General features: G+C 69.4%; 47 protein-coding genes and 1 pseudogene (1 of these 48 running past the window's edge). 33 read left to right on the top strand and 15 right to left on the bottom strand.

Features of this window, described 5'->3' with window-relative positions:
• From ASF52_RS19740 to ASF52_RS19715, 7 genes are all read left to right on the top strand, one after another.
• A protein-coding gene (locus tag ASF52_RS19740; protein WP_200937411.1) for a LysR family transcriptional regulator crosses the window boundary here: on the top strand, positions 1-176 show its final stretch. Its footprint begins 721 nt before the window's first position; 176 of the gene's 897 nt are visible here — the last part of the coding sequence; its start codon lies beyond the left edge, outside the window; it ends in the stop codon at positions 174-176.
• Between the two features lie 276 nt (positions 177-452).
• Positions 453-1,955 carry a DEAD/DEAH box helicase gene (locus ASF52_RS19735; protein ID WP_056175841.1) on the top strand — a complete coding sequence of 501 codons (1,503 nt, stop codon included), beginning with the start codon at positions 453-455 and terminating at the stop codon, positions 1,953-1,955.
• 142 nt (positions 1,956-2,097) lie between these two features.
• Complete coding sequence (locus tag ASF52_RS19730; protein WP_056176194.1) at positions 2,098-2,283, top strand: YegP family protein; 186 nt, start codon at positions 2,098-2,100, stop codon at positions 2,281-2,283.
• 150 nt (positions 2,284-2,433) lie between these two features.
• Positions 2,434-2,727 (top strand): hypothetical protein, encoded by a 294-nt coding sequence (locus ASF52_RS19725; protein ID WP_056176191.1) that lies wholly within the window; start codon positions 2,434-2,436, stop codon positions 2,725-2,727.
• Between the two features lie 192 nt (positions 2,728-2,919).
• Positions 2,920-3,048, top strand: a complete 129-nt coding sequence (locus ASF52_RS23560) for a hypothetical protein (RefSeq protein ID WP_274533805.1) — start codon at positions 2,920-2,922, stop codon at positions 3,046-3,048.
• Positions 3,049-3,123: 75 nt separating this feature from the next.
• On the top strand, positions 3,124-3,534 hold the full coding sequence (locus ASF52_RS19720) for an acyl-CoA thioesterase (RefSeq protein ID WP_056175838.1): 411 nt from the start codon (positions 3,124-3,126) through the stop codon (positions 3,532-3,534).
• A gap of 72 nt (positions 3,535-3,606) precedes the next feature.
• A complete protein-coding gene (locus tag ASF52_RS19715) occupies positions 3,607-5,229 on the top strand; it encodes an ABC-F family ATP-binding cassette domain-containing protein (protein ID WP_056175835.1) in 1,623 nt (540 codons plus the stop codon).
• 18 nt (positions 5,230-5,247) lie between these two features.
• Here the strand turns inward: ASF52_RS19715 and ASF52_RS19710 are convergent, their stop codons facing one another.
• On the bottom strand, positions 5,248-6,408 hold the full coding sequence (locus ASF52_RS19710) for a zinc-binding metallopeptidase family protein (protein WP_056175832.1): 1,161 nt from the start codon (positions 6,406-6,408) through the stop codon (positions 5,248-5,250).
• Positions 6,409-6,760: 352 nt separating this feature from the next.
• Here ASF52_RS19710 and ASF52_RS19705 point away from each other — a divergent pair, with 352 nt between their 5' ends.
• The 6 genes from ASF52_RS19705 to ASF52_RS19680 all read left to right on the top strand — a co-directional run bounded on the left by ASF52_RS19705 (position 6,761) and on the right by ASF52_RS19680 (position 16,606).
• Positions 6,761-10,030, top strand: a complete 3,270-nt coding sequence (locus ASF52_RS19705; RefSeq protein ID WP_056175830.1) for a transglutaminase family protein — start codon at positions 6,761-6,763, stop codon at positions 10,028-10,030.
• Positions 10,027-12,546 carry a circularly permuted type 2 ATP-grasp protein gene (locus tag ASF52_RS19700; protein WP_056175827.1) on the top strand — a complete coding sequence of 840 codons (2,520 nt, stop codon included), beginning with the start codon at positions 10,027-10,029 and terminating at the stop codon, positions 12,544-12,546. Before ASF52_RS19705 ends, ASF52_RS19700 begins: the two co-directional genes overlap by 4 nt.
• Entirely contained in the window at positions 12,543-13,460 is a 918-nt protein-coding gene (locus ASF52_RS19695) for a transglutaminase family protein (RefSeq protein ID WP_056175823.1), read from the top strand. Before ASF52_RS19700 ends, ASF52_RS19695 begins: the two co-directional genes overlap by 4 nt.
• Positions 13,461-13,556: 96 nt before the next feature.
• On the top strand, positions 13,557-13,835 hold the full coding sequence (locus ASF52_RS19690; RefSeq protein ID WP_244473877.1) for an acyl carrier protein: 279 nt from the start codon (positions 13,557-13,559) through the stop codon (positions 13,833-13,835).
• A gap of 4 nt (positions 13,836-13,839) precedes the next feature.
• Positions 13,840-15,336 carry an AMP-binding protein gene (locus ASF52_RS19685; RefSeq protein WP_056175816.1) on the top strand — a complete coding sequence of 499 codons (1,497 nt, stop codon included), beginning with the start codon at positions 13,840-13,842 and terminating at the stop codon, positions 15,334-15,336.
• Entirely contained in the window at positions 15,329-16,606 is a 1,278-nt protein-coding gene (locus tag ASF52_RS19680) for a type III PLP-dependent enzyme (RefSeq protein WP_056175809.1), read from the top strand. Before ASF52_RS19685 ends, ASF52_RS19680 begins: the two co-directional genes overlap by 8 nt.
• 6 nt (positions 16,607-16,612) lie before the next feature.
• Here the strand turns inward: ASF52_RS19680 and mntR are convergent, their stop codons facing one another.
• Complete coding sequence (gene mntR / locus ASF52_RS19675) at positions 16,613-17,065, bottom strand: manganese-binding transcriptional regulator MntR (protein ID WP_056175805.1); 453 nt, start codon at positions 17,063-17,065, stop codon at positions 16,613-16,615.
• 252 nt (positions 17,066-17,317) lie between these two features.
• Between mntR and ASF52_RS19670 the strand changes: the two genes are divergently transcribed.
• Together ASF52_RS19670 and ASF52_RS19665 are read left to right on the top strand one after the other, a co-directional pair.
• Positions 17,318-18,730: a lipopolysaccharide biosynthesis protein gene (locus tag ASF52_RS19670; protein ID WP_056175802.1), complete on the top strand. Its 1,413-nt coding sequence runs from the start codon at positions 17,318-17,320 to the stop codon at positions 18,728-18,730.
• Between the two features lie 26 nt (positions 18,731-18,756).
• On the top strand, positions 18,757-19,953 hold the full coding sequence (locus ASF52_RS19665; RefSeq protein ID WP_244473876.1) for a GNAT family N-acetyltransferase: 1,197 nt from the start codon (positions 18,757-18,759) through the stop codon (positions 19,951-19,953).
• On the opposite strand, the gene ASF52_RS19660 is transcribed toward ASF52_RS19665, so the two are convergent.
• Together ASF52_RS19660 and ASF52_RS19655 are read right to left on the bottom strand one after the other, a co-directional pair.
• A complete protein-coding gene (locus ASF52_RS19660; RefSeq protein ID WP_056175797.1) occupies positions 19,934-20,296 on the bottom strand; it encodes a hypothetical protein in 363 nt (120 codons plus the stop codon). The genes ASF52_RS19665 and ASF52_RS19660 overlap by 20 nt on opposite strands.
• A 6-nt stretch (positions 20,297-20,302) precedes the next feature.
• Positions 20,303-20,557, bottom strand: a complete 255-nt coding sequence (locus ASF52_RS19655) for a hypothetical protein (RefSeq protein ID WP_056175794.1) — start codon at positions 20,555-20,557, stop codon at positions 20,303-20,305.
• 192 nt (positions 20,558-20,749) lie between these two features.
• Here ASF52_RS19655 and sseA point away from each other — a divergent pair, with 192 nt between their 5' ends.
• Entirely contained in the window at positions 20,750-21,595 is an 846-nt protein-coding gene (gene sseA, locus ASF52_RS19650; RefSeq protein ID WP_056176185.1) for a 3-mercaptopyruvate sulfurtransferase, read from the top strand.
• Between the two features lie 61 nt (positions 21,596-21,656).
• A complete protein-coding gene (locus ASF52_RS19645) occupies positions 21,657-22,469 on the top strand; it encodes an urease accessory protein UreD (RefSeq protein WP_056176182.1) in 813 nt (270 codons plus the stop codon).
• Between the two features lie 61 nt (positions 22,470-22,530).
• On the opposite strand, the gene ASF52_RS19640 is transcribed toward ASF52_RS19645, so the two are convergent.
• The 5 genes from ASF52_RS19640 to ASF52_RS19620 form a co-directional block, all read right to left on the bottom strand.
• Positions 22,531-23,460 carry an amino acid ABC transporter substrate-binding protein gene (locus ASF52_RS19640; protein WP_056175791.1) on the bottom strand — a complete coding sequence of 310 codons (930 nt, stop codon included), beginning with the start codon at positions 23,458-23,460 and terminating at the stop codon, positions 22,531-22,533.
• Positions 23,461-23,740: 280 nt separating this feature from the next.
• Positions 23,741-25,387: a porin gene (locus ASF52_RS19635; RefSeq protein WP_056175789.1), complete on the bottom strand. Its 1,647-nt coding sequence runs from the start codon at positions 25,385-25,387 to the stop codon at positions 23,741-23,743.
• 773 nt (positions 25,388-26,160) lie between these two features.
• Positions 26,161-26,778, bottom strand: a complete 618-nt coding sequence (gene eda, locus ASF52_RS19630; protein WP_056175785.1) for a bifunctional 4-hydroxy-2-oxoglutarate aldolase/2-dehydro-3-deoxy-phosphogluconate aldolase — start codon at positions 26,776-26,778, stop codon at positions 26,161-26,163.
• Positions 26,779-26,945: 167 nt separating this feature from the next.
• Positions 26,946-28,769, bottom strand: a complete 1,824-nt coding sequence (gene edd / locus ASF52_RS19625; RefSeq protein ID WP_056175782.1) for a phosphogluconate dehydratase — start codon at positions 28,767-28,769, stop codon at positions 26,946-26,948.
• 89 nt (positions 28,770-28,858) lie between these two features.
• Positions 28,859-30,334 carry a SulP family inorganic anion transporter gene (locus ASF52_RS19620; RefSeq protein WP_056175780.1) on the bottom strand — a complete coding sequence of 492 codons (1,476 nt, stop codon included), beginning with the start codon at positions 30,332-30,334 and terminating at the stop codon, positions 28,859-28,861.
• Positions 30,335-30,655: 321 nt separating this feature from the next.
• Here ASF52_RS19620 and ASF52_RS19615 point away from each other — a divergent pair, with 321 nt between their 5' ends.
• Positions 30,656-31,936 carry a GGDEF domain-containing protein gene (locus ASF52_RS19615; protein WP_056175777.1) on the top strand — a complete coding sequence of 427 codons (1,281 nt, stop codon included), beginning with the start codon at positions 30,656-30,658 and terminating at the stop codon, positions 31,934-31,936.
• On the opposite strand, the gene ASF52_RS19610 is transcribed toward ASF52_RS19615, so the two are convergent.
• Positions 31,915-33,780, bottom strand: coding sequence for an ABC transporter ATP-binding protein (locus ASF52_RS19610; RefSeq protein ID WP_056175774.1), 1,866 nt, complete (start codon positions 33,778-33,780; stop codon positions 31,915-31,917). The two genes, ASF52_RS19615 and ASF52_RS19610, sit on opposite strands and share 22 nt — an antisense overlap.
• Before the next feature lie 325 nt (positions 33,781-34,105).
• Between ASF52_RS19610 and ASF52_RS19605 the strand changes: the two genes are divergently transcribed.
• From ASF52_RS19605 to ASF52_RS19580, 6 genes are all read left to right on the top strand, one after another.
• A complete protein-coding gene (locus ASF52_RS19605; protein ID WP_056175770.1) occupies positions 34,106-34,591 on the top strand; it encodes a tRNA (cytidine(34)-2'-O)-methyltransferase in 486 nt (161 codons plus the stop codon).
• A gap of 92 nt (positions 34,592-34,683) precedes the next feature.
• Entirely contained in the window at positions 34,684-35,361 is a 678-nt protein-coding gene (locus ASF52_RS19600; protein ID WP_056175767.1) for a PspA/IM30 family protein, read from the top strand.
• Between the two features lie 253 nt (positions 35,362-35,614).
• Positions 35,615-35,887 (top strand): YiaA/YiaB family inner membrane protein, encoded by a 273-nt coding sequence (locus ASF52_RS19595; RefSeq protein WP_056175765.1) that lies wholly within the window; start codon positions 35,615-35,617, stop codon positions 35,885-35,887.
• 66 nt (positions 35,888-35,953) lie between these two features.
• A complete protein-coding gene (hemF, locus tag ASF52_RS19590; protein ID WP_056175762.1) occupies positions 35,954-36,880 on the top strand; it encodes an oxygen-dependent coproporphyrinogen oxidase in 927 nt (308 codons plus the stop codon).
• Positions 36,877-37,998: an ATP-dependent DNA helicase gene (locus tag ASF52_RS19585; RefSeq protein WP_056175760.1), complete on the top strand. Its 1,122-nt coding sequence runs from the start codon at positions 36,877-36,879 to the stop codon at positions 37,996-37,998. The genes hemF and ASF52_RS19585 overlap by 4 nt, the downstream gene beginning before the upstream one ends.
• Before the next feature lie 295 nt (positions 37,999-38,293).
• Positions 38,294-40,945, top strand: coding sequence for an ATP-binding protein (locus ASF52_RS19580; protein ID WP_056175758.1), 2,652 nt, complete (start codon positions 38,294-38,296; stop codon positions 40,943-40,945).
• A 12-nt stretch (positions 40,946-40,957) separates the two neighbouring features.
• On the opposite strand, the gene ASF52_RS19575 is transcribed toward ASF52_RS19580, so the two are convergent.
• Together ASF52_RS19575 and ASF52_RS19570 are read right to left on the bottom strand one after the other, a co-directional pair.
• A complete protein-coding gene (locus ASF52_RS19575; RefSeq protein WP_244473875.1) occupies positions 40,958-43,681 on the bottom strand; it encodes a hybrid sensor histidine kinase/response regulator in 2,724 nt (907 codons plus the stop codon).
• On the bottom strand, positions 43,678-45,135 hold the full coding sequence (locus tag ASF52_RS19570) for a TadE/TadG family type IV pilus assembly protein (protein WP_056175756.1): 1,458 nt from the start codon (positions 45,133-45,135) through the stop codon (positions 43,678-43,680). The genes ASF52_RS19575 and ASF52_RS19570 overlap by 4 nt, the downstream gene beginning before the upstream one ends.
• Positions 45,136-45,502: 367 nt before the next feature.
• On the opposite strand from ASF52_RS19570, the gene ASF52_RS22755 reads away from it, so the two are divergent.
• The 7 genes from ASF52_RS22755 (at position 45,503) to hslU (ending at position 52,740) form a co-directional block, all read left to right on the top strand.
• Positions 45,503-46,021 carry a TadE/TadG family type IV pilus assembly protein gene (locus tag ASF52_RS22755; RefSeq protein ID WP_056175753.1) on the top strand — a complete coding sequence of 173 codons (519 nt, stop codon included), beginning with the start codon at positions 45,503-45,505 and terminating at the stop codon, positions 46,019-46,021.
• On the top strand, positions 46,015-46,629 hold the full coding sequence (locus tag ASF52_RS22245; RefSeq protein WP_056175749.1) for a TadE/TadG family type IV pilus assembly protein: 615 nt from the start codon (positions 46,015-46,017) through the stop codon (positions 46,627-46,629). The genes ASF52_RS22755 and ASF52_RS22245 overlap by 7 nt, the downstream gene beginning before the upstream one ends.
• A 172-nt stretch (positions 46,630-46,801) precedes the next feature.
• Positions 46,802-47,824, top strand: a complete 1,023-nt coding sequence (locus ASF52_RS19555; protein ID WP_056175746.1) for an HD-GYP domain-containing protein — start codon at positions 46,802-46,804, stop codon at positions 47,822-47,824.
• 102 nt (positions 47,825-47,926) lie between these two features.
• Entirely contained in the window at positions 47,927-48,454 is a 528-nt protein-coding gene (gene hslV / locus ASF52_RS19550) for an ATP-dependent protease subunit HslV (RefSeq protein WP_056175741.1), read from the top strand.
• An 89-nt stretch (positions 48,455-48,543) separates the two neighbouring features.
• Entirely contained in the window at positions 48,544-50,214 is a 1,671-nt protein-coding gene (locus ASF52_RS19545) for a methyl-accepting chemotaxis protein (protein WP_056175739.1), read from the top strand.
• Between the two features lie 91 nt (positions 50,215-50,305).
• Positions 50,306-51,427 carry a hypothetical protein gene (locus ASF52_RS19540; protein ID WP_244473874.1) on the top strand — a complete coding sequence of 374 codons (1,122 nt, stop codon included), beginning with the start codon at positions 50,306-50,308 and terminating at the stop codon, positions 51,425-51,427.
• A complete protein-coding gene (hslU, locus tag ASF52_RS19535; protein ID WP_056175735.1) occupies positions 51,427-52,740 on the top strand; it encodes an ATP-dependent protease ATPase subunit HslU in 1,314 nt (437 codons plus the stop codon). Before ASF52_RS19540 ends, hslU begins: the two co-directional genes overlap by 1 nt.
• 76 nt (positions 52,741-52,816) lie before the next feature.
• Here the strand turns inward: hslU and ASF52_RS19530 are convergent, their stop codons facing one another.
• The 3 genes from ASF52_RS19530 to ASF52_RS19520 form a co-directional block, all read right to left on the bottom strand.
• On the bottom strand, positions 52,817-53,890 hold the full coding sequence (locus ASF52_RS19530; RefSeq protein WP_056175732.1) for an MBL fold metallo-hydrolase: 1,074 nt from the start codon (positions 53,888-53,890) through the stop codon (positions 52,817-52,819).
• A 50-nt stretch (positions 53,891-53,940) separates the two neighbouring features.
• Complete coding sequence (locus ASF52_RS19525; RefSeq protein WP_056175729.1) at positions 53,941-55,032, bottom strand: aromatic ring-hydroxylating oxygenase subunit alpha; 1,092 nt, start codon at positions 55,030-55,032, stop codon at positions 53,941-53,943.
• Positions 55,033-55,451: 419 nt separating this feature from the next.
• Positions 55,452-56,027, bottom strand: coding sequence for a hypothetical protein (locus ASF52_RS19520; protein WP_082515404.1), 576 nt, complete (start codon positions 56,025-56,027; stop codon positions 55,452-55,454).
• 182 nt (positions 56,028-56,209) lie between these two features.
• On the opposite strand from ASF52_RS19520, the gene pgeF reads away from it, so the two are divergent.
• Both pgeF and ASF52_RS19510 read left to right on the top strand, forming a co-directional pair.
• Positions 56,210-56,977 carry a peptidoglycan editing factor PgeF gene (gene pgeF / locus ASF52_RS19515; RefSeq protein WP_056175726.1) on the top strand — a complete coding sequence of 256 codons (768 nt, stop codon included), beginning with the start codon at positions 56,210-56,212 and terminating at the stop codon, positions 56,975-56,977.
• 262 nt (positions 56,978-57,239) lie between these two features.
• A pseudogene (locus ASF52_RS19510) lies at positions 57,240-57,671 on the top strand (hypothetical protein); the annotation flags it as partial.

Genomic DNA, 57,671 nt, shown 5'->3' with positions numbered 1-57,671 from the left:
GCATCGTGCCGGAGACCACCGCCGCCCGCGCGGCCCGCACCATGGCCATCGCGGTCGTGCCGCTCCTCGATCCTTGGGCGGTGCGCGATCTGACCATCTGCGTGCGGACGCTCTCCGCCCTACCCGCCTTCGCGCGGGACTTCGTGGCCCACCTGCGCGCACCGCCAACTGCCTGAGCGGATTCGAGGATTGACTTCGCATCCGCGAACACGCATATCGCGGATGCAGCGTCAGCGGCCGTCATGGTTCCGCTTGAGAGGGCTGCGTGACGGATCGACGGGTCGCTACGCGCGAATTCCGACCGACCTGAGCCCCTCTCTTCAACGTGCATGCACCCGGACTGCCCCGGCACGCGGGCGGCTCCAGCTCAACGGACCGATTCGCAATCGATCTGCGTACCGACCATCGTTGGATGGCGTGCGCCACGGTCCCGCTGCCTTGAAAGATAAGACTTGACCCAGTTCACCGATTTCGGCCTCGCCCAGCCCGTGCTGCGGGCGCTGGAGGAGGCCGGCTACAAGACGCCGACCCCGATCCAGGCCCAGGCCCTCCGCCCCGCCATGGAAGGTCGCGACCTCTGCGGCATCGCCCAGACCGGCACCGGCAAGACGGCCGCCTTCGCGTTGCCGATCCTGCACCGCCTCGCCCAGAACCCGCGGAAAGCCATCCGCCGCGGCTGTCGCGTGCTGGTGCTCTCGCCCACCCGCGAGCTCGCCAACCAGATCGCCGAGAGCTTCTCGGATTACGGCCGGCATCTTTCGTTCACCAACACCGTGGTGTTCGGCGGCGTCACCATCTCCCGCCAGGAGAAGGCGCTGGCCAACGGGGTCGACATCCTCGTCGCCACCCCGGGCCGCCTCATGGACCTCATCGAGCGCCGCTCGCTGACCCTCGAGGCCGTCGAGATCCTCGTCCTCGACGAGGCCGACCAGATGCTCGACCTCGGCTTCATCCATGCCCTCAAGCGCATCGTGAAGATGCTGCCGAAGGAGCGTCAGAGCCTGTTCTTCTCCGCCACCATGCCGAAGAACATCGCCGGCCTCGCCGACCAGTATCTTCGCGATCCGGTCCAGGTCGCCGTCACTCCCGTGGCGACCACCGCCGAGCGCGTCACCCAGGAAGTCATCTTCGCCCATACGGGTGCGAAGCAGGCCCTCCTCAACCACATCCTGCGGGATCCGAAGATCGAGCGCGTCCTCGTCTTCACCCGGACCAAGCATGGCGCCGACCGCGTGGTGCGTGGCCTGGAGAAAGTCTCGATCAACGCCTCCGCCATCCACGGCAACAAGTCCCAGCCGCAGCGCGAGCGGGCGCTCGCCGCTTTTAAGGACGGCTCGTGCCGGGTTCTGGTCGCGACCGACATCGCCGCGCGCGGCATCGACGTCGAGGCCGTGAGCCACGTCATCAACTACGATCTGCCGAACGTGCCGGAGAGCTACGTCCACCGCATCGGCCGCACGGCCCGTGCCGGCGCCAACGGTCTCGCGATCTCGTTCTGCAACGACGAGGAGAAGGCCTACCTGCGGGACATCGAGCGCACCACGCGTCAGAAGATTCCCGTCGGCGCCTTCCCCGAGGGCTTCACGCCCCCGTCGCGCCAGGAAGCCATGGATGCCGCCCAAGCCGAGGAGCGCCGTCCGGCGCCCCAGGGTCAGCGTCCCGGTCAGCGCCAGGGCCAGCGTCCCGGCGGCGGTCGTCCCGGTGGCGGACGCCCGGGCCAGGGCCGCAGCGAAGGCGGTCGTGGTGGCCAAGGCGCGCCCGGTCGCAACGCCCGTCCGGATGGGGCGGCCCGCCCGCAGGACGCTCGCGGCGAGCGCCGTCCGGCCGTTCACGGTTCGGAGAACCGCTCCGAGCCCCGCAGCGACACCCGTCAGCGCACGCCGCGCCCGCAGGGTGCCGGCACCGGCACCGGCGAGGGCCGCACCATCGGCTGGCTCGACCGTTTCCCGCGCTGAGTCCTTCCACGCTGAGCCTTGCGGTCCGTCATGACGACACCGCCCCGGGTCTCCGGGGCGGTGTTTTCGTTTGGGGAAGGACCACTTGCCGCGAAATCGCGCGACGCCATCTCATGGCGTGATCGTGAAGCGTGAGGATGCCATGCGGTTCGAACTCTATCGGGATGCGACCGGCGACTGGCGTTGGCGCCTGCGCGCCACGAACGGCAACGTCGTGGCCGACTCCGCCGAAGGTTATGGGCGCCGGGAAGATTGCGAGCACGGCATCGCCCTCGTGAAGGGCAGCCAGGCGGCGTCCATCGTCGACATGACCATGAAGATCGCTTGAGCGACCCGAACGCTTCGTTGACTCAACCGACATCCGGAAGGATCCGGCCCGGCAACACTTCCGGGCTTCGTGCGTTTCAAGCGACAGGGTCCGATTCCGGAACCGTCGGCGCTTCACGTCCTGCCGACTTATCTCAGGGAGTTTGAGAACGTGCTCAGGAAACTCGTGCTGGCCGCGTTGCTGGCCTTAGGCTTCGCCGCGACGGCGCCGCAGGGCGCGTCCGCCGCCCCCATCGGCCCTGCCCTCGCCTTGCAGACCGAGGCCGCACCCGCGGTCGCCCAGAATGTCCAGTACTACGGCTACCGTCGCCGGTTTTACGGTCCGCGCCCGTTCTACCGTCGTCCGTACTACGGTCGCCGCTTCTATGGCCCGCGTCGGTTCTACGGTCCGCGTCGCTTCTATGGCGCGCGTCCGTTCTACGGCCCGCGCCGCTTCTACTACTAAGCTCCGGCGCGGTGGCGCTTTCGTCGGCGCCGCAGCATCGCTCTGAATAGCTTCGCTCGAAAGCCTGGCACTCTGTTCGAGTGACCAGGCTTTTGCATGAAAATGCATCATAAGATTAGGAAACATGCATGATCGTGCGATAGGTCTTAGCGGCGATGCGAGCTTCATCCTCGGGGCTCTCGGAGGCAGACCATGACCGAACTCACCGCGACCGAAGTGCCAGCCCATGGCCTCTGGCATTCGATCCCCCTCGAGCTTCTGATGTCGGTCGGCGCCGTGATCCTCGCGGGCGGTCTCAAACTCACGGGACTGCTACCGTGAAGGTGGCGACGCCGCCCCCCGACGGCAGGAAGTCTGCGTAGGATCGGGCTGTATGAAACGCAAAGGCGGATTGGTATGACGGTCGAAGAGGAAGGTGGAGGTCCGCGCGGCGATCTCACCGTTCGAACCAGCGCGATGCCGGCGGACACCAACGCCAACGGCGACATCTTCGGCGGATGGGTGATGTCGCAGATGGATCAGGCCGGCGGCATCGCGGGCGTCGACAGGGCCCAGGGACGCGTCGTCACCGTGGCGGTGGACGCCATGACCTTCATTCGGCCGGTTCGTGTCGGCGACGTCCTCTGCGTCTACACCCGCGTCGGGCACGTCGGGCGCACGTCGATGAAGATCGAGGTCGAGGCCTGGGCTCGGCGCTTCCGCACCCAGGTCCGAGAGAAGGTCACGGAGGCGACCTTCACCTTCGTGGCCATCGACGATGCCGGCCGGCCGCGGGCCGTCGATCTGCCCGCACGGGCAGACGATTGAGGCTGCCTTCCCTTCCGCTCGGACGCGCCATGCCGTAAAGGCGCGAGACCCCAGACAAGGTCCCGTGCGCGCATGATCCGCCTCGAAAAAATCGGCAAGCAGAACGGCCGGCAGATCGTCTTCATCGAAGCGTCCGCCGCCCTTCAGAAGGGCGAGAAGGTCGGGCTCGTCGGCCCCAACGGCGCCGGCAAGACCACCCTGTTCCGGATGATCACCGGCGAGGAGGAGCCCGACGAGGGTCAGGTCGCCACCGACAAGGGCATCACCATCGGGTATTTCAGCCAGGATGTGGGCGAGATGTCCGGGTGCTCCGTGGTCTCGGCGGTGATGGATGGCGCCGGCCCCGTCAGCGTCGTCGGCACCGAGTTGAAGGCCCTTGAGGCGGGGCTCGCCGACCCCGACCGCGTGGACGAGATGGAGGCGCTCATCGAGCGCTACGGTGAGGTCCAGGCACGCTTCGAGGAACTCGACGGCTACGCCCTCGAAGGCCGGGCCTACGAGGTGCTGGCGGGCCTGAGCTTCTCGCAAGGCATGATGGACGGCGACGTCGGCAAGCTGTCGGGCGGATGGAAGATGCGCGTGGCTCTCGCCCGAATCCTCCTCATGAACCCCGACGTGATGCTGCTGGACGAGCCCTCCAACCACCTCGACATCGAGAGCCTGATCTGGTTGGAGGCCTTTCTCAAGAACTACGAGGGCGCTCTCTTGATGACCTCGCACGATCGCGAGTTCATGAACCGCATTGTCACCAAGGTGATCGAGATCGACGGCGGCACGCTCACCACCTATTCCGGCGACTACGCGTTCTACGAGCAGCAGCGGGCGCTTAACGAGACGCACCAGCAGGCCCAATTCGAGCGGCAGCAGGCGATGCTGGCCAAGGAAATCAAGTTCATCGAGCGCTTCAAGGCGCGCGCCTCGCACGCGGCGCAGGTGCAGAGCCGAGTGAAGAAGCTCGACAAGATCGAGCGGGTCGAGCCCCCGAAGCGCCGTCAATCCGTGGCCTTCGACTTCCAGGCTCCGCCGCGTTCGGGCGAAGACGTCGTGATGCTCAAGAACGTCCACAAGAGCTACGGCAGCCGCCGGATCTACGAGGGGTTCGATTTCTCCATCCGGCGCAAGGAGCGCTGGTGCGTCATGGGCATCAACGGCGCCGGCAAGTCGACGCTCCTGAAGCTCGTCACCGGCTCGACCCAGGCCGATGACGGCACCGTCTCCGTCGGCGGCAGCGTCAAGCTCGGCTACTTCGCCCAGCACGCCATGGATCTGCTCGACGGCGAGCGCACGGTGTTCCAGTCCCTGGAAGATGCGTTCCCACAGGCCGCGCAAGGGTCCCTGCGCGCCCTCGCCGGGTGCTTCGGCTTCTCCGGCGACGATGTCGAGAAGCGCTGCCGCGTGCTGTCGGGCGGAGAGAAGGCTCGTCTCGTCATGGCCCTGATGCTGTTCGATCCCCCGAACTTCCTCGTCCTCGACGAGCCGACCAACCACCTCGACATGGGCACGAAGGAGATGCTCATCGCGGCGCTTTCGGCCTACGAGGGCACCATGCTGTTCGTGAGCCATGACCGGCACTTCCTGGCCGCTCTGTCGAACCGGGTGCTCGAAGTGACCCCCGAGGGAATCCACCAGTATGGCGGCGGTTACACGGAGTACGTCGCCCGCACCGGCCAGGAAGCGCCCGGCCTGCGGAGCTGAGACCGACCGCGCCGGACATCAGACGTTCGGTGCAGCGACGCGCTTGCGAAGACCGGTGATGACCGCCTTCAGGATTTCCGATCCGGCCTCCTCGCTGTCCATGCCATGGCCCATGCACCGCATGGTGACGATGCGCTCGTGGACGAAGGACAGCTTGGCGATCACCGCCGGCGTCAGCTTGAACGGGTAGAGCGCCGGCTGCCCCATGCTGCGGCTCAGGGAGTTCACCGCGTAGGTGAGCGGCAGCCACGCTTCGACCAGGCGGCTGAAATCCGGAATCTGGTAGGGATCGTAGTCGATCACGACGGGGTCCGCCGGCCCGTTGCGCAGGCGCGGCCGCACGTGAAGTTCGAAGGTGCCGGCCGTCTCCACCGTGTCGACGATGTGGAGATACTGTGCCCAGGTCTCGGCGAAATCCTCCCACGGATGGCTGGTGGCGTAGGCGCTGACGTGGGATTCCTCCCAGTCCGGCGGTGCGCCTTCCCGGTAGTGCCGCTGCAGTGCACGACCGTAATTGTCCCGCTCGTCGCCGAACAGCGACCGGAACGTCCACAAACTCTGGTCGAAGCGCACCAGCACGTTCCAGAAGTAATGCCCGATCTCGTGCCGGAAGTGCCCCAGCAGGGTGCGATAGTACTCGCCGAACAGCATCCGCCGCCGCTCGCGCTCGACGTCGTCGGCCTCGGCGATGTTCAGGGTGATGATGCCGCTGTGGTGCCCCGTCAGGACGGGCGGCCCGATGCGGTAGCTCTCCGACGGATCGACCAGGAAGTCGAAGGCGAGCCCCGTGGTGGGATTCTCCGTCCGGTTCATCAGCGGCAGGTTCAGGCGGAGCAGGGAGTAGAACAGCCGATGCTTGGCCGCCTCGATCTGGCGCCAGCGCGTGAGGTTCCAGGTGATGCCGAGGTCCGGCACCACACGGTTGTGACGACAGGCGGTACAATACCGCTCCGGCATGTCGTCGGGCACGAGCCAGTTGCAGGCGCCGTGCTCCGCATTGGCGCAGAAGCGATACTTGCGGGTCGGGTTGGCATAGGCGTGCCAGATCTCGCCGACGGGCTCCAGTGCCGACATCTCGTGCACTTCGCCCACATAGCCGAGGCGGCGCTGGCAGCTCTCGCAAGCCGTGCTTTCGAAGCTGACGGGCTGATCGCAGGCCTGGCACTGGAAGATCTTCATGATGCCGTTCCGATGCCCGTCCCTTAACCACCCTCAAGCACCACGTGCCCACCGGGAACGACCCGCCCCCCGACGCGGTGAGCTAAGCGGTGACGTCCGACTATGTTCCCAGACCGGGCCGCCAGCGGATCATGCACGGAACTTGCTTACGGACTCGCTTCGATGCGAGGTCTGTGCCCCACGGCACGACGGCACATCGTCGGCAAGCCCATCGCACAAGCGCGACCGTTGGCGTATGGCTTGAAGACAGCATCCCCCGGGAGCACCGCAGGGCGGTGGCCCGGTTCTCCGCAGCCGGATCGGGCGTGTCCACGCCCCTCCGGCCCCACGCCCTGGTACTGCGGGAGTCCCCGTGTCGATCAAAGCCGCCCTGCACCACGTCACGCACTACACCTACGACCGGCCGATCGCGCTCGGTCCACAGGTGATCCGCCTGCGGCCCGCGCCGCACACGCGCACCGCCGTACCGGCCTACTCCCTCAAGATCCTGCCCGAGAACCACTTCATCAACTGGCAGCAGGACCCGAACGGAAACTGGCTCGCGCGTCTCATCTTCCCCGAGAAGACCACCGAGCTGAAGATCGAGGTCGATCTCACCGCCGACATGTCGGTGATCAACCCGTTCGACTTCTTCGTGGAGGAGTATGCCCAGGCGCGCGGCTTCACCTACGCCGACGATCTCACGGCGGAGCTGAAGCCCTACCTCGTGCTCGATGAGGCCATGGCGCCTGAGGTCGACGAATTCCTGACCCGCCTTCCGGCCGAACCGAACACGGTCCTGTTCCTCGTGGCCCTCAACGCCCAGGTGGCGGGCGAGATCACCTACGGCGTCCGCATGGAGCCGGGCGTGCAGAGCGCCGCCGAGACCCTGACCCTGAAGAGCGGTTCGTGCCGCGATTCCGCGTGGCTGATGGTTCAGATCCTGCGCCGCCTCGGGATGGCCGCCCGTTTCGTTTCCGGCTACCTGATCCAGCTCATCCCCGACACCACCGCGGTCGACGGCCCCGTCGGGACCTCCACCGATTTCACCGACCTGCATGCCTGGGCCGAGGTCTATCTCCCGGGCGCCGGCTGGATCGGCCTCGACGCCACGTCCGGCCTTCTCTGCGGCGAGGGCCACATCCCGCTCGCCGCGACCCCGCACTACAACTCGGCTGCGCCCATCTCGGGGCTCGCCGAGCCGGCCGAGGTCGCGTTCGGCTTCGAGATGACGGTGACGCGGGTCGCCGAGGCCCCGCGGATCACCAAGCCGTTCTCCGACGAGATCTGGGCGGCCATGGACGCGCTCGGCGACCGCATCGACGTGGATCTGGCCGAGCAGGACGTGCGCCTGACCATGGGCGGCGAGCCGACTTTCGTGTCCATCGACGATTTCGAATCGGCGGAGTGGAACGCCGCCGCCGTGGGACCGACGAAACGCGGCTTGGCCGACAAGCTCATCCGGCGCCTGCGCACGCGCTTCGCACCCGGCGGCATGCTCCATTACGGCCAGGGCAAGTGGTATCCGGGCGAGAGCCTGCCGCGCTGGGCCTTCGCCCTGTACTGGCGCCGCGACGGCGTACCGGTGTGGAAGGACGACAGTCTGATTGCCGCCGAGGATGGACCGCGCGACGCCAACGCGACCCAAGCCAAGGCCCTGATCGACGGGGTCGCCAAGCGCATCGGGCTCGGTCCCTATGTCTTTCCCGCCTACGAGGATCCGGTCTACTGGACGGAGAAGCGCGATGAGCTTCCCGTCAACGTCACCACTTCGGAACCGAGATTTCCGAATCCCGAGACCAACGCTCGCATGGCGAGGGTGTTCGAGCGCGGGCTCGGCGCTCCCGCCGGATACGCGTTGCCGCTAGCGAGCCTTCCGACAGGCCGGGAGGGTGCTGCGGACCGCATCTGGGTCTCGGAAGCCTGGGAGTTCCGGCGCGGTCACGCCTTCCTCACGCCGGGCGATTCCCCCGTCGGCTACCGCTTGCCGCTCTCGTCGCTGCCCTACGTGCCGCCGCAGAGCTATCCCTACTACCAGCCCCAGGACCCCCTGGAGGCACGCGACGCCCTGCCGGAAGGCCATCCGGGCGCCGAGACCATCAACGGGTCGGGCATGACCGGCGTCGCGGTGCGCACGGCCTTCGCCGTGGAGCCGCGCAACGGCATCATTCACGTATTCATGCCGCCCCTGGAACGGGTGGACGAGTATCTCGAACTCCTCGGCCATCTCGAGGACGCGGCGGCCGAACTCAAGCAGACCTTGCACATCGAGGGCTACGAGCCGCCGTTCGATCCGCGCATGAACGTCATCAAGGTCACCCCGGACCCCGGCGTCATCGAGGTCAACGTCCATCCTGCTCCGTCCTGGCGCGATGCCGTGACGATCACCACGGACCTCTACGAGGACGCACGCCAGATCCGCCTCGGCGCGCAGAAATTCATGACCGACGGTCGCCACACCGGCACCGGCGGCGGCAATCACGTCGTGCTCGGCGGCGCCACGCCGACGGATTCACCGTTCCTGCGCCGGCCCGACCTCCTGAAGAGCCTGGTGCTGTACTGGCAACGCCATCCGGCCATGTCGTACCTGTTCGCCGGACTCTACATCGGCCCGACGAGCCAAGCTCCACGCATGGACGAGGCGCGCCACGACGGGCTCTACGAGCTCGAGATCGCCATGGCGCAGGTGCCGAAACCCGACGAGCCCAACATCCCGCGCTGGCTGGTCGATCGCATCTTCCGCAATATCCTCGTGGACGTGACGGGCAACACCCACCGCTCCGAGATCTGCATCGACAAGCTCTACTCGCCCGACGGCCCGACGGGACGGCTCGGGCTTCTCGAATTCCGCTCGTTCGAGATGCCGCCGGACCCGCGCATGAGTCTGGCCCAGCAACTCCTGCTGCGCGCCATCGTGGCTTGGCTGTGGCGCGAGCCGCAGGAGGGCGGTTGTGTCCGCTGGGGCACGGGTCTGCACGATCGTTTCATGCTGCCCCACTTCCTGTGGTCCGACTTCCTCGACGTGCTGGAGGATCTCCGGGGCGCCGGCTACGATTTCGATCCAGCCGCGTTCGTGGCGCAGCGCGAGTTCCGCTTTCCCGTGTTCGGGACCGTGGAGCATGGCGGCGTGAAGCTGGAACTGCGCCAGGCCCTCGAGCCCTGGCACGTGCTGGGTGAGGAAGGCGCCATCGGGGGAACCGTGCGCTACGTCGATTCGTCCGTGGAGCGGCTGCAGGTCAAGGTCGAGGGCTTCGTGCCCGGCCGGCACGTGATCGCCTGCAACGGACGTCGCCTGCCGATGACCGGCACGGGCACGGCCGGCGAGGCGGTGGCGGGCCTGCGCTTCAAGGCGTGGCAGCCGGCCTCCTCCCTGCACCCGACGATCCCCGCGCACGCGCCGCTCACCATCGACATTCTCGATGCCTGGAGCGGCCGGTCGCTCGGCGGCTGCCGCTACCACGTCAGCCATCCGGGCGGGCGCAACTACGAGACCTTCCCGGTCAACACCTACGAGGCGGAGGGGCGGCGCCTTGCCCGCTTCCAGGCCCACGGCCACACCCCCGGCAAGGTCGAAATGCCCGTGGAGGAGACCAATCGGGAATTCCCGATGACCCTCGACCTGCGGAGCCCGGCTCCGCGATGAGCGCTGCGGCCGAGGCGGAGGTCTCCGGGCGGGCGGAACGGCTGGCACGCTGGACCTCCGGCTACCGGCCGCTTTCCGGCGTACCCGATGCATTCATGGACGCCTCGGGCAAGCCGCGCGCGGCCTGGACGCGCGTCCTCGACCACCTCGGCGACCTGACCGAGGTGGATATCGCCGCCCGGTTCGTCTCGGCGGTACGCCACATCCGTGACACCGGGATCTCCTACCGGATCTACGGCGACAAGCGCGATCACGCTTGGCCGCTCGGCTCCCTCCCGTTCATGGTGGAGGCGGCCGACTGGCAGGACTTGAGCGCAGGCATCGTCGAGCGGGCGGAGCTGATGGAAGCGATCCTCGCCGACATCTACGGCCCCAACCGCCTCGTCGCCGGCGGTCTCCTCCCGGCCGCGGTCGTTGCGGGCAGTCCGGAATTCATGCGACCCCTCGCGGGCATCACGCCGCCGGGCGGTCGCTTCCTCAAGCTCTATGCCGCCGACGTCACCCGGGGACCCGACGGGTGCTGGCAGGTGCTGGCCGACAGGACCCAATCGCCGTCCGGACCGGGCTACGCCCTGGAGAACCGGATGGTGCTCACCCGCGCCTTTCCGGATCTCTACACCGATCTGCACGTCGAGCGTCTGGCGCCGTTCTTTCAGGCCCTCCGGCAGGGACTTGCCCTGGGTTCCCAGCGCAGCGACCCGCGCATCTGCCTGCTCACGTCGGGACCGTTCAGTTCGACCTATGTCGAGCAGGCGGTGCTCGCGCGCTATCTCGGCCTGCTCCTGGTCGAGGGCGACGACCTCGTGATGCAGGACGGCGCGCTCCATGTCCGCACGGTCTCGGGCCTGAAGCGGGCCGATGCCCTATGGCGCCGCATCGATTCCGACTACGTCGACCCCCTCGAACTGAACCCGTCGTCCCGCCTCGGGGTCCCGGGCCTGATCGAGGCCCTACGCAATGGAAGCCTCGTCGTCGGCAACATGCCGGGCTCCGGCATCCTCGAGTCCGGTGCCCTCGCCGCCTATCTGCCCGGCATCGCCCGGCAGATGATGAACACCGACCTTCGATTGTCCGGCCCGCGCACCTGGTGGTGCGGGGATCCGGACAGCCTTGCCCATGTGCGCCAGAACCTCGACGCCCTGACGCTCCGGCCGGTGGCGACGCCCCCCAAGGGCATGGCCCGCGACGCGATCATGGCCCCCCTCGCCTTCGGGGCGGACCGCGAACGGGTCGTGTCGGCCTTACGCGACCGACCGTTCGACTACGTCGCCCAGGAGCGGGCGCCCCTCGCGACGACGCCCGGTTGGGATCGCACCGGCGGCTCCCTGCACCTCGTGCCCCGCCCCTTCGCCTTGCGGGTGTTCGCCGCAATGACGCCGGAGGGTTGGCGGGTGATGCCCGGCGGCTTCTGCCGCATCTCGGAGCGTGCCGACCTCGACCCCATCGAGATGCGCGCCGGCATCAAGGCGGCCGACGTCTGGATCCTCTCCGACGGCCCCGTCGAGTCGGTCCCGACGATTCAGCCCGCGACCCAGAAGGTGCGTCGAATCGCCGGACACCTGCCGTCGCGGGCCGCCGACAACCTGTTCTGGTTCGGGCGCTACGTCGAGCGGGCGGAGGCGGTGATCCGTCTCGTGGTCGCGCATCTCGGCAGCGTCGGCGCCGCCGTCAGCGCCGATATCGTCGGTGATGCACGGTCTCCGACCTCGTTGCGGATCCGAGCCCTTCTCGACGATTGGGGGGCGATTTCGGCCCCCGATCTCCCCACAGCCACCTTGGCGCGCGAGGCCCTGAGCCAGCGCGACAATTTCGGTTCCGCCCTGTGCCACAGCCTCTCGGCACGCGCCAACGCGGCGATCCTGCGCGAGCGGCTCTCGGGCGAAGCCTGGCGGGTCCTGGCCGATCTCAAGGACCTCCTCGATATCGGCGACGCCCGTGCCTATTCCGAGGCCGAACTCGTCGGTTTGGCCGAGCGGGGCCTCGGTCTCATCGCCGCCCTCGCGGGTCTGGCGCAGGAGAACATGAACCGCACGGCGGGCTGGCACTTCGTCGATCTCGGGCGGCGCATCGAGCGGGTGATCAACACCTGCGCCTTCGCGACCCAATTCGCCGGGGATACGGCCACCGCCGAGGATCTCGGCGTGATGCTCTCGCTCTGCGATTCGCATATCGCCTTCGGCGCACGCTACATGCAGGGGGCCGCCCTCGACCCCGTGCGCGACATGGTACTCCTCGATCCGTTCAATCCACGCTCCGTCGCCTTCCAGATCGTCGCCATCGAGCGGCACCTGTCGGATCTGCCGACGCTCCGCGTCGACGGACTGCCCGAGCCGCATCAGCGCCTCGCCGCCAGGATCGGTGCCGAATTCGCCACGGGCGAAGCGGCCGAGTTCGACGGTGCGACCCTGGCGCGCCTGGAGAACGAATTCGAGCGCTTGGCCGACGCCATCGCGACCCGCTATTTCCCCAATGGTCCGCACGCCCTGCGGCCGGAGAAGCTCGTGGGGCTCGGGTGATCTACACGCTGCGCCATCTCACGACCTACCGCTACGCCCGGCCCGTCCGCTATGCCCGCTGCGGCCTGCGCCTGCGCCCAACGGACGGCGAGGGCCAGACGGTGCTGGGCAGCACCCTCACCATCACCCCCGAGCCGCGCCAGCGGGTGGTCCGGCGCGACTATTTCGGCCTCGACGTGGTGGCGGTCACCATCGACACCCCGCATACGGAGCTACGGGTCGAGTCGCTTTCGCGGGTCGACGTCACGCGCGCCCCCGCACCCGCGCCCGAATCCGGGCCGTCCTGGGAGCGGGTCCGCGACGGCGCGTTGGATCGGCGGTCACTCGCGCCGGACGCACCGGTGCACTTTCTCTTCCCCAGCATTCGCGTGCCCCTCGCCCCCGAGGTGACCGAATATGCGCGGACGAGCTTTCCGCCCGGGCGTAGCGCCTATGGCGGCGCCTTCGACCTGATGCAGCGCATCCGAAAGGATTTCCGGTTCGACGCCAAGGCGACTTCCGTCCGGACCCCGCTCGCCGAATCGTTCGCCCTTCGGGCCGGGGTCTGCCAGGACTTCGCCCACATCATGATCGCGGGCCTGCGCGGTCTCGGACTGCCAGCGGCCTATGTCAGCGGCTACCTGCGCACCATTCCCCCCGTCGGGCGCCCCCGCCTGCGCGGCGCCGATGCCAGCCACGCCTGGGTCTCGGTCTGGTGCGGAGAGGGCTGGATCGGCCTCGATCCCACCAACGGAATCGGCATGTGCGACGACCACATCGTCGTGGCGCGCGGACGCGACTACACGGACGTCTCGCCCATCGACGGCATCGTCTCGTCATCCGGCTCGCAGAAGCTCAAGGTCGAGGTCGACGTGGTGCCGGATGGCGAGCCGATGCCCGAAACGGTGAGTGCGGAAGCAGTGGACTCCGTCTGACGTTCGCTCGCGAACGCACCCCCCGCATGGACACGCGCACCTCGCATGGCTTAATCGCGTCACGTCCCCGCAAGGGCGTCCGGTGGAGTGCGAGCCTTGGTCGAGAGACACAGCGTGGAGACGGTGAGCGAAGCGCGCGAGGCCATCCGCGCGTTCATCCTCGGGCGCAATCCCGGTCTCGCTCCCGACGCCATCACGGGCCGGACGTCGTTGGTGACGAGCGACGCGTTGGATTCCATCGGCGTCCTCGATTTGATGATGGACCTCGGCGAACGCTTCGGGTTCGAGATCGAGGAGGACGCGTTCGCCCTCGCCCATTTCGAGAGCATCGATGCCCTCGCGGCCTATGCCGCGGCCAAGCGGGATCGAGCCTGAGGCGATGGAAGGGCCGACCCGCGTTCACCATTTACTGGACCGGCCGGCCGGGGACCGCACGGCCCTCGTGGCCGGCGCGGAGCGTCTGACCTACGCAGGCTTGCGTGACCGCGTCGCCGCTTTGGCGGCCCGGCTGATCGAAGCCGGTGTCCGCCCCGGCGATCGGATCGCGGTTCTGTTGCCGAAATCCACCGGCGAATGCGCGGCCCTGTTCGCCATCGCGCAAGCCGGCGCCGCCTTCGTGCCGATCCATCCGAGCCTGCGCGCGGCCCAGATCCGCCACATCGTCGAGGATTGCGGCGCACGCGCCCTTCTGACCGAAGCGGTCTTGCGCGCCGCCCTCGGAGACGGTCTCGCGGTCGAGGCCGAGGCATCGATGCCCGGCGGCGTCCTCCTGATCCTGCCGGAGCGCGACGGGCCGGCCCCGCCCCCGGATCTCGCCGCCATCCTCTACACCTCCGGCTCCACCGGCCTGCCGAAGGGCGTCATGCTCTCGCACGCCAACCTCCTCGCCGGAACCCGCATCGTGCGGACCTACCTCGGCCTCACGCCGGACGAACGCATCCTGTCGGTGCTGCCCCTCGCCTTCGATTACGGCCTGAACCAGCTCCTCACGGCCGTCGAGCAGGGCGCCTGCCTCGTGCTCCTCGACGCCCGGTTCGGCGACGAAGTGGTGCGCGCCATCGAAACACACGGGATCACCGGTCTCGCCGGGGTGCCGACCCTGTGGACCCTCCTGACCCGCGCCGCGCCGCGCCTCGCCACGGCGGATCTGGCGAGCCTGCGCTACGTCACCAATTCCGGGGGGGCGGTGCCCCTGGACACCGTCGCACGCCTCCGCCGGGCACTGCCCCACACGGACATCGTGCTGATGTACGGGCTGACGGAAGCCTTCCGGTCGACCTGGCTCCCGCCCGCGGAGCTCGAAGCCCGCCCGGGCTCCATGGGTCGCGCCATCCCGGAGACCGAGATCTTCGCCGTCACCGCCGACGGACGCCGCACCGCGCCGGGCGAGCCCGGAATCCTCATGCATCGCGGCCCGACCGTGTCCCTCGGCTACTGGAACAGGCCCGAGGACACCGCGCGCGTGCTGGTGCCCGATCCCGTCGTTCCGGGCGGACCACCCGTGTGCCGCTCGGGCGACATCGTCGTCGAGGACACGGACGGCTACTTCACCTTCGTCGGCCGCGACGATGCGATGATCAAGACCTCGGGCTTTCGCGTCAGCCCGACCGAGCTCGAGGCGGCGCTGATGGCGACGGGCGGCTTCCGTGCCGTGGCGGTCATCGGGCTGCCCGATCCGAGTCTCGGGCAACGCATCCATGCCATCGGTATCCCCGCCGAGGGCGGTCCGGACCCCGAGGCGGCCCTCCGCGCCCTGCGGGAAACCGTGGCCCCCCACATGGTCCCCCGCACCATCGAAACGGTGACGTCCCTGGCCGTCACGCCCAATGGCAAGATCGACTACAAGCGCCTCGCGGCGGAACGCCGGGATGTCTGACGACGGTCTCGCCCAACACCTGATCGCCGCCGATTTCCCGAGGCACGATGGGGTGATTCAGGTCGGTGGACTCGATCTCGCCGCCCTCGCACGGGCCCACGGCACGCCGCTCTTCGTCTACGATGCCGATCTCATGCGACGGGCCTACCGTGCCCTGTCGCAGGCCGTCGCGGGCTTCGCCGAGGTCGATTATTCCGTCAAAGCCAATCCGCGCCCGGCCGTCATCCGCGTGTTCGCCGAGGCGGGAGCGGGTGCCGAGATCGCATCGGGTGCGGAATACGAGGCGGCCCTGGCCGCTGGCGTGCGATCCGAGCGGGTCCTGTTTGCCGGACCGGGAAAGAGCGAGGCCGATATCGATCGGGTCGTCGCCGGCGGCATCGGCGAGATCCATCTTGAGAATATCGAAGAGATGGAGCGCGTCGCGGCGGCCTCCGCCCGGCACGGATGCAGGACCGCCGTGGCGATCCGGGTCAATCCCGGGCCGGACGCGCAGGGTGGGGCCATGCGCATGGGCGGCAAGCCGTCGCCCTTCGGCTTCGACGAGGAGGAACTGGACGCCGTCGTCGATCGGGTCGAGGCCGAACCCGACCTCCGCCTGGTCGGCCTTCACCTGTTCGCCGGGACGCAGGGGCTTTCCGCCGCGACCCTCCTCGGCCAATGGGCCTACGGCCTGCGGCTGGCCGCCCGGGTCGCCGCTCGGATCGAGCGCCCCCTCGAGACCGTCGATCTCGGCGGCGGCCTCGGTATCCCGTACTTCGCGGGCGATACAGCCCTCGACCTCGACGCCGTCGGCGCCGGCATCCCGAACCTTCGCGCGATGGTGGCCGCCGCTCCCGGCCTCGCGACCGCGCGCATCGTCCTCGAACCGGGACGCTATCTCGTCGGAGCGGCCGGGATCTACGTGGCGGAGGTCCGCGCCGTGAAGGTCTCGCGCGGGCAACGCTTCGCCATCACCGACGGCGGCATGCATCATCATTTGGCTGCGTCGGGCAATCTCGGGCAGATCGTCAAGCGCGACTATCCGGTCGCCGCGGTCGTCGAACCGCAGGGTGGCGTGCGCACGCCCTGCGCCGTGGTCGGCCCCCTCTGCACGCCCCTCGACATGCTGGCGCGCAATGCGCTCCTGCCCGATCTCGCCGCCGGGGACCTCGTCGCCGTGCTGCAATCGGGTGCCTACGGCCTGACCGCGAGCCCGACCGGCTTTCTCAGCCACCCCCTGCCGGCGGAAATCCTCGTCGATGGCGGACGGGCGGTGCCGATCGGGCGGTGACGCCCCTCAGACCTCGCCCTCCGAGAAGCGCCGGAAGGCTTCCAGGGTCTCGGCGCTGACATGGTGCTCGATGCCTTCGGCATCGCGCCGGGCCGTCTCGGCGCTGACGCCGAGGACGCACAGGAATTTCTCGACGATGCGGTGGCGCTCCCGGCTCTGCACCGCAAGCGCCTGCCCGGCTGTGGTGAGGAAGACGCCACGATACGGCCGCTGCTGGACGAGGCCGTCTTCCACCAATCGCTTGAGCATCTTCGCGACGGTCGGCTGGGCCACGCCGAGGCGCGCGGCGATGTCGACCTGGCGCGCCTCGCCGCCGTCACCGATGAGGTCGGCGATGAGTTCGACGTAATCCTCCACCAGCTCCAGGCGCCTCGCCTCGCGGGCCTGGCGAAAGCTCTCCACATGCACGTCGGGATCGACGAGCGCGGTGGCGGGATCGGATCGCGACGAATCCTGCATGTGACCGGCCGTCTCCCTTCCCGTGGATGCGCCGGATGGGCGTCCGATCTCCGCTGTGTAGCGAAGGCGGCGCGCGAAAGGGACCCCCCATCGGCACCGTCCGACTGCGTTGACACCTCGGCAACACCGGCGTGCTAGGGCTCGATGCGGCTCCAGCGGGTAAGCCCGCGTCGACGACGGGTGGAACAGAACGGTGGAAGCGACGGGACGCCATCGACGTCCAGCAACGCCCGCCCGATCCGTGGATCATCGATGATCGCCCGCCACACCCTCACCTATGTCGGCTCGCGCGGAGTTGGAGCGGCCCTCAACATGGCGTCCCTGGCGGTCTTCACCCGGCTCGCACCGGTGGAGGCTTATGGCGGCTACCTTCTGATGCTGTCCTGGGCCTTGGTCCTCTACGGCGCTACCTGCCAGTGGCCGAAGTTCTCGTTCTTCGCCCTCTACGAGGAGGCACGCGCGCCGGATCAGGTCGGTACCGTCGTGCGCCTGCTCGGGGCGATGATCGCCCTCGCCGCCCTGGCGGCCGCCCTCGGAGCCTGGCTCGGAATCGTCGCGCCCGCCGCGGCGGCCGCCATCGTGGCGGCCGTCCTCGGCATGATGGTGTTCGAGGGGGCCTGCGAGATCGCCCGTACCCGTCTCGAGGTCGGTGCCGTGGCCGCCGCCATCGTCCTGCGTGCAATCCTGGTTCTCATGCTCGGAAGCGGCGTCCTCCTCTGGACCGGGCACGCCGTCGATCTTCTGCTCGCGACGGCACTCGCCAACATCCTGGCCGCCCTGTCCCCGCTGTTCGCCATCGGACCGCTCCTGCGCGGGCGCGGGAGCTGGGCAGAAGCGCGCCGCCTGCTGAGTTATGGATGGCCCCTGGTCCTGTCCTTCGCCGCCGCGGCCCTGGCTCAAACCATCGACCGCCTCATCATCGGCCAGAGCGTTGGTGTCGCCGAACTCGGCGCTTACGGTGCGTTCTCCGATTTTCTCCGACAGAGCTTCGTCGTGTTCGGCGACAGCATCGCCCTCGCCCTCGTCTCCATCGCCAAACGGGAGGCGCGCAGCGGCGGCATGGAGGCCGCCCGCCCGGTTCTGGAGGGCGCCGCGCGGCTCATGACGCTCATCGCGGCTTTCGGGGGCGTCTTCTTCCTCGCCTTCGACGATCTCGTGATCGCCATTCTCCTCGGGCCGGATTATCGCGCCGCCGCCCTCGGCGTGGCCCCCCTCCTCGTGGCCGCCAGCGTCCTCCTGATGCTGCGCTCGTACTATTTCGGGCAGGTGATCTACTTTTCCGCGTCGAGCCGCCTCGACGCCGTCGCGTCCGTCACACTCCTGATCACCATCACGGGCCTCTCGGCCGTGCTGATCCCACCGTATGGGATCACCGGCGCCGCCATCGCCGTCGTCGTCGGACAGGCCTTGGCGTGCCTCGTCTTCATCGTCGGCGACCCGAGCGGCATCCGGATGCCGGTGCCCTGGCGCGACGTTTCCATCATCGCAGCGACCGCCCTCGCCTGCAGGCTCGCCATCGGGTGGATCGAGGCTTCGGGCGCCGGGCGGACGGTACCGGCCGTCGTCCTCGAACTCGTGATCCTGCTCTTCGGGGCCGGCGCCATGGCGTGGCGCTTCGACATCCTCGGAGTCGCGACCCTGATCCGACGCAGGCGCGGCACCTGATGGCCGGTCGCAGGGACACCCCGCCCTTGCATCGGGCCGATGACTGGGTCGCCGCGTTGCGCCCCCTCGATCCGACGGCGCCGTGGATCGAGGCCTGGCGGACCCTGAGCCGGCGTCCCTTCATCGAGAACTTGTTCTACGACGCCGATTTCGCCCTCTCCGCCCGGGAGGCCTTCGGCACCGGCGTAGAGGTGCTGCTGGTGGGAGATCGCCCGCCGGAAGAGCCAGGCCTCCGCCTCATTGCCGTGTGGCCGTGCCGACGCGGACGGCGACGCTGGGGCTTTCCCCTGCGGCTCGCCATGGGCTGGATGCACGGGTTCGGTGTTTTCGGTGTTCCCCTCCTCGATCCGAACAGGCCGGCCCACGCCCTCGATGCTCTTCTGCGTGCGGCCGGTCACCTCGCCGGCCGGCGCCTGATGCTGACCTATGTGCCCACACGCGGCCCCTTCGCGGAACTGCTGTCGGGGGCGTGCCGCGCATACGGTTTGCCGCGTGCCGATTTCTGGCCCCATGTCCGCGCCGTCCTCGAGCTCTCCGGCCGGACGGAGCCCGAGCGCGCCGCCGCGCTCGACCACCTGTCCGCGCGACGCCGCCGGCGCCTCCGGCAATCGGCCGAACGCCTCGGGCCCCTGACGTTCGAGATCGTGCGTGATCCGGTGAACCTCGGCGCGGCCCTGGACGATTACGTCGCCCTCGAAGGAAGGGGTTGGAAGGGCCGCGCCGGGACCGCCCTCGGCGATTCTCCGGAGCAGGTCGCGTTCCTGCACGCATCCGTGGCCGCCTTCGGGGCGCGCGGCACGGCCCGGATCGACCGGCTACGACGCGGGGACACGACGCTGGCCAGCGCGGTGACCTACGTCACCGGAGGTACGGCGTGGTGCCTGAAGATCTCGTTCGCGGAAGCGGAGGCCCGCGACTCCCCCGGCGCACAACTCGTCCATCGCATGACCCTGAGCGTCATCGCGGATGCCGGTCTCACCGGGGCCGATTCCTGCGCACCACCGGATTTCCGCCTCGCCGAGACGTTCTGGGCGGGACGGATGCCCCTCGCGCACGTGCTTGTTGCGACGCCGGGGGGCGACCCGCTGTTCGGACTTGCCCGGCGGCTCGAAGCCTTACGTGCTTGGCTGAGCCGTTCCCTCGCTCGCCGAAGCCGGGCTTCGGTCCTCGCAAGCGTGTGGCCGTGGAGACGTTCGGCGCGCCCTACCAGCCGAAGCGACTGATCCGTGCCTGCGCCGCCGACAAGGAAGCGGAATCGCGGCCGAAAGCGGCGATGCGCTGCGACAGGTCGTAGCAGGTGACGCAGAACGGCAGGGACGCCAGCACCACGGCCTCCCGCGAACGGGCGACGGAAGCGATGAGGCAGGCGATGGGGAGATCGGACGCGGGCTGCCCAAGGCAATCGCCGCGGGGACTTCCGAAGAACGGCCGGTTCGGCCAGTCGAGAACGACGACCGTGCCGCCGCGCCGGTCGGGCGCCGGCGGCAGGCTGTAGCTCCGCACGAACAGGGCGCAGAAGGCCAGAACCAGGGCCGGGATCAGGAGAAGACGGGACAGGCGTCGCATCGCTCCTCAGCCCGGCTCGTCGAAGCGGCTTCGGCGAAACACCTCGGTCCCGGCCCCGTCGATGACCCGTACGGCTTCGGCGGGTCCGCCGCCGCGCTGCGGCGCGCGGGCGCGGGCGCGGGCGAACAGGCTCAAGGCACGCTCCGTGGCACTTTCCAGACTGCCGACACGGACGGAGACCCGCTGGCGCACGGGGTCCTCGCCGTCCGCCACCGGTTCCGGGCTCAAGATCTCGATGTGGAAGGTCTCGCGTGGGGTCAAAGGTGGAACGCTCCGGCTTTCCGAATGGGGCGACGGATGACATAGGGCATCGCGGGCGGCTTCGCGCGTGGAACTCGGCATCGCTCCACGGGATGTCGATCGCCCGGGCGCCCGAATCGCGGCGATGGATGCATGTCGCGCCGGGATATGGTTGAGTGTGCCCATCCCCGAGACTGCATGGATTCAGACAAGATGGCGACGACGCCTTTCGTGACCGCCGAATGGCTCAAGGCCCGGATCGCGGCCCCCGACATCGTGGTCCTCGACGGCTCATGGTACCTGCCGGCGCAGGCGCGCGACGCGGCGGCCGAGTACCGGGCCGGGCACATCCCCGGCGCCGTGCGCTTCGACATCGATGCCATGAGCGACGGGACGTCCGGCCTGCCGCACATGCTGCCGCGGCCGGAGGTGTTCGCCGCACGGATGGGGGCGCTCGGCATCGGCGATGGTGCGCAGATCGTGGTCTATGACGGCTTGGGGTTGTTCTCGGCACCCCGGGTGCGGTGGATGCTGCAGGTGTTCGGCGCGCGCGACGCCGCGATTCTGGAGGGTGGATTTCCGGCCTGGGTCGCGGCGGGTGGGCCCGTCGAGGACGGCGAGGGGCGGGCGCGCGAGCCCCGGCCTTTCACGGCCCGCCTCGACAACGGGGCCGTGGCGGATGCGCAAGACGTTGCGCGCGCTCTTGAATCCGGATCGGCCCAGGTCGTCGACGCGCGGTCTGGGCCGCGCTTTCGCGGCGAGGAAGCGGAGCCCCGGCCCGGGGTCCGTCCGGGCCATATGCCGGGCGCCCGGAACGTCCATTATTCGGCGCTGCAAGCGGGGGGCCGGCTGAAGGAGCCCGACGCCCTGAGGGCGGTGTTCGCCGAGAACGGCGTCGATCCGGGCAAGCCGGTGATCACCACCTGCGGATCCGGCGTCACGGCCGCCATCGTCTCGCTCGCCCTGGAGAGCCTCGGCCGGCCGGCACGGGCCCTCTACGACGGGTCGTGGTCGGAATGGGGTTCGGACCCGGAGCGCCCCGTCGCCACCGGCGCATGAGGTGTCTGCGCGCGCCGGCGCACGCCCTGTTGTGACGGCCGGCGACCGTTCCACGCCGCCCATGCGCCAGCGCTCGGACGGGCGCGTGCACCTGCGCGTCGGACGGCTCGGTTCCGACACGCGAATCCTCGACATCGCCGAAGCCGGCCCCTTGCGCGTGCGCCTGCCGCGCGGGCCGGCGGGGCCGTGCGAGGCGGTGCTGCTGAACAGCGCCGGCGGCATCGCCTGCGGCGACCGCTTCGCCGTGTCCGTCGCCGTCGGGCCGGGGGCGGAGCTCGTGCTCACCACCACGGCGGCGGAGAAGATCTATCGCTCCGACGGGCCGAGGACGATCATCGAGACGCGGGTCGCAGTGGGTGCCGGCGGCCACCTCGCCTTCCTGCCGCAGGAGACGATCCTGTTCGACGGAGCCAGTCTGGAGCGCAGCCTCGTCGCCGATCTCGACGGCGATGCGGGCCTGCTCGCGTTCGAGGCGGTGACGTTCGGGCGGGTGGCGCGCGGCGAGCGGATCCGCGAGGGCCGCTTCCACGATCACTGGCGGATCCGGCGCGACGGGCGCCTCGTCTACGCCGATTCGGTGCGCCTCGAGGGCGCGATCGCGGACGCCCTGGAACGGGCGGCCATCGGGGACGACGCCCGGGCGATGGCGACTCTGGTCGACGTGGCGCCCGGGGCCGAAGGCCGCCTGGACGCCATACGGGCGCTGCTCGACGGAGCGGGCGCGCGGGATGGCGTCGAGGCGGCGGCGAGCGCCTGGAACGGGAACCTCGTGGTGCGGTTCCTCGGGAGCGACCCGGCGGCCCTGCGGGCCCTGGCCCAGCACATCCTCGTCGGTTACCGCGGCGGCCCCCTCCCCCGGGTGTGGCAGGCCTGATGCAAAAAGGGGCCCCGGCATCGCCGGAGCCCCTTTAAAGAACCGGATCAGGCGGTTCGAATCAGTAGGCGGCCGGATCGGGGCTGTCGCTCGGGTTGGCGAACGCCTTCACCATGGCCTCGCTCATGGGCAGGTTCAGGTTGATGCCCCGCGGCGGGATCGCCTTGGTGAACCAGGTGTCGTACAGCGCCTTGCCCTCGGGGCTCTTGTAGAGCTTGGCCGTGGCTTCGTCGACGACCGCCTTGAACGGGGCGTCGTCCTTGCGCAGCATGATGCCGTAGGGCTCGGGCTTCGACAGGGCCTCGCTGGAGATGCTGTAGGCGCCCGGCTCCTTGGAGCTGGCGGCGAGCGAGGCGAGGAGCACGTCGTCCATCACGAAGGCGACGGCGCGGCCGGTCTCGACCATGAGGAAGGCCTCGGCATGGTCCTTGGCCGGCAGGATGGTCAGACCGAGGTTGCGGGCCGTGTTGATCTCGTTGATCTGACGGATGTTGGTCGTGCCCGAGGTCGAGACCACGGTCTTGCCCTTGAGATCGTCGATCTTGTCGAGCTTGGCGGTCTTCTTCGATACGAAGCGGGTGGCCGTGAGGAAGTGGGTGTTGGTGAAGGTCGCCTGCTTCTGGCGGTCGGGGTTGTTCGTCGTCGAACCGCACTCGAGATCGATGGTGCCGTTGGCGATGAGGGGGATACGCGTCGCAGAGGTGACCGGGTTGTACTTCACCTCGAGCTTCGGCAGGCCGAGCTTGACCTTCACCGCATCGGCGACCTTCTTGCAGATCTCGAACGCGTAGCCGACGGGCTTCTGATCGTTGTCGAGGTAGGAGAACGGCACCGATGCATCGCGGTAGCCGATGGTGATCCCGTTGGTTTCCTTGATCTTCTTCAAGGTGCCGGTCAGATCGTCGGCCTGGGCAGAACCCACGGCCGTGGCCGAGACCGCAAAAGCAACGAAAGCCGCCGTGACGGCGGATCTTGAATGACGCGAACGCATTGTCAGGCTGACTCCCGGGGGGCGATTGGCACGACGTCCATCGCTGAAGGCGCTTATAGCAAGTTAGCGACGGCCACCGCCGACGCAATCGGTGATTTCCACGGATCTCGTGGAATGCGCACTGTTCGGCGCAACTTGTAACTCGCAACTCGCGTGCCGGACTGGGCCAGGCCGAGACGCAAAAAGGCCCGGCTTCGCAGCCGGGCCAGTTCGTGTTCTCGAAGGTTTGGTGGTCCCGACCGGTCGGATGTCGCAGCGACACCGACCGATCGAAAGCGGCTTAGAAGTCGCGCTGGATGCGCATGCGCATCTGGTAGGTGTCGTCGGCCGTGACCGTCTTGACGTTGCCGTTGGCGAGGTTGATCGCGTTGACGGCACCGTTGGAGCGGGTCTGATCGACCACACGGCCGCTCTGGACGCCGACCTTGGTGTAGACGCCCTCGACGCCGATATCGAGATCCTTGACGGGCGACCAGATCAGGCTGGCGCCGGCGACGATCTGATAGGTGTCACGCAGCACGGGGCTGACGTTGTAGGACGGCGTGCCGATGATGCCGGTGAACTGCGAGCCGGCAAGTGCATTGAGCACGGCGGAGCTGGCGCCGGGGGCACCCGTCGCCGTGGCGTACGCGAGGGCGTTGTTGAAGCGGGCGCCGCGGGCGAAGCTCAGCTCGCCGTAGCTGGCGAAGATCGCCGAACGCCACTCGGGCGACCAGTAGTGCAGGAACGAACCGACGACGGTGAACGAGGTCGAGAGCTCGATCTTGCCCGTGAGCGGGTTGAGGGTCGCATCCGACATGTAGGGGTCGAAGGCGGCGCCCGCGATGGTGCTGGCGCGGGAAGTGTAGGAGCCGTTGTACGAGGAGTAGCCGGTGTAGAGGGTCGCGCCCTCGCCGTAGGCGCCCTGGAGATAGAAGGTGTCGCCCGGGGCGATGAACGGCATGTTGATCTTCACGCCGCCCTGCACGGCCCAGCCGAACTCGGAGGCGGGACGGGCGGTGAAGCCGGCGAAGTTGGCGATCGGCACGCCGGCCGGGGGAGCACCTGCAGCGTAGCCCTGAATGAAGTTGGCGGTGTTCAGCTCCTTGGCGGCGGCCGAGAGCTGGGCCGAACCCCAGGCGGCGTCGTAGCGCAGGACACCGACGAAGTCCGGCACGCGGTTGCGCTGGGACACGTCGACGGCGCCGAAGACCGGGCGACCGAAGGCATCGGTGCTGATCAGGACGCGCTGCGGCGCAGGCGAGGTGGTGGCCTCCTGCGAGTAGATGGTGTTGCGGCGGAAGCTCGGGTCTTCCAGCGAGACCGTGGCGGAGAAGCCGCCGGTGCCGAGCTTGGTGGTGTAGGCGAGCAGGTTGGTGGAGGCGAGGTCCGAGCCGCCGGTGGCGGAGCTGATCTCGAAGTCGTGGGCGTAGAAGTCGAAGAACGAGGAGGCGCGACCGGCGGTGAGGCCGGCGAACTGGATGAAGGCCTTCTCGGTGCTCACGAACTGCTGGACGCGACCAACCTGATCCTGACCGATCGCCGTGAAGGCGTTGCCGATGCGCTCCTGGGTGCCCGAGCGCAGGCCCTGGGTCGAACCGGTGCGGGAGGCGAATTCGAGGCGGGTGAACGCGCGCAGGGTGCCGTAGGCGGTCTGGGTGCGGGCGTCGACGTTGATGCGGGCGAGGCCGCGGTAGCCGGTGGTGTCACCGTTGCTGCCCGAGCGGCTGTCCTGCTGCTGGTAGCCGATTTCGAGGCGGGCGCGGCCGGAGAGACGGATGCAGGTCTCGGTGCCGGGGATGTAGAAGAAGCCGGCGCCGTAGGCGGAGCAGACGCGAACGTATTCGATGGGGGCAGCCTTCTTGACCGGAAGGTCGGCTGCGTGTGCTCCAGCGACGGCTGCAAAACCAGCAGCAGAGGCAAGAAGCGAGCTCTTCAAGAGCTTCATTGATATCTCCAAAAGCTTCGAGACCCGAGGGATGAACGATTTCGGGCATGGTGATCCGGCGGACCACGACCCGTGTCGTCCTTATTTTTCAACAGCCGAGCGATGTTCGCTGGTTTGCAGAAGTGTTGCGCTGGCGATGCCCCCAGTGCCCAGTCACTCTGTGCGAGCCGGTTCCGCCGGGCAACTCGAAAACGTGATCAGCACAGCGGTTCCGCTGCCGTGTTGCGGCCATGCAACGTTGCACAGGCGGCTAAGCGTATGACGCACAGGCGGTTTCCGGGCCGCCGCGACTTGCGCCTAGACCTGGACCAGGGAGAACAAACTGCCCTATTACGGCTCAACCTTGAATTATGATTCCGCTTCTAGATTGAAAAAGGCCTAAAATCATTCTTCCGTTGATTTGAATGGCGTTTTCCGAGGCAGGCACGGGATTATTTTCAAGATGGGTGCCGAGTCGGAGCCGACGCTTGGCATACCAATCGATCCCGTCGGGCGATCCCGGTGGATCGGCCATCACGGCCCGGCGGCGTCCACACCCCCTGTGGATGACGCGGGGCCCGGCCTCCCAGCTCCGGATAAGCCCGTGCGAATCGGGCGACGCCGGGGGATCGGGGTCCTGAGATCCGAAGGCGGCCAAGCGGCTTCGTCCCCCGGGCGTCCCGGGTGACGCAACACCGACGGTCCGCGGCCCGAGGCCCGACCCCGCGCTGTCGAGGCCATGCCCCGAGCGGTTCCATGGCGCCGATGGGCCGGGTGGGACTGCTCGGTCCCCCTCAGGCGGCGCGCAGGCGAGCGGCGGCCTCGGCCGAGCGGCGGATCACCGCTTCCTCGGGCAAGCCCGCGGGCACCACCCAGGAGCCGCCCACGCACAGCACCGGCTTCAGGGCGAGCCAGTCGGGCGCGGTGGCCTCGGTGATGCCGCCGGTCGGGCAGAAGCGGACGGCGTGGAACGGCCCGGCCAGAGCCTTGAGGGCCTTGATGCCGCCGGCGGCCTCGGCCGGGAAGAACTTGAACCGATCGAGGCCGTGATCGAGGCCGCGCATGATGTCGGCCGAATTGGCGATGCCCGGCAGGTAGGGCACGCCCCGGTCGATGGCCGCGCGGGTGAGGGACTCGGTGAGGCCCGGGCTGACGATGAACCGGGCGCCCGCCTGCAGGGCGGCGTCGAGATCGCGCGGGTTGAGCACGGTTCCGGCGCCGACGACGGCGCCCTCGACCCCGGACATGATGCGGATCACCTCCAGGGCGGCGGGGGTGCGCAGGGTCACCTCCAGGGCGGTGAGGCCGCCGGCCACCAGCGCCCGGGCGATGGGCTCGGCATGGGCCACGTCCTCGACCACGAGGACGGGGATGACGGGAACGGAGCGCATCAGCGCGTCGATGCTGGTCATGGGGCGGTCCTCGGGGTTCGGGAAGCGGAGGCTATCATACCAAACGCGTGCGCTCGCCTGGGATCGGGCGGTCGCGACGGGCTCCCCCTCCCGGGAGGAGAGGGAGCCCCCGCCTTGCCTCTCCCTCGCGGAGACACGCGGCGAACCGATGGGCCGGAAAGGCCATCCTACAATCCGGCGGCGGCCAGCATGGCGGAGGCGCCCTGCTCGGCGCCGTCGGCGCCGTGGCGCAGGAAGGCGAACAACTCGCGGCCGGTGCCGAAGGCGGGCGCGGGGGCCGCGGCGTCATCGCGACGATCCCATTCGGCGGGATCGACGAGGACTTCGAGGCTGCCGTCCTCGGCGCTGAGGCGCACCCTGTCGCCGTCGCGGATCTTCGCCAGGGGGCCGCCGCCGAGGGCTTCTGGGCTGAGATGGATCGCCGCCGGGACCTTGCCGGACGCCCCCGACATGCGCCCGTCGGTGACGAGAGCCACGCGAAACCCCCGGTCCTGCAGCACGCCGAGCTGGGGCGTGAGCTTGTGGAGTTCGGGCATCCCGTTGGCGCGCGGCCCCTGGAATCGCACCACCACCACGACGTCGCATTCGAGTTCGCCGGCCTTGAACGCCGCCAGGACGTCGTCCTGGTCGTCGAAGACGCGGGCGGGCGCCTCGATGGTCCAGCGCGACGGCTCGACGGCGCTGGTCTTGAACGTCGCCCGGCCGAGGTTGCCCTTCACGAGGCGCATGCCGCCATCCGTCTGGAACGGGTCGGCGGGGCCGCGCAGGATGCTCTCGTCGTGGGATTTTTCCGGCGCGTCCTCGAACACCAGCGCGTCGTCGACGAGCTTGGGGTCGCGGGCGTGATCGCGCAGGCACGTGCCCGCCACCGTCAGGATGTCATCGTGCAGCAGCCCGGCGTCGATTAGGCTGGCGATGACGTAGCTCATGCCGCCGGCGGCGTGGAAGTGGTTCACGTCGCCCGAGCCGTTGGGATAGACCTTGGCGACCTGGGGCACCACCGCCGAGAGCCGGTCGAAATCCTCCCAGTCGAGGACGATGCCGGCGGCCCGCGCCATGGCGGGCAGGTGGATGGCGTGGTTCGTCGAGCCGCCGGTGGCGAGCAGCCCCACCACGGCGTTGACGATGGCCTTCTCGTCGATGCAGTGGCCGAGCGGCCGGTAATCGTTGCCCGTGGCGCCGATCTCGGAGAGGCGGTGCACGGCGGCCCGGGTCACCGCCTGGCGCAGCTTCGTGCCCGGATTGATGAACGAGGCGCCGGGCATGTGCAGGCCCATCACGTCCATCATCATCTGGTTGGAATTCGCCGTGCCGTAGAAGGTGCACGTGCCGGCCCCGTGATAGGAAGCGGATTCGGATTCGAGCAGTTCGTCGCGCCCGACCTTGCCCTCGGCGTAGAGCTGGCGGACGCGCTGCTTCTCCTTGTTGGCGATGCCCGACGGCATGGGTCCGGCCGGGATCAGGATCATCGGCAGATGGCCGAAGCGCAGGGCCCCGATGATGAGGCCCGGCACGATCTTGTCGCAGATGCCGAGCAGGGCGGCGGAATCGAACATGCCGTGGCTGAGCGCGATGGCGGTGGAGAGCGCGATGGTGTCGCGCGAGAACAGGGACAGCTCCATGCCGCGCTGGCCTTGGGTGACCCCGTCGCACATGGCCGGCACGCCGCCCGCCACCTGCGCGGTGGCCCCGACCTCGCGGGCGAAGATCTTCATCTGCTCGGGGTAGCGGCCGTAGGGCTGATGGGCCGAGAGCATGTCGTTGTAGGCCGTAACGATGGCCATGTTCATGGTGCGGCCGGCGCGGATCGCCGGTTTGTCCTCGCCGGAGGCCGCGAAGCCGTGGGCGAGATTGCCGCAATTGAGCATCGGCCGGTGGACGCCGTGGTCCCGCTCGCGGGCGACGAGATCGAGATACGCCGTTCGCGTCGGCCTGGAGCGCTCGATCACCCGCGCGGTGACGGCGGCGATCTCGGGGTGAAGCTCGGTCATGTCTGGTCCTCGCGTGGTGCGAAGTCTGGCGCGAAGTCTGGAACGCCTTCAGACCACGGCGGCACCGCCGTGGCTACCGGGGCGTCCGGTCAGTGCCCTGAGGCAAGGGTCGCGCCGGGCTTGTCGTGGGTGGCGAGACGCTCGACCAGGGTGGCGGTCGCGGCGTTCATGCCGACGATCTCGACGGTTACGCCGTGGTGGCGGAACTTCAGCACCACCCGGTCGAGGGCGTTGACGCCGGTGATGTCCCAGAAATGGGCCGCCGTGAGGTCGATGACCAGGCACTCGAGGCCGTCCTCGCGAAAGTCGAAGGCGTCGTGGAAGGCTTGCCCCGTGGCGAAGAAGATCTGCCCCGTCACCCGATAGGTGCGCGTGCCGCCGGTGCGCTCCGAGGCGACGGCGAAGAACCGCGTCACCTTGTGGGCGAAGAACAGGCCGCTCAGCACCACGCCGAACAGCACGCCGCGGGCGAGGTCGTGGGTCGCCACCACCACCGCGACGGTGCCGAGCATCACGACGCTCGAACTCTTGGGGTTGGTCAGCAGGGTGCGGACGGAGCCCCATTGGAAGGTGTTGATCGACACCATGATCATCACGGCGACCAAAGCCGCCATGGGGATCTGGGCGACGTAGGACCCGAGCACCACGATGAGGAACAGCAGGAACGCGCCCGCCCACAGGGTCGAGAGCCGGCCGCGCCCGCCCGACGAGACGTTGATCACCGACTGCCCGATCATGGCGCATCCGGCCATGCCGCCGAAGCACCCGGCGGTGATGTTGGCGAGACCCTGGCCGGCGCATTCGCGGTTCTTGTTCGAACCGGTGTCGGTCATCTCGTCGAGGATGGCGGCCGTCATCAGGCTCTCGAGCAGGCCCACCATGGTGAGGGTGAGCGCGTAGGGCAGGATGATCCGCAGGGTCTCCCACGTGAACGGCACCTGCGGCAGGGCGAAGAACGGCAGTTCCGTCGGCAGGGCCCCCATGTCGCCGACGCGGTGGATCGGCAGGCCGAACGCGACGGCGACGATCGTGAGCAGCACGATGGTCACCAGCGGCGAGGGCACGGCCCTCGTGAGGTACGGCAGGCCGTAGATCAGGGCGAGGCCGGCGGCCGTCATGGCGTAGACCGTCGCGCCCTGGCCTAAGAGTTCCGGCATCTGCGCGAGGAAGATGAGGATCGCGAGCGCATTGACGAAGCCGGTGACGACGGAGCGCGAGACGAACCGCATGAGGTTGCCGAGCTTCAGCGCCCCTGCGCCGATCTGCAGGAATCCCGTCAGGATGGTGGCGGCGAAGAGGTAGCCGAGGCCGTGCTCCTTCACGAGGGTCACCATCACGAGCGCCATGGCGCCGGTGGCGGCCGAGATCATCGCCGGGCGCCCGCCCGCGAAGGCCGAGACCACGGCGATGCAGAACGAGGCGTAGAGGCCGACCTTGGGGTCGACCCCGGCGATGAGGGAGAAGGCGATGGCCTCGGGGATGAGCGCGAGGGCCACCACCGTCCCGGCCAGGAGTTCGCGCGTGATATCGGGAGCCCACTCGCTCCGCAGGTTGCGTCGGGTCATGGAAGATCAGTCCGTTCGCCCCGTGCGCGGGCCGGCCCGTTCGGGGCCGCGGCGTCGGGGGATGCCAGGAGGAGGCGCGGCGCCCATGCGGGCATCCGCGCGGAGACGCGGTCCGGTGCGGGCGCCCTATGGCGGCCCGAGACGGCAGTACAGTCTTGCGCGGTCCTTCAGCATGCCCGCCCCATAACACGCGCCTCTCGCGAAGGGAAAGAACGGCCGAAAACCATTGCGTGATGCAGGGCCGCGCGGCGTTTACGGTCCTGCAAGCGAAATGTACGAAATTGAACCGTGTCGTACTGCCGGAAGAGACGTGTCGCCCCGATGTTACAGAGCGAAATCGACACGAACCGGTTTCGTCCCTGGTACAGACTCTCGCTGTCGCCCGACCTCGAAGCGCGGTTCCGGGCCGGGGACGACGGGGGCGCGGGCACCTACATCCGCTCCTGGCTCCTCGTCTTCATCCTGTTCAACATCCTGTCGCTGAAGCTCGACTACGAGGTGTTCGGACCGGACGCGTTCGCCGTTCCGGCCTTCCTCACCCTCGGGGTGTTCACGCCGGTCGCCTGCCTGGCGATCCTGTCCCTGAACGACCGCCCCTCCCCCCTGCGCCGAACCGTGGCGGCGACGGTGACGAGCCTGCTCGACATGGCCATCGTCCTCAACGGCGCCCGGACGGTGCCGGACGGGCATGCCGACGTCTACATGGTCCTCGCGGTGATCGTGCCCCTCGTGGTCGGCCTCATCGCCGCCCTGTCGTTCCGGCACAGCCTCGTGTTCTGCGGCCTCTCGTTCGCGCTCTACCTCGGCTGGGTGGTGGCCCTGCACGAGGGTGACCTCGCCGGGAACGGCCTGCCGCTCCTCGTGGCGAGCCTGATCCTGGTTCCGATCAAGGTGAGTTTCTCGCGGGAGCGGCAGGAGAAGCAGGCGTTCCTCCTGCGGCTCTCCGTGGAAGCGCAGGCTGCCGAACTGACGCAGGCCAATGCCCGCCTCAAGGTCCTGTCGGAGATCGACGCCCTCACGGGCCTCGCCAACCGGCGCGTCTTCGACGCGACCCTAACTGCGGCGTGGGACGGGGCCGAGGATTGGTGCTGCGTCGTCGCCATCGACATCGACCGCTTCAAGGACCTGAACGACACGGCGGGCCACCCCGAAGGCGACCGCTGTCTCGCCGCCATCGCGGCCGCCCTCGACGGGCCGACGCGGGCGGCGGGGGGCCTCCTCGCCCGCTACGGCGGCGAAGAGTTCATGGCCTTCGTTCCCGCCTGCACTCCGGAAGACGCCCTCGACTTCGGCGAGCGCCTGCGAGCGGCCGTGGAGACCATCGGCTTCCGCTATCGCAAGAACGGCCGCGACCGGACGGTCACCGTCAGTGTCGGGATCACCGCCGCCCATGGTGCGACGCGGGCCTACGGCGTTCGGCCCTCCGGTCTCCTCAAGGCCGCCGATCTCGCGCTCTACGACGCCAAGAGCCGGGGCCGGAACCGCGTCGAGGCCCGACCCGTCCTGCCGGACGCCGCCAACCGCGATGCCGGACCGCACGAGGGGATCTCGGGCGCGTACTCCGATGCCGGGTCCGGCGCCTATTCGGCCGCGTTCTCGTAGGGCGCCGCCGCCTCGCCGAGGAAGCCGCCGGACTGGCGCTGCCACAGGCGGGCGTAGAGACCGCCCGAGCGGATGAGGGCCGCATGGGTCCCCTCCTCGACGATGCGCCCGGCCTCGATGACGATGAGGCGGTCGAGGGCCGCGATGGTCGAGAGGCGGTGGGCGATGGCCAGCACGGTCTTGCCCTGCATCAGGGTGTCGAGGCTGTCCTGGATCGCCGCCTCGACCTGGCTGTCGAGGGCCGAGGTCGCCTCGTCGAGGATCAGGATCGGCGCATCCTTGAGGATCACCCGCGCGATGGCGATGCGCTGGCGCTGGCCGCCGGACAGCTTGACCCCGCGCTCGCCGACCTGGGCGTCGTAGCCGGTGCGCCCCTTGTGATCGACGAGGTCGCGGATGAAGGTATCGGCCTCCGCCAGACGCGCCGCCCGCTCGACCTCCGCCAGGGTGGCGTCGGGGCGTCCGTAGGCGATATTGTCCCGGATCGAGCGATGCAGGAGGGAGGTGTCCTGGGTCACCATGGCGATGGCGCTGCGCAGGGACCCTTGCGTGACCCCGGCGATGTCCTGGCCGTCGACCAGAATGCGGCCGCTCTCCAGGTCGTGCAGGCGCAGCAGCAGTGCCGTGATGGTGGTCTTGCCCGCGCCGCTCACGCCGACGAGCCCCACCTTCTCGCCCGCCCGGATGTGGAGGTTCAGGCGCTCGATGATGCTGGAATCATTGCGCCCATAGTGAAAACTCACATCCTCGAAGCGGATGTCGCCGCCGGTGACCCGCAGGGTGGAGGCCTCGGGCCGGTCGGTGATGGCGTGCGGACGCGCGATGGTCTGCATGCTCTCCTGGATCACGCCGACATTCTCGAAGATGCCGCGCACGGTCTGCATCACCCAGCCCGACATGGCCATGAGGCGCAGCACCAGGGCGAGGCCGGCCGCCGCCTCGCCCGTGGTCATGCCGCCGCGCTGCCACAGGACGAGGCAGACGCCCGCCGTGGAGACGATGAGGGCGCTGTTGAGGACGCCCAGCACCGTTGTGGTGGAGCTGACGAGGCGGAACTGGTGCAGGTAGGCCCTGGTGTGGATGTCGACGGCGTCGCGCACCGCCGCGCGCTCCTCGCGGTCGCGGGCGAACAGCTTCACGGTGAGGATGTTGGTGTAGCTGTCGACGATGCGCCCGATGAGGGCCGAGCGGGTGTCGGCCGTGACCAGCGACCGGGTGCGGGCGCGGGGCACGAACCAGCGGGTGAGGAAGCCGTAGGCCAGCACCCACAGGACAACCGGCAGGGCGAGCCACAGGGAGATGGACCCGAACAGGCCCACCGCCGTCACGGCGTAGATCGCCACGTACAGGAGCGTGTCGATGAACACGACGGCGAGTTCGCGCACCGCCGGCCCGACCTGGACGACGCGGTTGGCCAGCCGCCCGGCGAAATCCGCCTGGAAGTAGGAGAGCGAGTGGCCGAGCGTGTAGAGGTGCGTGCGCCAGCGGATCTGGTTCGTCACCTGGGGCACGATGAGCTGGTTCGACAGGATCTCGTGCAGCCAGATCGTGATCGGCCGCACCACCAGCACCAACCCGGCGGCGAGCAGGATCTTGGTGCCGTGATCGGCCCAGAACGTCGCCCGGTCGGCGGTGTTGAGGAGGTCGATGAACCAGCCCATGAGCAGGTAGAGCGACGCCTCGACGGTGCCAGCGACGATCGCCACCAGGAACAAGGCCAGGAGCGCCGCCCGCACGGGCTTCAGGTAGAAGCCGGCGAAGCCCAGCACGGTCTTGGGTGGCATGCGCCCGTCGTCGAACGGCGCGAACGTATCGATGCGGCGCTCGAGCCAGTCGAGAAACATGAGATGTCCGATATGCGATTGCGGCAGCGTCCTTATAGCTAGGCAGCGTAGGGCCCCTGCCAACCGGAGGCGATGCCGCACGAGAATCAGCCTGCCTTACTTGGTGCTTTCGGACGCCACCCCGTCATTCCGGGGCCGCGAAGCGGAACCCGGAATCCAGAACCGCGACGCGTGCTAAACGTGTCGCCCGTGGCGGTTCTGGATTGCTCGCCTCTGGCGCGGCCCTCCGGGTTCGCCTGCGGCGCCCCGGAATGACGGCGTGGGTGGCGAAATCACCGTTTCCACCCGGCACGCCGCACGCCGCCAACCCAAGCCCGAAATCCCCATGCTCCGCCTCGCCCTCTACCAGCCCGACATTCCGCAGAACACCGGCACCCTGCTGCGCCTCGCGGCCTGCCTCGGGATCGCCGTCGAGATCATCGAGCCGGCCGGGTTCGACGTGTCGGACCGGCACCTGCGCCGCTCGGGGCTGGACTACCTCGACCACGTGGCGATCGCGCGCCACCGCTCGTGGACCGCGTTCGACGGGTGGCGCCGGGAAGCCGGCCTGCGCCTCGTGCTGGCGACGACGCAAGGCGCCCTGCCGTACGGCGACTTCGCCTACGGGCCGGACGATTGCCTGCTCATGGGTCGCGAATCCGCCGGGGTGCCGGATCCCGTCCATGCGGCCGCCGATGCCCGGGTGGTGGTGCCGATCCGGCCCGGATTGCGCTCCCTCAACGTCGCCGTCTGCGCCGCCATGATCCTCGGCGAGGGCCTGCGCCAGACGGGCGGCTTCCCCGGCCCTTCGCCGACAGCGCGCCAGCGCTAATTTGAACGTCGTGCATAATCGCACTTGAACACCGTTCAAATCGTGGCAATCTCCTCCTCGACGGCAGCGCCCGTCGCTCGGGAGACCGCCCCATGTTCAACCTGTTTCGAACCCTCGCCCGTGGCGCCGCCGCCCAGGCCCGGGAAGACCTCATCGACCGCAACGCCCTGCTGATCCTCGACCAGCAGATCCGCGAGACCCGCGCCTCCCTGGAGCGCAGCCGCATGGCCCTGGCGACGGCGGTGGCCGGCGACACGTCCGAGGCCCGCCGCCTCGCCGAGGTGGAGACCCGCGCCAGGGACCTCGAAGACCGGGCCGTCGCCGCCCTCGACGCCGGCCGCGAGGACCTCGCCCGGGAAGCCGCCGACGCCATCGCCGAACTCGAATCCGAAGCCGAGGCCATCCGCACGGCGCGGACGCGGTTCGCCCGCGAACTCACCCGCATCCGCGCCGTGGTGAGCGACGCCACCCGCCGGCAGGCGGAACTGGAGCGGGGCCGGCGCATCGCGGCGGCGGCCGAATCCGCCCGTCGCCTCGGCGTCGCCGCCGCACCGGAGGACCGCGCCACCCTGCGCGAGGCCGAGGCGACCCTGGCCCGCCTGCGCAGCCTCCAGGCGCAAGCCGCCGACACCGAAGCGGCCCTGGCCGAAGCCGAGCCCGGCGCCGACATCGCCGAGCGTTTGGAGCGCGAAGGGTTTGGGAAAGCGACGCGTCCGACGGGAAGCGCGGTGCTCGAACGCCTACGCCAGCGCGTGGCTCCCACCGCCTGACTCGATCCTCCAACCGCCATGCGATCGAAGTATCCCGCAAGCAGCGCGGGTCCCCTCTCCTGGAAGGAGAGGGACAGGGTGAGGTGTGTGACCTTTTCGGAGATGAACTACACCTCACCCCAACCCTCTCTTTCCAGGATAGGAGGCCCTTTGTGACTTCCGTAGACGTCAGAAACTCACTCCGATCTTTCTCCCTATACGGGCAATCAGCCTTCAGTCTCGTAATCCACCCAACCAACCGAGGAAAACGACCATGACCAACGAAACCACGCAGCATTCCGGCGCCTGGGTCGCCTTCACCTACGCGTCGTTCCTCGGCGCCGCCCTGATGGTGGCGCTCGGCATCCTGTTCATGCCCATCGACATCTGGATGAAGGGCTACTTCGCCATGGGGGTGATCATGCTGGTCCAGTCGTGCATCACCGCCACCAAGACGGTCCGCGACGTCCACGAGGGCCGCCGCATGGTCAACCGCATCGAGGACGCCAAGACCGAGCGCCTGCTGATGTCGGTGGGCAAGGATTGAGGGCGAGGCGACGGCGAGGCGACGGCGAGGATTGAACCGCCGGGATCGATATGGGACATCGGGGCCATGACGCGCCCCGACACGCCCTTCACGCCCCTGCCCGAAGCCGAGCTGACGGCCCTCAAGGGCGAGGCGACGGCGTGGTTCACCACCCTGCGCGACCGCATCGTCGCCGCCCTGGAGACCCTGGAGGACGAGGCGACGGGGCCGTTCCACGAGGACGCGCCGGCCGAGGCCGGACGATTCGAGAAGACGCCCTGGGAGCGCACGGATCACACCGGCAAGCCCGGCGGCGGCGGCACCATGGCGATCCTGAAGGGGCGGGTGTTCGAGAAGGCCGGCGTCCACGTCTCGGCGGTGCACGGCGAGTTCGCGCCGGAGTTCCGGGCGCAGATGCCGGGGGCCGCGGAGGATCCGCGCTTCTTCGCCACCGGCATCTCGCTCATCGCCCATCCGTGGAATCCGAACGCGCCCACGGTCCACATGAACACCCGGTTCGTCGCCACCACGCGGACGTGGTTCGGCGGCGGCGCCGACCTGACGCCGGTCCTCGACCGCCGGCGCAACCAGGACGACCCCGACACGCTCACCTTCCACGCCGCCATGAAGGCGGCCTGCGACGCCCATGCGCCGGCCGCCGACTACGCCCGCTACAAGGCGTGGTGCGAGGAGTACTTCTATCTGCCGCACCGCAAGGAGCCGCGCGGCATCGGCGGGATCTTCTACGATTATCATTGGACCGGCGATCCGGCGGCGGATCTCGCCTACACCCGCGACGTGGGCGGGGCCTTCCTCAAGGCCTATCCGGCGATCATGCGGGCCAACATGGGCACGCCCTGGACGGAGGCCGACCGGCTGGAGCAGCAGGTCCGGCGCGGGCGCTACGTCGAGTTCAACCTGCTGCACGACCGCGGCACCATCTTCGGCCTGAAGACCGGCGGCAACGTCGCCTCGATCCTGTCGTCCCTGCCGCCGACCGTGCGCTGGCCGTGAGCGAGACCGCGCTGCCGACTCGGTTCGCGCCGCAGCAGGATGCGGCGCTGAAAGCCATCGCCGACTGGCGCAAGGGCGGAGGCGCCCAGGTGTTCCGCCTGTTCGGCTATGCGGGCACCGGCAAGACGACGCTGGCCCGCCGCATCGCCGACGACGTCGACGGCACCGTGGTGTTCGGCGCCTTCACGGGCAAGGCGGCCTCGGTGATGCGGTCGAAGGGCTGCCACGACGCGGCGACGATCCACAGCCTGATCTACCGCACCAAGGAGACGGAGGACGGCGGCCCCGCCTTCACCCTCAACCGCACCGGGCCCATCGCCAAGGCCGAACTCGTCATCATCGACGAGTGCTCCATGGTGGATTCCGACCTCGGCAACGACCTCCTGTCCTTCGACAAGCCCGTGCTGGTGCTGGGCGATCCGGCGCAGCTGCCGCCCGTGCGCGGCGGCGGCTTCTTCACCGAGGCCGAGCCCGACGTGATGCTCACCGAGGTCCATCGCCAGGCCGCCGACGACCCCATCGTCCGCATGGCGATGACGATCCGCGAGGGCGGCCGCCTCACCCTCGGCGAGTACGGCCGCAGCCGCGTGGTCTCCCGGCGCAGCCTCGACCCCAACGAAGTGATCGCGGCCGACCAAGTGCTCGTCGGCATGAACAAGACCCGGCGGCTCTACAACAATCGCCTGCGCGAGATCGCCGGCCACACCGACCCGATGCCGGCGGTGGGCGAGAAGCTCGTCTGTCTCCGGAACGACCGCACCAAGGGCCTGCTCAACGGCTCGACCTGGACGGTGCAGGCCCAGCGCGCGGCCCAGCGCCCCGACACGATCCGCCTCCACGTGGTGCCGGACGACGATCCGGCGCTCCGCCGCCGCCCCGTGGACATCAAGGTGCTGCGCGCGGTGATGTCCGGCTCCGAGGAGGAGATCCCGGCCTTCCTCCGCCGCGAGACCGACGAGTTCACCTACGGCTACGCGCTCACCGTCCATAAAGCACAGGGCTCGCAATGGGACAGCGTGGCGCTGTTCGACGAATCCTTCGCCTTCCGCGAGCACCGGGCGCGTTGGCTCTACACCGGCCTGACCCGGGCGGCGCAGGCGATCACGGTGGTGATGTAGGACCGCGCGACGCGGCAAGAACGCCTCGTGAAACCAATCGCGAAGGTTGCGGACATGCGGGATTGTTGCCCGACCAAAGTCTGTCCGAAGACGAGCGGCCAGATCATCAAATCCTCGCCACGACCGGATATTAACCAGTGAGTCCATGGACCGCTTGCGTCCGGATCGACGCCGACGCTCCGCGGAACTCATCACATGATCGAGCCGTATCGCAGAACACATTTACGTTCCTGTACTTCCGATCGCCGATGCCGAATGGTTGTGCGAAATAATCACCTTGGGTTGATGGCCGTCCATGACTGCAACCACGCCGAACGAAGCCGACCGTCTGGCCGATCTTCGTGCACTCGCCCTCGTCGGGACGCCGCCGGAGCCGCATTTCGATGCCGTCTGCCGGACGGCTCAGGCACTGTTCGGCGTTCCGATCTGCCTCGTCACCCTCGTCGAGGAACACGAGCAGTGGTTCAAGGCCAAGTGCGGTCTGGCCCTGGAAGGCACGTCGCGCGCGGTGTCTTTCTGCAGTCATGCCATCCTCTCGGACGCGGTCATGGTGGTCGAAGACGCGGAGAACGACCCTCGATTCGCCTCGAATCCCCTCGTCACGGGCGCGCCGCATATCCGTTTCTACGCGGGCGCCCCACTGATCCTGCGACCGGGAGTCCGGGTCGGCACCCTGTGCCTGATCGGCACGAAGGCTCGGGCCCTCACCGATGCGGAGGCACGTCAACTCGAGGATCTGGCGCGCGTCGTCGTGGCTCACCTGCGCCTCCGCGGCGCCTTGCGGGCCGGAGAAGCCGCCGCCGAGCAACGTGCCCTCGATGTCGCCGCCCGCAGGAACGCCGAGCAGGCGGCGGCCGAGAGCGAGGCGCGCTACCGTGAAGCCCTGGACTCGACCCACGATGCCATCCTGGGCCAACTCGTCGAGGGGGTCATCGTCACCGACGGCAACGGCCGCATCACCCTCGTCAACGAAGCAGCGGGCAGGATTCTCGGGACGGTCCATCTCGACGTGACGCCCGATCAGTACAGCGACGCCTACCGCGTCTTCACCGAGGACGGTGCGCCCTACGATTCGCAGAACCTGCCCCTGGCACGTGCCGTCCGGGGCGAGACGGTCCTGGATGCCCGCTGGCGGGTCCGGCGGCCGGACGACACCGAAGTGCTGGGCATCGGCAGCGCCCGGCCGCTGCTGACCCGTGACGGACGGCAGATCGGCGCCGTCATGACGCTTCGGGACGACACCGCGCGCGATGCCGCCGAGCGGGCGCTTCGGGCGAGCGAGACGGAGCTGCGCGGATTGAACGCCACCCTGAGCGAGCGGGTCGCCGCCCGGACGCATGATGCCGAAACGGCCAAGCGGGCGGCCGAGCGGGCGAGCCTCGCCAAGACCGAGTTCCTGGCCTCCATGAGCCATGAGATCCGGACGCCCCTGAATGCGATCATCGGCTTCACCGACGTGATGATCGCCTCGGATCGGCTTCCCCCGGACCTCCGGCACCAGGCCGAACTCGTACGCACCTCCGGGTCGGCGTTGCTGACGATCGTCAATGACATCCTGGACTTCTCGAAGGTCGAGGCCGGAGCCGTCGTGCTGGACCGGCAGGCTTTCGATCCACGGGTGCTGATCGACAACTGCCTCAGCATCGTTCGAGGCTCCGCGGACCAGAAAGGCCTGGATGTCAGGGCGATGATCGACTCCGCTTTGCCCCCAAGCCTGAACGGAGACCAGGCGCGCCTCCGGCAGGTCCTGCTGAACCTCCTGAACAACGCGATCAAGTTCACGGCGCACGGCTCCGTGACACTCAATGCCCAGTACGAGGGTACCGGGGAAACCGGCGAGCGCCTGCGCTTCAGCGTGGAGGATACGGGGATCGGCATCGCCCGCGCGAAGCAGGATCGCCTGTTTCAGCGCTTCTCGCAGATCGACGGCTCCATCGAGCGGAACTTCGGTGGGAGCGGCCTCGGCCTTGCCATCTGCAAGCAGCTGGTCGACCTCATGGGCGGCGAGATCGGCGTCCGCTCCGAGGAGGGCATGGGTGCAAGGTTCTGGTTCGCCCTGACACTGCCGCTCGGGACCGGCGAACCGTCGGCGCCGCGCGCCAGTTGCCCCCCCATCGCGCAGCGGCCCGGGCGGATCCTCCTCGTGGAGGACAACCGGATCAACCAGGACCTCGCCCGGGCGGTCCTCGAGGTCGCGGGCCATGCCGTCGAGATCGTTGCGGACGGAGCCTCCGCCATCCGCGCCGTGGCCGAAGGGTGCTACGATCTGATCCTGATGGACGTGCAGATGCCGGGTATGGATGGCATGACGGCGACCCGGCACATCCGTGCGCTCGGGGCCGAAGCGACCACGATCCCCATCCTGGCGATGACCGCCAACGTGCTGCCGGACCAGATCCGGATGTTCCGGGCAGCCGGCATGGACGATCACGTGGGAAAGCCCTTCGCCCGGGCGGACCTCTATCGCATCATCGATCAGTGGCTGTCGCGGGCGCCGGCCCGGACGACCCGATCCGACCCGCTTGCCACGGGCGTCGATCGGAGCGGCGAGGATTTGAGCCTGCTCGACCGAAGCGCCTACGACGCCATGATCGGCGTGATCGGCCGTGGGCCCGTCCACGACGCCCTGGGGATGCTCGCCGAGGAACTGGACGCGCGCTTCACCACGGCCGGGGAGACCGCGGCGGACCGGGATCAGCTGCGCTTCGAAGCGCATACCTGTGTGTCGTCCGCCGGCACGCTGGGTTTCCTCGCGCTCTCGAATGCCTGCCATGCCGTGGAGCTCTGCAGCGAGCAACGGATCGCCAGCGAAGGATCGGCGGTCTTCCAGGACCTGTTGGACGAAGCCCGTGGTCTGGCCCGGAGATCGGCGAGGCATGCCTTGCGGGTGGCGGCCCAGCCGCCAAGCCACGCGTCGGTCCATGCGGGTGTCGAGCGTCGCAACTGACGCCGATGCGCTTCACGCAGCGACGGAATCCGGTCCCGACGGCGCCGGTACCCGCATCCGCTCGGTGATCGCCGCCAGGGTGTCGGTGGTCAGGATTTCGATGGTCGCCAGGGTCTCGGCGTCGGGCGGGACACCGCCCGAGCGGGCGTCCTCCTCCAGGACGGCAAGGCGTGCCGCCAGGGCCCGGCCGCCGATGTTGAGGCTCATGGACTTGAGGCTGTGGGCCGCACTGGCGAGCGCGGGCGCGTCGCCCGCCGCGCAAGCCGCCGCGATCTCCGCCAGGGCGACGGGGGCGTGCTCGGCGTAGAGGGCGACGATGCGCTCGGCGAACCCGCTGCCGGCGGATAGTGCCATTTCGACGAGGCCGTTCACCACCTCGTCGTCGAGGAGGCCATCGGGCTCGGCACCGGGGTCATCGGGCGCGATTGCATCGCAACCCATCCCAGCGGGATCGAGAACGCGCGACAGCATCGCGGCGAGGGCCGCCAGGGTGAAGGGTTTGGTCAGGGTCCCGTCCATGCCGGCGTCGCGCCAGGCCTCGGCCGCCGCGCCGATCACGTGGGCGGTGAGCGCCACGATGGGGATGCGCCGGCCGGACGAAGCCTCTTCGGCCCGGATCGCGCGGGCGGCGTCGTAGCCGTCGAGCACCGGCATGCTGCCGTCCATGAGGACGAGATCGAACGCCTGCGCGCGGCACGCCTCCACGGCCTCGCGCCCGTCGACCACCGTGACGATCCGCGTGATGCCGCAGCGTGCCAGGGCCGCGCAGGCGACCTCGCGGTTGACGGCGCTGTCGTCGGCCACCAGCACCCGCGCGCCGGGGAACTGCGCCAGGGCGGCACCGGCGAGCGCGGTCCGCGCCGCTGCGGCGAAGGGGGCGCCGCTGGCCAGGGCGCCGAGGGCCCGGTCCCATTCGTCCTGGACCACGGGCCAGCGGAGGAGGTCGTCGGCGAAGCCCGCCCCCAGCACCGTGCCGGCGGCCGGATCGCCCATGCGGGCGATGGCGAGCACCCGGCCCGTCGCCGACGGACGGCGACCGAGGGCGACGAGATCGGCCGCATCGGCGATCCAGTGGGCGGTCGCGGCCTGCGGCGCATCGGCGGCGACCGGCACGAAGCCGGCCGCGACCAGGCGCTCGCACAGGCTCGCGACGCTGGCGGCGCCCGCATGCGCCACGACGACGAATGCCGGGGTGCCGTCGGCGCGCCGATCTGCCCTAACCGCATCGTCCACGGCCTCCAGGGGGAGTTCGGCCCAGAAGGTCGAGCCCTCGCCCAGGACGCTGTCGACCCCCATGGTGCCGCCCATGGCCAGCGCGAGGCGGTGGGCGATGGAGAGGCCGAGGCCGGTGCCGCCGAAGCGGCGTGTGGTGGATTGGTCGGCCTGCGAGAAGGCCGAGAAGATGGTGCCGACCTTCGACGCGGGAATGCCGATCCCGGTGTCGCGCACGCTGAGGCGCAGGCGGTCCGGGCCGACCCGTTCGAGGCGCACCAGCACGTGGCCTTGCGGCGTGAATTTCAGGGCGTTGTTGACGAAGTTCGAGAGGATCTGCCCCAGGCGCACGGGATCGCCGACGATCTGACGGGGCACGTCGGGCGCGATGAAGGCCGCGAGATCGAGGTTCGCTTCGCGGGCCTTCTCGGCGAACAGCGACACCACCGTATCGACGATCTCGGCGGGCGCGAGTGCGATGCGCTCGAGGTCGATCTTGCCGGCCTCGACCTTCGCGAAATCGAGGATGTCGTTGATGATGGCCAGCAGATTCTGGCCCGAACGGGCGATGACCTCGGCGTAGCGCTTCTGCCGGTCGGGCAGGTCGGCGGCGGCGAGCAGTTCCGCCATCACCAGCATGCCGTTCAGGGGCGTGCGGATCTCGTGGCTCATGGTGGCGAGGAAGGACGATTTCGCGCCGTTGGCGGCTTCGGCCGCCTCCTTGGCCTCGTGCAGGTCGGCCGTGCGCGCGGCGATGTCGCTTTCCAGGCGCTCCATGTGGCGGGCGAGGCGGTCGCCGCGCTCGCGCACGGTGGCCAGCAGGGTGTTGAAGGTGCGGGCCAGCACGCCGACCTCGTCGTCGCGCACGATGCGGGCGACCTCGCCGTAATCCTCGGCCGCGCGGACCCGGTCCATGGTGGCGGCGAGTTCGGCGATGGGCTGTGTGATGGAGCGGTGCAGGCCGTACGAGACGGCGAGGCCGAGGGCCAGCGCCAGGGCCGAGGCCAGAGCCGACGCCTTCAGGATCGTGAGGAGCCGGTCGATCAGGTCGGTGGTGTCGGCGACGAGCACGAGGGTGCCGACGGTGAGGCCGGCATGCAGGATCGCGACGCGCACCTGCGCGGTCCGGCTGCCGAGCAGCCACAGGGGCGAGCCGCCGGCATCGAGGTCGATGTCGCTGTCGAGGCGGATGGCGAGCCCCTGGTCCGCCAGGGTCGAGCCGTCCGGGCGCTCGATGCCCGCGTAGACGAGGTCGGGCCGGCGGGCGATGGCGCTGAGCGTGCGCGTCGCCTCCGCGGCATCGCCCTCGGAGACGGCCCGGGCGCTCGACGCGGCGAAGACCTGCGCGATGGTCGAGAGGGCGTCGCGCTTGGCCTCAGCGTAGCGATGGACCTCCTGCCACAGGTTGAACGCCGCCGCCGCCGCGAGGGCGAGGGCGACGGACGCGAACACCGCCAGCGCCAGCCGCCCCGCGAGGGAGCGGAACACGGGCAGGCGCCGGGCGGGCGCATGCGGCACGGTCACTGCGACAGCTCCGTGTTGGCCGAACTCGGGCCGACGCCCCGGGGCACCGGAACGTCGGTGGCGCCGTACCGGGCGTTGAGGACGAGGTTGGGGCCGTCGTACAGGTTGATGAGCCGGGCGATGATCACCGTGTAGGCGGATTGATCGGCCACCGGCCTCTTCGAATCGATGATGAGCCGACCCGAGGGCAGGTAGATGGTGCCGAGCAGGGTCCGCGCCTCGTCGCTGATAATGCGGTATTCGCGCAACGGCAGCGGCCCGCCGGGCGGCGGCTTCGGCTTGCCCTTGCCGCCCAGCGGCGGCGGGAGTTCCACCACGAGGCCGACCACACCCGTGGCGAGACTGCCGACGCCGTTGACGACGCCGCCGACGCCCCCGAGGAGGGAGCCGACGAGGGAGCTGGACACGGCCTCGGCGACGAGGTTCCGCTCCTCGAAGAACAGCAATCCGCGCATGGGCTCTTCCTTGGGCGCGGTGAGGCTGATGACGCTCTTCTCGTCGAACAGCAGGCCCGCCCGCGGGCCGGTGAAGTAGAAGCCGACGTTGACCCCCTCCAGGGAGCTCTTCTTGTCGACCACCAGGGGCCCGTCCTTCATCACGTAGACCCCCGGCCGGAGCGTCACCGTCGCGCCCTTGGTGATGTGGAGGCCGCCGCAATAGGTTCCCGGATTCAGGGTCGCCACGGTGGTGACGATGTTCTTGCCGTAGGCCGGATTGTCGGGGTCCTCGACGTACTTCTTCGGGTTGAGCAGGCTCCCGAGGTCGAGGCACGGCTCGATCCTCGGAGCCGGGAGGTGCGCGAGGGGGTCGCGCATGACCGGACAGCCCGTGGCGGGCTGGGGTGAGAAGTTCGCCCGGCCGGCATAGCCGCCGGCCGAGCAGATCGAGATGGCCTGCGCCACGGCGGCGTTCTCGCCCTGGATGCCGGCGGGATTGATCGAGTTCGAGTAGAGCGAGCAATCCGAGGCGGTGATCCGCGCGGCACTCTCGAGGTGGAACGCGCCCATGGACAGGCCGTCCAGGGCGAGGAGGCACAGGCGGGTGGTGCCGGCGAGCTTGGCCGTCGACTGGACCCGGACGTCCAGGCTCGGCAGGTTCAGGAGCCGGCCGAGGGTGAGGACGATGGTCTCCGAGAGGGTGACGCGCACGCCGGAATGCGTACCCACCACCTCCGCCGCCGCCGCGACGGGACGCTGATTCCCGGCCTGGGCGCGGGCCATGGCGATGGCGGTGCGGACCGCGCTGGCATCGTCGGTGTTGGCGAGCTTGAACTGGTTGACGCCCGCGATGGCGCCGCTGTCGGCCGCGCGCTGGAGCTCGGACCGGCGCTTGACCAGGGACCCGTATTCCACGGCCGCGGCGCTCATCCCCGTCACGACGGGAAGCAGCAGCGCGAAGATCAACACGATGCCGCCGCGCTTGTCCCTGGCGAATTCGGCGAACGACCGGCTCATCTTTCAGCTCCCATGCCTAGGAATGGGCACGGACCGGTTGAGATTGAATAAACCTCGCGAAGTTGCGCCGCCGAGGCGAGACAACTTCGAACATCTATCCTGATAAATTTTAAGGTTATCGGATAACGAACACGTTATCGTCGGCGGATCGATGCTGGCGCACACGGTGAATTAACCGCCGCCATGCGATCCCGTTGCGAGCGTGTCGCCGTCGCGCCGCGCGAAGGTTCCCCTCACGCCCGTGTTTCCGCCCGCCGCTCATCGCCGAACACGAAGCTGCGCGGCTCCGGATGCAACGGAGGCCGGGCACGCGGGCGAGACACGTCCCATCGGGGCGCATCGGCGAGTCCGGGGTCTGGCCGGGCGGTTGCGCCGGGACACGGGCGGGGCCGCGGCCGTCGAGTTCGCCGTGGTGATCGTCCCGCTCTTCGTGGTCATTCTGTTCGTCCTCGAGAACGCCCTCGTGCACTGGATCACGGCCTCCCTCGACAACGGCCTCGACAGCGCGATGCGGCAATTCTACGTCCGCGCCGACGGCTCGGGCGGCTCGCCCCTCGACGGGGTCCGCACGGAGCTGTGCCGGCAGGTCGCTCCCTTCGTGAAATGCGACGCCCTCAAGGTCGATGTCGCTGCCTACGACAGCTTCGCCAGCGTCGACCGCGCCTCTCCGGTCGATGCCGCCACGAAGGACTGGCGGCCGGGCTTCGGGACCCAGCACGGGTGCCTGCTGAAGGGCAGCGTCGTCGTGGTCCAGGCGGCGCTGGCCCAGCACACGTTCCAGCCCTTCGGGATCGCCCCGGGCCAGTTCCGAGACGGCAGCCGCCTCATCAATGCGGCGGCGGTGATCCAGCTCGAAGGCAATTCCCCCGTCGCGAGCGGATGCTGAGCCGGGCCGCACGGAGCGCAGCGCGTCGCCTCGCCGGGCAACGCGACGGCGTGGCCATCGTCGAGTTCGCCCTCCTGATCCCGGTCCTGCTGCTGCTCTACTTCGGCACCGTCGAGATCACCAACGTCCTGCGCCACGCGCGCAAGCTCGACATCCTGTCCCGCACCATCGGCGATACCCTTTCCCAGCGCACCCGTCCGACCTCGGCGGAGGTCGAGGACATCTTCCGGGCGGCCGCCATCGTTCTCGCGCCCTACGCCGCCGACGGGGTCCGCATCACCATCAGCGCCGTCGGCGTCCCCGGCGGCACCGAGCCCGGGCCCCTGCGGGTGTGCTCGAGCGCGGCGGCGTCCGGTTCGCCCCTGCGCGCGCCCGAGGCCCCGGCGCCGGTGAGCGACGCCGAGGCGACCCAGCCCGCCGGCACCCGGCTCATCCTCGTCGAGATCACCAGCACCTACCGGCCAGTCTCGGGGCCGGGCGTGTTCCGGGACGCGGTGTCGGGCCTCGACCTCGTGCGCAAGACCCTGTGGCCCGTGCGCTACGGCCGGCGCTACGCCAGCGAAAGCCCCGAGATCGTGCTGCCGGGTGGGCTGCCCTGTCCGCCCTGAGGCCCGTCCGGTGAAGCGAAATGGCGCCGGCCGGAAGATTTCATTCACCCTGTGGCACGCGACGGGCAGCCAAGACGGCGCCGATAGTCCAGAAAACGAGCGCGGCCGCACGGCACGGCGGGGGCTCGGCCCCCGGGCGTACGATGGCGGTCCGGGATCTCAAGGCCACGCGATGTTCGTTCTCGTCCTCGACGACGCCCCCCTGAACAACATGCTGATGGCCGAGGCCATCCGGACGATTCCGGACTGCACCGTGCGCGACTTCACGCGGCCGGCGGACGCCCTGGCCTTCGTCGCCGCCAATGCCGACGCCATCGGGCTGGCGATCTCGGATTACGACATGCCGGGCATGAACGGCGTCGCGTTCATCCGCGCCGCCCGCGCCGTGCCGGGCTTCGAGCACGTTCCGGTGGTGATGGTGACGAGCCTCGACCAGCGCAGCCTGCGCCGGGAGGCCCTGGAGGCCGGCGCCACGGATTTCCTGGCCAAGCCCTTCGACCCCATCGAGATCCGCGCGCGGGTGTCGAACCTGCTCGCCCTCAACCGCGCCCGCATCGGAGAACGGGAGCGCGCCGCTTGGCTCGACCGCGAGGTCAAGGCGGCCACCGCCCTCATCGCCGCCCGCGAGCGCGAGATCGTACTGATGCTGATGAAGGCCGCCGAGCATCGCGACAACGAGACCGGCAACCACGTCGCGCGGGTGGCCGGGCTCGTCGCCCTCATCGCCCGCGGCCTCGACCTGCCCGACGCCGAGGTCGAGCAGCTCAGCCTCGCCTCGACCATGCACGACGTCGGCAAGATCAGCGTGCCGGACACCATCCTGCTGAAACCCGGCCCCCTGACGCCCGAAGAGCGCACCGAGATGGAGCGCCACGCCGAGCGCGGCCGGCGCATCCTCGAGGGTTCGTCGTCCCTCCTCATGCAGCGCGCCGCCGAGATCGCCGCCACGCATCACGAGCGCTGGGACGGCAGCGGCTACCCGGCGGGCCTCGCGGGCGAGGCGATTCCCCTGTCGGGCCGCATCGTCGCCGTCGCCGACGTGTTCGACGCCCTCACCTCCGACCGGCCCTACAAGAAGGCCTGGAGCGAGCGGGAAGCCCTCAACCACATCCTGGCCAACGCGGGCTCGCATTTCGACCCGGCCTGCGTCGCGGCCTTCGCCCGGATGCTGCCGAAGGGCGGGACGCCGGCCTGATCCCGTCCCCGGTTGGCGCCCGGCGGCCCGACGACCTATCTCCCGGCCGGACACGCACACGGGAGAGCCCCTTTGACACACGAATCCGGCGGCCCGCCGCAGATGCACGCGACGACGATCCTGATGGTGCGCAAGGGCGGGCGCGTCGTCATCGGCGGCGACGGTCAGGTCAGCCTCGGCCAGACCATCGTGAAGGGCAACGCCCGCAAGGTGCGGCGGCTGGCCAAGGGCGCGGTGATCGGCGGCTTCGCCGGCGCCACGGCCGACGCCTTCACGCTGTTCGAACGGCTGGAAGCCAAGCTCGAACAGTATCCGGGCCAGCTCACCCGCGCCTGCGTCGAGCTCACCAAGGATTGGCGCACGGACCGCTACCTGCGCCGCCTCGAAGCCATGATGCTGGTCGCCGACCGCGAGGTCAGCCTGCTGCTCTCGGGGTCCGGCGATGTCCTCGAGCCGGAGCACGGCGTCATGGCCATCGGTTCGGGTGGCAACTACGCCCTTGCCGCCGCCCGCGCCCTCGAAGATGGACAGCACGACGCAGAAACCATCGTCCGGCGGGCGATGGGGATCGCGGCCGAAATCTGCGTCTACACGAATCACAGTCTCGTCATCGAGGCTTTGGATGCATGATCGACTGAGCGAAGTCTCGTACGATTAACGAACCTTTCCGAAAATCCCCCCAAACTGACGGGAAAAGCTGTTCTGGGGAGTCGAAGATCATGCGGATCAGGGCGAAGATTCTGGCGTTCGTCATCGCCTGCAGCGCGGTGACGCTTCTCGTGGCGGGCGTCGGGGTCTTCACCCTGCGGGCGTTCGACACCGCCATCGAGCAGGGGCGTCTCGCGACCCAACGCGCCCTCGACGCCGCCCGGCTCAACCGCCACGTGACCACCATCGCCCTCGAGTCCCGTGGGATCTACGCCGCCAAGGACACCGCCGATGCGGTGAAATACGCCGCGCGCCTGCGCCAGAACCTCACGGACATGAACGCGGTCCTGGCGGCCTGGCCGGCCCGCCTCACGCCGGCCGAGGAGGCGCTGTTCGCCAGGGTGGCCGAAGGGGCCGCCGCCTTCACGCCGCTGCGCCTCGAGACCGCGCGCCTCGGCACCGAGGTCTCGCCGAAGGCCGCCGCCGACCAGGGCTTCACGGAAGCGAACCGCGCCAATCGGCAGGCCTACCAGGACAGCATCGACGCCCTGGTGGCCGACAGCCTGTCCCGCCTCACCGCCATCGAGCGCGCCACCGACAGCCTCTACGATCAGCGCATCGTGCTCCTCGTCGCCCTCGCGATCGGTGGGCCCCTCGCCTGCCTGCTCATCGGCGTCGGCGTCGGCAACAGCCAGATCGCCCGCCCCCTGGTGGGCGTCGCCGCCGCGATCCGGCGCCTGTCCGAAGGCGATCACCAGCTCGCCGCCATGACGCCGCGCCGCGACGAGATCGGCGACATCCAGCGCAGCATGGCGGTGTTCGCCACCGCCATGCGGCAGGCCGAGACCCTGCGGATCGATGGGGACCGGGCCTCCACGGATGCGAGCGCGCGGCGCCGGGCCGATCGGGTCGACCTCGCCGATCGGTTCCAGGGCAGCGTCGGCGGCCTCGTCGGCACCCTGTCGGGGGCGGCCGCCGCTCTGGAGGAGACCGCCCGGACGATGGCCCGCAACGCCGAGCACGCCGACGCCCAGTCGAGCGCCGTCATGCAGGCGGCCAATGCCACCGCCCTCAACGTCCAGGCGGTGGCGGCGGCGACCGAGGAACTCGCCGCCACCGCCGACGCCATCGGCCAGCAGGTGGCGCACACCTCGGCCGCCGCCGCCGGCGCCGTGGAGAGCGCCCGGCGCACCCATGCGCGGGTCGACGTGCTTGCCGGCAGCGCCGCCCGCATCGGCGATGTCGTTGCCCTGATCTCGAACATCGCCGGCCAGACCAATCTTCTCGCCCTCAACGCCACCATCGAGGCGGCCCGTGCCGGCGAGGCCGGGCGCGGCTTCGCCGTGGTCGCCGCCGAGGTGAAGGACCTGGCGTCCCAGACCGCCCAGGCGACACAGGAGATCACCGCCCAGATCGCCACGATCCAGGCCGCGACCCGCGAGACCGTCGAGGCCATCGCGGAGATCGGGACCACCATCGGCAGCGTCCACGGCATCGCCCAGGGGGTGGCCGCCGCCGTCGAGGAGCAGCAGACCGCCACCCAGGCCATCGCCCGCAGCATCTCCGACGCCGCCCACGGCACACAGGAGGTGACCCGGACCATGGGGCAGGTGCGCGCCGCCGCGGCCGAAGTCGGCACGGGCGCGGCCCGGGTCCTCGGCGCGGCGGCCGAACTCGCGCGCCAGACCACCACCCTCGACGGCGAGGTCACGGGCTTCGTCGGCACCATCCGGGCGGCCTGACCCCGCGTCCGGGCGGCGTGAGCCCGCGTCCGGGCGGCGTGAGCCCGGCCGCACCCTGGTAAGGCAGCCCCGGCGCGCTTAAGTCGGCAGCGTGGAACAGCCCCCGACCGCCTCCGCCCTCGCCCTCCCGGGCGACGGCCCGCTGCCGAATCATGCGGTGCTCCTGCGCGCCGGGGTGGCACGCGGGATCATCACCGACGATCAGGCCTTGGCCCTCGACCGATTGGCGCGCGAGGACGTCGCCGCCCAGGACGAGCCCCGCGACGACGAGCGCCTGCGCTTCGTCACGGGGTTCGCCGATATCTTTGTGACCCTTGGCCTCGTACTGTTCTTCGGCACCACCGGTTATCTCGGGATAGATCGGCTGGGGCCGGTCGGCGGTTACGGTCTAGTCGCCCTCGAGGCCTGGGTGCTCGCGGAGTTCTTCACGCGACGCAGACGCATGGCCTTGCCGAGCATCGTCCTACTCGTGGTCTTCGCACTGGCGACCTATAACGCCGCCGGCTTCGCACTGGTCGATCCGGATACGGAGGCCTCACGGGGGACGACGTTGTTCGATCTCGTGTTTCGCGGTCATCCGGAAGCGCGGCCGTTGATTGGTGCCGGCCTCGTCACGCTGCTTCTCGTGGGGCTGCATTACTGGCGCTTCAGGGTGCCCATCACCATCGCGGCGGGAACGGCGGCCCTGATCGGCCTGCTGCTTGGTCTCGTCGCCGCCGTCGATCCGTTCTTCGCCTACGACCGGCTGCCCTGGCTCCTGAGTGCCGCGGGCCTCGGGACCTTTGCGCTAGCGATGCGTTTCGACCTGTCGGATCCCCGGCGGTTGACGCGCCGGACCGACATCGCCTTCTGGCTCCACCTCCTTGCGGCCCCGATGATCGTCCATCCGGTACTCAGCGCTGTCGCGAAGGGTAACACCTCACAAGTCGGCTTGGCCTTTCCAATTCTCGCCGTCGTCCTTGGGTTAGCCTGCGTTGCCCTCGTGACGGACCGGCGGGCGATTCTCGTGTCGAGCCTGGTCTATGCCGGCCTTTCGTTCGACGCCCTCCTGCGTGAGATCGGAATCACGGGCAACGTTCTGCCCTTGGCGCTCCTCGCCCTCGGCACCTTCATCCTTCTTCTGAGCGCCGGCTGGCATCCCCTGCGGGCCCGAATCCTGCGCGCCCTCCCCCGCCCCTGGGCAGCCCGGCTGCCGCACCCGATCGGAGCGTGATGACCAGTTTCTCCCCCCGCGAGATCGTTTCGGAACTCGATCGCTTCATCGTCGGCCAGGCCGACGCCAAGCGCGCCGTCGCCATCGCGCTGCGCAACCGCTGGCGCCGCCAGCAATTGACCGGTCCTTTGCGCGAAGAGGTCGCGCCGAAGAATATCCTGATGATCGGCCCCACCGGCTGCGGCAAGACCGAGATCGCCCGCCGCCTCGCGCGCCTGGCCGGCGCGCCGTTCCTCAAGATCGAGGCCACGAAGTTCACCGAGGTCGGCTATGTCGGCCGCGACGTGGAGCAGATCGTGCGCGACCTCGTCGAGGTCGGCATCGGCCTGAAGCGCGAGGAGAAGCGCCGCGCCGTGAAGGCCAAGGCCGAGGCGGCGGCCGAGGGCCGCATCCTCGATGCCCTGGTCGGCCCTACCTCCGGTCAGGCCACCCGCAACAGCTTCCGCAAGAAGCTGCGGGCGAGCGAACTCGACGACAAGGAGGTCGAGATCGAACTCAGCGGCAACCCGTCCGGCGGCCTGCCGATGTTCGAGATCCCGGGCATGCCGGGTGCGTCCATGGGCGCGGTCAACCTCGGCGACATGCTCGGCAAGGCGCTCGGCGGCCAGAAGGGCAAGCCCCGGCGGATGACCGTGAAGGAGGCCTACGCGCCCCTGCTGGCCGAGGAATCCGACAAGCTCGTCGACACCGAATCCCTCACCCAGGAGGCGATCCGCGAGGTCGAGGACAACGGCATCGTCTTCCTCGACGAGATCGACAAGATCTGCGCCAAGGAGGGTCGCTCGTCCGCCGACGTGTCCCGCGAGGGCGTGCAGCGCGATCTGCTGCCGTTGATCGAGGGGACCACGGTGGCGACGAAGCACGGGCCGGTGAAGACCGACCACATCCTGTTCATCGCCAGCGGCGCCTTCCACGTCTCGAAGCCGTCCGACCTCCTGCCGGAATTGCAAGGGCGCCTGCCGATCCGCGTCGAGCTGCAGCCCCTCACGGTGGAGGACTTCAAGCAGATCCTCACCACCACGGAGGCGAGCCTGCTGAAGCAGACCGTGGCGCTGATGCAGACCGAGGGCGTGACCCTCGAATTCAGCGACGACGCGGTGGATGCCCTGGCCAAGGTCGCGGTGGACGTGAACAACTCGGTGGAGAACATCGGCGCCCGCCGCCTCCAGACGGTGCTGGAGCGCGTCATCGACGAAATCTCGTTCACCGCCACCGACCGGTCCGGCGAGACCGTGCCCATCGACGCCGCCTACGTCCGCGCGCGGGTCGAGAGCCTGGCGGCGAATGCGGACCTGAGCCGGTTCATCCTGTGAGGCGGTAGGGCGTCAGCCGGTTCATCCTGTGAGGCAGCAGGGCGTCAGCCGGTTCGTCCTGTAAGGTGGCAGGGCGTCAGCCCTGCCAGACCTCGCCCGGCCGGAACGCCCGGAAGCGCTCCGGCGCGATCCCGTTCTCGGCGCACGCCACCGCCAGGGCCTCGACGGGTTGCTCGATCCCCTCGTCGGTGAGCTGGAAGCTCCCCCAATGGTGGCCGATCATCTGGTCGGCGCCGAGGAGCAGGCCGGCCGCCACCGCCTCGGCGGGGTCCATGTGCTGGTCGCGCATGAACCAGCGCGGCTCGTAGGCGCCGATGGGCAGGGTGGCGAGGCGCGGCGGCCCGAACCGGGTGCGGGCCTCGGCGAAGATCGCCCCGCCGCGAAATCCGGTGTCGCCCGAATGGTAGTGCACGCCCACCGGCGTCGTCAGCACGAACGAGCACCACAAAGCCATGCGCTTGTCGTTGAGCCCGCGCGCCGACCAGTGATTGGCCGGCGTGACATGCACCGTGAGGCCGCCGCCGAGGTCGATCGCTTCGCCCCAGTCGCGGGTCTCCACATGCATGGTGTCGTCGTAGGCCCGCAGGATCGCGTCGTTGCCCAGCGGCGCCAGGATGAGCGGCTGATGCGCCTGCCACAGGCGCGCGACGGTGGGGCCGTCGAGGTGGTCGTAGTGGTTGTGGGTGATCAGGACCACGTCGATGGGCGGGAGATCGGCATAGGCGATGCCGGGCGGGTTGACGCGCTTGGGGCCCGCGAACCGCACCGGGCTGGCCCGGTTCGCGTAGACCGGGTCGACCAGGATGTTGCGCCCCGCCACCTGGAACAGGTAGCTTGCGTGCCCGATGAGGGTGACGCGCAGTCCCGCGAACCGCTCGGGCGGCCGGTCTCGGAACGGGCTCGGATGGTGCTTCGGCCACAGGGCCCGCACCGGACTGTCGATGCCGCGCCGGCGGCGCCAGCGGGCGATGTCCGAGAGATCCTTGTCGGCGGGCTGGTCCGGCCCGTGGAAGCGCAGGCCGTCGAAATGATCGCTCTTCGGCCCCCGGTAATACGGGTTGCGCGTGCGCTTGTGCGCCGCATAGCCGACGCCCCCGAGGGTCATCACCGTGGCGGCGCTGAGGGCCGTGATCAGATCGTTGCGCTTCATCCACCCGAGATGGCTGGTGCACGCGGCCGTTCAAGCGGCCACGCTGCGGTTCAGGAGCGCCAGCGCAGTTCCTGCGTCGCCAGAGGATTGTGGAACGGCCGGCCCTCGCGGGCGGCGGCGAGGGCCTCGCGCTTCAGGCGGAAGTACCATTGCGAGGGCAGATCGCCCTGGCCGAACAGCACCATGGTGGGCTTCCGGTCGAGGCCGGCTTGGGCATGCTGGAGCACCTGCTGGTCCTGGGTCAGGAACTGGCGCATCAGCGGGCGGGCCACGGGCTTCAGCAGGTTCAGCGCCGGCATGTTCCAGTACAGGGCGTTGGTCAGCAGGGTGCGGTTGTGGGTGAGCGGCGTGGCGAAGGTGTAGTTCGCCACGCGCTTGGCCCCCGCCACGATCCGCTCCAGCCGCACGCCGGGCAGGCGGAACTCGATCTCCACCGCCGGGGCGCCGCCGAGCAGCCGATAGACCGGCGAACTCGTGGTGGTGGCGTGGCTCGTCATGGTGAAGCCGTGCGGCGTCGGCGTGAAGGTCTTCACCTTCTCGCGCAGTTCCTTCGACGGGCGGAACCACCAGGAATCGTGCACGAACGCGACGTGGCCGGGATCGACGAGACTCAAGGTGGTGAGATCGAACGAGGCCTCGACCACGAGTTCGATGACGACACGGCCGGCGGCCTCGAACCCGAGTTCGGGCAGGGCCGGCACGTCGGTGCCGGACGGGCTCCCAAGATACGAATTGACCCAGGCGAAGCCCGCGCTCTCGCGGACGGGGAAGCGCTGCACCGCGATTCTCGAAAAATCGGCGGCGTCGGAGGAGGACAGGGTCGGCACGTCGCGGCAGCGCCCGTCGGTGCCGAAGCGCCAGCCGTGGAACGGGCAAGTCAGGGCGCCGCCGTCGAAGCGGCCCTTCGACAGGGCCATGCCGCGGTGGGGGCAGCGATCCCGGAGTGCGAAGGCGGCTCCGGCGGTGTCACGGCCGAGGACGATCTGCTCGCCGTTGAGTTCCACCGCCTTGAGGCTGCCGGGCTTCAGACCGTCGGAGCGAGCGACGCAGTACCACGCGTCGCCGAGCGGTTGACGCATGGCATCGGGATCGAGGGCGGCCTCGTCGGGCGCCGGAGCGCGCGGGCTGGGGCTGGCGGACATGGCGGGTTCCGGGCACGCCCTCCCGGGCGGGTGCCAGCGTCTTAGACTTGGGGCCTCGCCGTGGCCAGTCGACTTCAAGTCCACCTCGGCCCGCCCGGGTCTGGAGGGGAGCGGCGGAAGGGCGCAACCGGGGCCCTTTTCAAACCCCGATCCGACCCCTACCTTGCCCTCAGTCGCAACGAACGAAAGGAGGTGATCCAGTGTCTCATTGTCATCAGCCGCTCTCCCCGGCCACCCTGACCTGGACCGTCGCCTCCGGCGCTGCCTACTAGCGCCTCGGCGGGAAGAACAAGGGATCGGCCGGACAACGAGTGGTCCGGCAATGGAAGGCCCGCCCCGAAAGGGGCGGGCCTTCGGCCTGTCTGGCGCGCCTGCGGCCTGCCTGAAGACGAGCCTGCGGCTTTGCCTTGGATGTCGGTTCAGCGACGCTGGAACAAGGGCTGGGCCAGGGTCTCGGCCCGGGCCATCCAGAGATCCCGCTCCGAGCGGGCCTGAGCGAGCTCCTCGGCGTTAGCGTTGATCTTGGTGCGCATCTCGCGCATTTCGCTGGCGGCGGCGGCCGTGAGGGCCTTGAGCTGATCGCGCTCGGCGCGGACCTCGTCGAGGGCCTGCATTTCGGATTCGACATGGCCACGCAGGCCCCGCAGCTCGTCCGCCAGGACTGCCTGGAGGCTGTCGTAGCGCTCGAACTCGACCTTCAGCTTGGCCTTCAGCATCAGGTTCTCGGCCATCAGGTCCGAGAGATCGGTCTCAGAATCGACGAGGGGCGCCGGCGTCGCCGCGCTCGGTGCGACGACGCGGGGGGTCCAGGCCGGGGCCTCGGCCTGCGGCTCGGCCACCTCTTCGACGGGCTGCGGCATGCCGGGGGGGCGCGAGGCCTGCGCCGCCTGGGTGGCCGTCACCGCCTTCATCGCGGCGAGCCAATCCCGGAGCGGACCCGGCTGGGGACGACCCGGCTGATCGTTGGGCGGGAATTGGCGGGCGGGTTCCGACATCGGATGTGTCCTCGGCTTTCGCGAGCATCCGATCAAAATATGCTTAACGAAGTGTGAAATTCGGCGCGCGAACCGTTACGGGCAGCTCGGATGCTTGGGGTGGCACCCGGCGAATGCCGGGATGGTCGTCGCGCTGTCCGGAACAGGGTATCGAGGCCTCCCCGTCGCCGGAGCCAACGACCATGTTCCTCGAAGCCCCAGAATTGCGGGCCCTGCCGGGCCTGCGCCACGCCTTCTTCACCCGGGAGGGCGGCGTCTCGGACGGGCTCTACGCCTCCCTCAACGGCGGCCTCGGCTCGGCCGACGATCCGGCGCGTGTCACCGAGAACCGGTCCCGGATGTGCACGGCTCTTGGCGTGGCCCCGGAGAACCTCGCCAGCCTGTATCAGGTTCATTCCGCGAAGGCCGTGGTGGTGGAGGCCCCCATTCCCCACGCGACGCGGCCGCAGGCCGACGCCATGGTGACGCGGGTGCGCGGCCTCGCGCTCGGAATCGCCACGGCCGATTGCGGACCGGTCCTGTTCGCCGACGCGGAGAATGGCGTCGTCGGCGCCGCCCATGCCGGCTGGAAAGGCGCTCTCACGGGCGTGATCGAGGCGACGGTCCAGGGCATGGAAGGGTTGGGCGCGCGCCGGTCCGGCATCGTCGCCGTGCTCGGGCCGACGATCGCGCAGGCCGCCTACGAGGTCGGCCCCGACTTCATCGCGCGCTTCCGGGTCGAAGCCCCCGGATGCGAAGCGTTCCTGGGTGCCGGAGAACGGCCCGACCACGCGCAGTTCGATCTGCCGGGGTTCATCGCCGCCCGCCTGGCCGAGGCCGGCATCGTCCAGGCCTCCAGTCTCGGGCTCTGCACCTATGCCGACGCGGAGCGCTTCTACAGCTTCCGCCGCGCGACCCACCGCCACGAGGCCGATTACGGCCGGCTGATCTCGGCCATCACCCTCGTCTGATCACCTTGGGGCGAGGTGCGACAATCTGGCAGAACTTTTGATGCAACGAATCGCGTCGAGGGCTGAACCTTGGCCATTGGCGCGCGTTAGCCCGGCGAGTTACCAGAAGATCGAGGCGGGCACTGCCACAATGGGGCCGCCTTCCCGGCAAGCGACGTGTTCGCAAAGCCACAGCTTCTTCCGGTCGACTGGACTAAAGACGGGGAACTGCACCGGATGCATCCAAAAGGAGCGGCGGGGCGAATTGGTAGAGGACCATACTATGAAATCCATTCTTCGCGGCGCCACCGCGCTCGCCGGCATCCTGATCGCCGGTTCGTCTTTCGCCGCCGACCTTCCGCGCCGCGCGGCTCCGCCGGTGTTCGTGCCGGTGCCGGTGTTCACCTGGACGGGCTTCTACGCCGGTTTCAACGCCGGTTACGGCTTCGAGCTTCCGCGCCGCGCGGCTCCGCCGGTGTTCGTGCCGGTGCCGGTGTTCACCTGGACGGGCTTCTACGCCGGTTTCAACGCCGGTTACGGCTTCGACGCTTCCAGCAACAGCGCCCCGACCGTCATCGGCGTGAACGGCGCCAGCACCCTGGTCCGTCCGGGCACCACCCAGGCGATCGCCTTCGGCAACGGCCGCAGCAACGACGGCTTCGTCGGCGGTGGTCAGATCGGCTACACTTCGTCGGCGGTGGTCAGATCGGCTACA

This window comes from Methylobacterium sp. Leaf112, assembly GCF_001423295.1.
In the GTDB taxonomy this organism is placed as follows: domain Bacteria; phylum Pseudomonadota; class Alphaproteobacteria; order Rhizobiales; family Beijerinckiaceae; genus Methylobacterium.
Note: the sequence above shows the minus strand (reverse complement) of the source record. Positions and strands in the feature narration are given on the sequence as shown.

Excerpts from the sequence above, each read along its gene's own strand:
- ASF52_RS19645 (WP_056176182.1), top strand. The coding sequence starts at position 21,657 with ATGCGCCAGCGCTCGGACGGGCGCGTGCACCTGCGCGTCGGACGGCTC.
- pgeF (WP_056175726.1), top strand. The coding sequence starts at position 56,210 with ATGTTCCTCGAAGCCCCAGAATTGCGGGCCCTGCCGGGCCTGCGCCAC.
- ASF52_RS19640 (WP_056175791.1), bottom strand. The coding sequence starts at position 23,460 with ATGCGTTCGCGTCATTCAAGATCCGCCGTCACGGCGGCTTTCGTTGCT.
- ASF52_RS19600 (WP_056175767.1), top strand. The coding sequence starts at position 34,684 with ATGTTCAACCTGTTTCGAACCCTCGCCCGTGGCGCCGCCGCCCAGGCC.
- ASF52_RS19610 (WP_056175774.1), bottom strand. The coding sequence starts at position 33,780 with ATGTTTCTCGACTGGCTCGAGCGCCGCATCGATACGTTCGCGCCGTTC.
- edd (WP_056175782.1), bottom strand. The coding sequence starts at position 28,769 with ATGACCGAGCTTCACCCCGAGATCGCCGCCGTCACCGCGCGGGTGATC.
- hslV (WP_056175741.1), top strand. The coding sequence starts at position 47,927 with ATGCACGCGACGACGATCCTGATGGTGCGCAAGGGCGGGCGCGTCGTC.
- ASF52_RS19555 (WP_056175746.1), top strand. The coding sequence starts at position 46,802 with ATGTTCGTTCTCGTCCTCGACGACGCCCCCCTGAACAACATGCTGATG.
- sseA (WP_056176185.1), top strand. The coding sequence starts at position 20,750 with ATGGCGACGACGCCTTTCGTGACCGCCGAATGGCTCAAGGCCCGGATC.
- ASF52_RS19605 (WP_056175770.1), top strand. The coding sequence starts at position 34,106 with ATGCTCCGCCTCGCCCTCTACCAGCCCGACATTCCGCAGAACACCGGC.
- ASF52_RS19620 (WP_056175780.1), bottom strand. The coding sequence starts at position 30,334 with ATGACCCGACGCAACCTGCGGAGCGAGTGGGCTCCCGATATCACGCGC.
- ASF52_RS19670 (WP_056175802.1), top strand. The coding sequence starts at position 17,318 with ATGATCGCCCGCCACACCCTCACCTATGTCGGCTCGCGCGGAGTTGGA.
- ASF52_RS19615 (WP_056175777.1), top strand. The coding sequence starts at position 30,656 with ATGTTACAGAGCGAAATCGACACGAACCGGTTTCGTCCCTGGTACAGA.
- hemF (WP_056175762.1), top strand. The coding sequence starts at position 35,954 with ATGACGCGCCCCGACACGCCCTTCACGCCCCTGCCCGAAGCCGAGCTG.
- ASF52_RS19520 (WP_082515404.1), bottom strand. The coding sequence starts at position 56,027 with ATGTCGGAACCCGCCCGCCAATTCCCGCCCAACGATCAGCCGGGTCGT.
- ASF52_RS22245 (WP_056175749.1), top strand. The coding sequence starts at position 46,015 with ATGCTGAGCCGGGCCGCACGGAGCGCAGCGCGTCGCCTCGCCGGGCAA.
- ASF52_RS19720 (WP_056175838.1), top strand. The coding sequence starts at position 3,124 with ATGACGGTCGAAGAGGAAGGTGGAGGTCCGCGCGGCGATCTCACCGTT.
- ASF52_RS19530 (WP_056175732.1), bottom strand. The coding sequence starts at position 53,890 with ATGAAGCGCAACGATCTGATCACGGCCCTCAGCGCCGCCACGGTGATG.
- ASF52_RS19680 (WP_056175809.1), top strand. The coding sequence starts at position 15,329 with ATGTCTGACGACGGTCTCGCCCAACACCTGATCGCCGCCGATTTCCCG.
- ASF52_RS19660 (WP_056175797.1), bottom strand. The coding sequence starts at position 20,296 with ATGCGACGCCTGTCCCGTCTTCTCCTGATCCCGGCCCTGGTTCTGGCC.
- ASF52_RS19710 (WP_056175832.1), bottom strand. The coding sequence starts at position 6,408 with ATGAAGATCTTCCAGTGCCAGGCCTGCGATCAGCCCGTCAGCTTCGAA.
- ASF52_RS19685 (WP_056175816.1), top strand. The coding sequence starts at position 13,840 with ATGGAAGGGCCGACCCGCGTTCACCATTTACTGGACCGGCCGGCCGGG.
- ASF52_RS19700 (WP_056175827.1), top strand. The coding sequence starts at position 10,027 with ATGAGCGCTGCGGCCGAGGCGGAGGTCTCCGGGCGGGCGGAACGGCTG.
- ASF52_RS19580 (WP_056175758.1), top strand. The coding sequence starts at position 38,294 with ATGACTGCAACCACGCCGAACGAAGCCGACCGTCTGGCCGATCTTCGT.
- ASF52_RS19730 (WP_056176194.1), top strand. The coding sequence starts at position 2,098 with ATGCGGTTCGAACTCTATCGGGATGCGACCGGCGACTGGCGTTGGCGC.
- eda (WP_056175785.1), bottom strand. The coding sequence starts at position 26,778 with ATGACCAGCATCGACGCGCTGATGCGCTCCGTTCCCGTCATCCCCGTC.
- ASF52_RS19570 (WP_056175756.1), bottom strand. The coding sequence starts at position 45,135 with ATGAGCCGGTCGTTCGCCGAATTCGCCAGGGACAAGCGCGGCGGCATC.
- ASF52_RS19715 (WP_056175835.1), top strand. The coding sequence starts at position 3,607 with ATGATCCGCCTCGAAAAAATCGGCAAGCAGAACGGCCGGCAGATCGTC.
- ASF52_RS19635 (WP_056175789.1), bottom strand. The coding sequence starts at position 25,387 with ATGAAGCTCTTGAAGAGCTCGCTTCTTGCCTCTGCTGCTGGTTTTGCA.
- ASF52_RS19525 (WP_056175729.1), bottom strand. The coding sequence starts at position 55,032 with ATGTCCGCCAGCCCCAGCCCGCGCGCTCCGGCGCCCGACGAGGCCGCC.
- hslU (WP_056175735.1), top strand. The coding sequence starts at position 51,427 with ATGACCAGTTTCTCCCCCCGCGAGATCGTTTCGGAACTCGATCGCTTC.
- ASF52_RS19545 (WP_056175739.1), top strand. The coding sequence starts at position 48,544 with ATGCGGATCAGGGCGAAGATTCTGGCGTTCGTCATCGCCTGCAGCGCG.
- ASF52_RS23560 (WP_274533805.1), top strand. The coding sequence starts at position 2,920 with ATGACCGAACTCACCGCGACCGAAGTGCCAGCCCATGGCCTCTGGCAT.
- mntR (WP_056175805.1), bottom strand. The coding sequence starts at position 17,065 with ATGCAGGATTCGTCGCGATCCGATCCCGCCACCGCGCTCGTCGATCCC.
- ASF52_RS19595 (WP_056175765.1), top strand. The coding sequence starts at position 35,615 with ATGACCAACGAAACCACGCAGCATTCCGGCGCCTGGGTCGCCTTCACC.